Genomic DNA, 46,770 nt, shown 5'->3' on the forward strand with positions numbered 1-46,770 from the left:
CACCCCCCGGACCGCAGCACCAGCCGCCGGGAAGGGCGCCGGGGCGTTCGAGCGAGGCATCGTCGCGCTCACCCAGTACGCCGCACGGGAAGGACGGGTCGTCGTACCAAGGACCCACATCGAGGAGACACCCCACGGACCCGTCCGGCTCGGCACCTGGATCAGCAACACCCGCACCCGGCGGGAAAAGCTGAACACCGCCCAGCGCGAGCAGCTCGCCGCACTCGGCATCGACTGGGCCACCGCGACCTGACCCGCCGCCTGGGTGCAGCAGCAAAGCGGGAGGACTCACCGGTGGGTGAGGTCCTCCCGTGGTTCAGCGCGCGGGGGCCAGGCCCCAGCCGGGGTCCGGCTTCTGACTGTGTGCGTGGTGGAACGCTGCGGTAGGTGCCATGGCCGGAGCGTATGCCCCGGCAGACTTCTGGAGACAGGCCCGGACTACCGCTTCCCTGGCGGGCTTCCCGCCGCACCAGCGCCCAACGCGCTCAGCCGCTCTAGGCGGGGCCTTGGGGGCTGACCAGGCCCGCGTAGTCGCATGTCAGCAAGCTTGAGTCGAAGAGCAGTCCGGGCGAGCAGCGCCCAATGAGGTGGTGCGCGCCGGCCGGGTCGTCGGCAGGTGCACCGGCGGCCATGGAGGGGGAAACCGATCCGATGGCCGCCGTGGCCATGAACACCGAGGAGATGAGGAGCTTCTTCAGCACAGGGAACCCTTCGGACGAGGTGATCTTTGCGGGTACCCAACGAAACTGGGCACCGGAAGTCACGAACGAGGCACCGAATAACCAGGAAGCGTTGGCCGGGGCTGAAAGGACTACTCCCCCGAGATGTGCCGACCGGGCCGGGGCCCGGTGCCAGTGACAAGAGCCGCCACCGGCACCAGGGGTCCGAGCCGTACTCCGGAGACCCGGACCTGTCCCGCGCACCCATACGGCACGGACTGCCCCGAACCCTATCCATCCCACGCCCCGCAGGCGGCGGGTCAGCAACTCCTCAATGGCTGCTGGGGCGGCTGGATGCCCCGGCCGGTAGAGCTGATGTGCCGGCCGGGGCGTGCCCCGGAGAGTTCGGGTGCCGAGGTGAGCGGGCCGGCACCGTATCGGTTCAGAACCTGGGCCGTTCCGTGCTGCCGCTGTCTCCCTCCTCGACGTTGGTCGCTTCGACCCTCCACATCAGGTCGTGGGCGGAGTCGACGCTGGTGCTCTTGCCGGGCTGGATGATTCCCAGGTCACAGATGGCGATCGACGCGTTCCCCACGCAGCGGGCATCCTTGCTCAGCGGTGTCTTCTTGTCGTTCTCTCCCAGCGCTGCCCGCGCCTTCTTGACCTCGGCCTCGTCTCGCGGGGACTGCTGCAAAGCGAACTGGTACCGCTGGAATGGCTCGGACTCCGCAGACGGCTCCGCGGACGGTGAATCGTTCTCCAGGGTCAGGACGCTCCCGCGCGCCGGCACGTTCCCGATGTTCTTGACCACCACGTTCCCAGCGAAGCCCTCGTCCTTGAAGACCCCGTCGAGGACGGCGCTGTCCTTCTTCTGGGACGTAAAGCTGAGCTTGTAGGTCTTCTCGCCGTAGACCGCGATCTCGCTCCCGCCCCGGTTCTGCCCCTGAGCCGAGGCACTCACGGTGAAGGTGTAGGCACCCGGCCCGGCGTAGGCGAACCGATTGTCCGAGCCGTCCAAGGTCTTACCGCCCTTCTTGGCGATGACCGAGGACTGCGTCCAGCACTCATCCATCTTCGACCACGAGGAGATGGCACTGGCGTAGTAACAGCTGGACGACGCAGTGGCGTTCATGACCGTGCCGTCGGTCTCCACGCACAGCGTGACGTCAGCCTTCTCCTGACGCGATCCCTTGTCCTGACGGATCTCCTGGGTGCCGCAGGCCGTTTGCGGTGAAGGCCCCGCCCGGGGCGGCGGGCGCGAGCGGCGCCGCCGCGGAGGGACCCACGTCGGCGGATCGTGGACCCGATCTTCTACATGGTGCGGACCGGGTGCGCCTGGCGCCAGTTACCGAAGGACTTTCCGCCCTGGCCGACCGTGTATTGATACTTCATTTGGCGGCACGACGCGGCACGGTCCGAGCGGGAATAGCCGCCGGAGACCGAGAGTGACACATTTCCCGCTCAGGACGGAAGAGAATGGCCAGAAAGACGTAGCCCATAACGGACACTCGGGCACATGGTGGCGGAATCCACCACCGAGGAATTGCCGGGCATCTACGATGGATCAGCCGTCACTTCAGCTTGCACCCAAGGGATACATGCTAGTCTCACGGCTGCACATGGGGGACCCTGTTCAATCACTACTAAATCCTCTGGGGGGGAACTGTGAATGCATTCATATCGCGCATAGCCGAGTCGAAGGTAACCAAGAGCGCCATTGTCGGTGTCATGGCCGCTGTTTCTATCGGCCTCGCCGCCCCGCTGTCGAGCGCGTCTGCTGAGCCCGAGTGGGAGCACGGCTGCCGAGGGTACTGGTACACGACTTCCGGGCACGGCTACTGCTCGGATGCAACCTGGACTGTGGGTGTTTACCAAACCACCTACGATTGCAACAACGAGGTCGACAAGCAGCGCACCAAGAAACTCCCGTATGGCTACAGAGGCAAGTTCGACACCCATGAATGCACGTTCAAGATCAACGGCACGGACGTGTCTAACACCTATGCGTAAGCATTGACCGGACGACGGGCCCGCCGTACAGGCGGGCCCGTCGCTTTTCAGGAAAGTCCAGCAATGACGCTCAGGCCTATCGCCCGGCTTACTTCCCTCACTCAGGGATATGGTGGTCGAAGCATTATCGAGAACCTCGATCTCTCTATTCACTCCGGGGTAACCGGCCTGCTCGGTCCGAACGGTGCGGGCAAGACCACACTTTTTCGGACCTTGGCTACGATCGCGCCACCGCGGAGCGGGGATTTGGAGGTGTTCGGCCGGCCGGTCAAGAACGAGCGGCAAGCTCGGCGAGCCCGCCGCCGCATCGGCTATCTGCCGCAGGACTTCGGCTACTACCCGGCGTTCTCGATCACAGATTTCGTCCGCTATTGCGCCTGGCTGCGCGAGGTCCCGTCCAAGAGTGCCGATTCCATGACCAGGGAAGCACTAGGAGCTGTCGGCTTGGCCGACAGAGCGCAGGACCGTATGAAGTCCCTGTCCGGCGGCATGCTTCGCCGCGCCGGCATCGCCGCAGCCATCGTCGGCTCTCCCTCACTGCTACTGCTGGACGAGCCGACTGTCGGTCTCGACCCCGCGCAACGTCTCGACTTCCGTGAACTCATTCGCTCCCTCGCCCTTGCGGGAACAGCAGTCGTCCTGAGTACGCATCTGGTCGAAGACGTCGGCGCAGCCTGCGACACCGTCCTTGTGCTGAACGAAGGCCATGTGCTCCACAGCAGCACACCGCAGCAGTTGGCTGAACTGGCCAGGCTCACAGCCCCCGGCGACAACCCCCTGGAACGCGGGTACATGACGGTACTCGAAAGCCATCGGACCAACGGTGGGGGCACATCGTGAACGCCTATCTCATCGAACTTCGCCGCTCTCCCCTACTGACGGCATTCCCCCTGTTGGTCGCCGTCGACCTGCTGGTCCTCTTCGGCCGGTCCCGGTACTGGATCGGCGTCTGGCCTGAGGCCAGCGTGGCCGCCCAGGTCGTCACCATCTTCCTCGGCCCCCTGCTCGCCGGCGTCTCGGCCTGGCAGGCTGGCCGCTCATCACGCTCCGGAATGCCCGAGACCATCCTCGCCGCCGCCCGGCCCATCTGGCGGATCGAGGCAGCGCGCCTAGCCGCAACCCTCACACTCGGCCTCGTCGCGTACATGATCGGGTGCCTAACTGCCGCCGGGATCTCACTCAGCGAGGCGGGCCCCGGCTTCCTCTGGCCCTCCTACCTCCTGCTGGGTATGGCAACGCTGGTCATCTTCGCGTCCGTGGGGCACCTGGCGGGCCGGTGGTGGCCTTCCGCCGGATTCACACCGATCGTGTGTGCACTGGGATGCTTCATCAGCATGTTGGCGCTGCCTATCAAGTTCAACGTCTTGGCAGGCCCGCCGGACCAGCACCTACGCCCTCTTCCTGTCGCCATGCGGCTGCTCTTCGCACTCGCCCTCGCGGTTCTGGCGGTGACAGCTCCGCCGTTGCGCCGGAGCGCCGAGCGCCAGATGCCTCGGCAGGGAACTCCCTGGCACATACGCTGCGCCGCTGGCGGGTCGGCCGTCCTTACTCTGATTGCGCTGGCCGCAGCATCGGCCGCGGGTGAACTCCGCGTCGACCGCCCTGCGACAGCAGTGGAACCTGTGTGTGAGCGTGCTGAGAAGGGATCTCCGGAGGTATGCGTGTGGCCTGAGCACCGCAAGTACCTCCCCGACCTGACCCTCATGGCGCAGCGCTTGGACCATTCGGAGTCGTGGCTGAAGTCGCCGCAGGCGTTTCACGAGTTCGGACTGCGTAGGAGCGACTTGGGCGACGGAGGCTTCGACATCGCTGAGGGGCATGTCCGCACTGCAGCGATCGCCATGGCCGACCAGGTATTCGCTAAGTCCCTGGGGCGCTGCTCGCCTCCGCCTGAGGAGAATCGAGTATGGCAGGCCATGGACAATATTCGGCTCTGGCTTGAATACCGTTCCATGGGCCAAGATCCGTCTGTATCCGACAAGGGACTTCACATGCAGGGGGTCGAGGCCGCACAGAATGAGGCAGCTCGTGTTTCACGGGCATCTCAGTCCGATCAGCGGGAATGGCTCGCTCAGGAGCGAAGCTACATTCTCGAAGATCCCACCTGGTGCACTACTGATGATCAGCTCTGATCTCGTCCGCTACGCGAGAGTCCACAGCGCTACAACCATCCTGGTGGGCACGAGCGTTGTCGTGGTTCTGTCAGCATTTTTTGGCGGAACCAATATCGCCGTGCCTTCCATCGGTAGCGGAGGAGTCACCACCGGAGTCCCGTTCAGACGCGAACTCCCACTCTTGTCGGCTGTCTTCCTCTCCGCAGCACTCAGTGGCACGATGGCGAAGCACGAGGAGATGGGCGCCTCAGCCATGCACCGATTGCGACTGAAGTACTGCATCAGCCTCATGCTCGCTGTCTGCTCCTTCTCCTTCGGTATCGAAGCATTCGCCGTCGGCGTAGAAGCTGGTGTCGTATTCGTCCGCTCCATCTTGATCTGGTTCGGTCTCGCTCTTCTGTCGGTAAGGCTGCTTGGCCCACAGCTCAGTTGGCCGCTGCCCTTGGCATCGGCACTTGTTCTGATCTGGTACCCACAAGAATGGTGGGACTGGACGGCAAACCCCGCTACAGACTTGGTCAGCTGGACGGCCGCTGCGGTCGCTCTAGCTGCCGGAGCGACCGCGAGCGCGGCAACTTCGTGGCGGACGAAGAGCTGGTCACGTAGATGAATGGTTCACTACCGCCCACCTACATGATCGTCGGAGCCGACTTCTCCCGGACGATGCTGCCCGGGTAGCGACCGGACACGGCCTTGCACGTCGCCTCGGACGACGGACCGAACAGCACCTTCCCGGCGCCTCCTTCGAACTTGGCGGTTCTTCACGCAACCGCAGCCCATCAGACTGCTCTTCCGTGACGATGGTGGTCTAGCCGGTGGGGAGACCGGCTCGGGCGGGTGCGATGACGGACGCAGCAAGGCGCTCCGCTTCCTCGCGGGCGCGATTGTCGCGCTGCTCCTGGCGGCGAGGCATGGCCGTCAGGAGTCCGTCTACGAACACTTCGCTGGAGACGAGTGCCAGGGCGACTGCCTCGGCGTCGGCGCTTCCCGACGGACGCTGTCCGGGCAGATCAGCGACGGTCACCGAGCGCGCGTTCCCTCCCGTCCGGACATAGACCAGCAGCGGGAGCAACTCGCCGCACTTGGCGTCGACTGGGCGACAGCGACCTGCCCCACCCGCAGGGGCGAGTCCGGCGCCGGTGGCGAGACGTCACCGGCACCGTCGGTTCGGGCCGTACTCCGGAGACCCGCCCTGACCCGCACACCCATACGGCACGGACTACCCGACCTATCCAGCCCGCCGGGCGGTCACAGGCGGCTGAGCACGTTGTCCGGGCGGCACACCCCGCAGGCCTGGACACCGTCAGCCAGCTCGGCACGGGCACGCTCCGCACTGATCGGCTGCATCATCTCGCCCCCGGTGAAGCAGTCGCCCCGGTGGACCTCAACGACAGGCCTACCGATACCGACAGAAGAGATACCCCAGTCAGGCATCGGCGTCCGGTGCGGCCCGGCGCACCGGGCCGCAGCCGACGGCCACCGTGCGCGCTGCGGCTGCGCCGGCCGCTCGACAGCCGCGATCTGCTCCCGCACCCGCTCCAGAGAGAGGACCAGCCACGTTTCCAGCGTCCGGAGACGGTCCAGGTCAGGTGGCAGATCACCCATGACCGATCCCCTCCCTGTCAGGCGGTCGGCTCACGCCGCGTCCGTACGCCGGTCCCCGCCGGCTCGCCGCCGGAGCTCTACCCGGGCCGCGGGCGTCCAGCCGTCCGGAGTGGACCAGAACGGATGCCAGTGGATCCGCACCGACAGGGCCAGCAGGCGGTGGCGCAGCTCGGTGGCACGGCGCGGACGTGGCACGGCGAGGGCGCGGTAGGTGTCGTGCCACTCCTGCTGGGCGCGCATCAGGTCGTCGGGGAAGGGGAAGCGGTCCATCCCCCCATTAGAACCCGTGTTCGATTCTTTGTGCCACTCCGGGATCACCGGCCCCGGCCGGTGCCCAGGCGGCCCCGTCCGGGCGTGCGGCGTGGTCGAGGACGGCGCACAGCCGGGCGAGCAGCCCGTGCAGAATCGCGCCGCCCGGGTCCTGCGCGATCAGCCGCACGGCCCCGGAAACCGCGGCCGCCACCGCCAGGAGGCGCACCTGCTGGCCCGGGGCGAGCCAGTCCACCTCCGAGAGCACACCGGGGACAGCGGCCAGAGTGCTGACTGTCCCGGCATCGACGCCACCGTTCCCGTCGACGACCCGGCCGTCCGGGGCCATGTGGTCGCACTCCTCCGGGTCCAGATCACCCATCGCCGCCTCGATCGCGTCCGGCAGCTCCCTGGCCAGCCAAGCACCGACCGGGCCAGGGAGTGGCGGGGCCGGCAGCGTGCGGACCCACGCCGCCGCGCGGCGTCCGGCGGCAGCGGCTCCGGCGAGCGCTACGTCCTGGCCCTCCCACGGCTCGAAGGGCACGTCATCAGGAGGCCTGGCAGGGGCGGGCAGGTGCGAGAGCGTCATGACCCGCTAACCGCGGCCAGCCCGGCACCGTCACGGTGCGGGGCCGGGCAAAGGCGGTTCGGTCAGGGTCACTTCAGCGTGACGCACCCCTTCGTGGACAGGCCCTTGAACTGGACGCACAGCTTGGTACCGGCCGGGTACTTCGGGCCGGTGTGCCCGTCCCGGCCCCAGGACACCTCTACGAAGTCGGTGACGCGCTTCGCGCGCTTCCAGCCGCCGCCGGTCTTCCACGTCCCGCCCGGCTTCTTGACGAGCCAGCGGGCCGTACCGGACCGGACGCCCTCATTCGAGGCATACACCCAGCCCACCCCCCGCGAGGCGGACCCGCGCTTGTACCAGTAGTGAGCCACCGCCCCCGGACGGCACCCGGGGCGGGGCCCGGGGCAGGCGTTGACCCGCTTGTCCACATAGGGGGTGCGCACGGCCGCCGGCGCGGACGTCGCGGCGGGAGCAGCCGCCACCGGGGCCAGAACGGCGGACAGGGCGGCGGCAGTCATGATCATTCGTCGGTTCATGATCAGCCCAACCGGCGCGGCATGGGCCACCGTCACGGGCAGCGGGGGCCGTTCACTCATCCGATGCCGCCCTGGCGAGGGCGACCGCGAGCGCGAAGTACGGCACGGCCGCCGCACTCGGGTCGGCCGCGGCGGTGCATGCGCGACGGATAGGAAGAGCCCATTACGGTGCGCAGCGGCCAGTCGGGGCTGAAATGAGCCTGACATGTGAGCACTTGCCGTGCGTAGTCTCGATATTCCGGAGAGCGTGTGCAGCCCGTCCTTGCGGGCTGCCGACAACCGAAGGGAACGCCTTGAAGAGAAGCACCATGTGGACAGCGGTCGCACTGCCACTGCTGGTCGCCTCGGCCACCCTGACCGCCGCCCCGTCCGCCAGCGCCGGCTCTGCCGCATGCACCCACCCCAGCTGGGTGAACAAGGACTCCGGGTCCGGCTATGGCCAGCAGCTCTACGAACGAATACGCACGGGGCCGAGCTCCGACTGCCCCATGACAACCTGGGTCCCGAGCTCCCAACGGCTCTACTACCACTGCTTTCGGACCAACTCGGCGGGCAACAATTGGACCCACGTCAGGGTCAGCGGCACCGAGGTCAACGGCTGGATATGGAACGGCAATCTCAGCGACGGCGGCTCATTCGAGCACTGCGCGTACTCCCCCTGACCTGGCACCCGCACAGCGAGAGCCCGCACCTGATGGTGCGGGCTCTCTGCTGCGCCGTCCACTACAGCCAGGGGCAAACACGGCCAGCGCCGTTCGCCGCGTCATGATCAGCTCGACCGGCGCGGCAGGGGCCACCGTCACGGGCAAGGGTCCGGTTCACCCGTGTCCAGGTCCAGCAGCAGCGGGCCGGACATGGCGCCCCGGACGCACGACAGCACGGAGGTCTCCACCGCCTCCTGGTCCGGCGGGGCGGCGGTGCGTGCGCGACCGAGAGGGAGAGCCCGTCACGGTGCGCAGCGGCCAGTCGGGGCTGAAATAAGCCTGATATGTGGGCACTTGCCGTGCGTAGTCTCGATATTCCGGAGAGCGTGTGCAGCCCGTCCTTGCGGGCTGCCGACAACCGAAGGGAACGCCTTGAAGAGAAACACCATGTGGACAGCGGTCGCACTGCCACTGCTGGTCGCCTCGGCCACCCTGACCGCCGCCCCGTCCGCCAGCGCCGGCTCTGCCGCATGCACCCACCCCAGCTGGGTGAACAAGGACTCCGGGTCCGGCTATGGCCAGCAGCTCTACGAACGAATACGCACGGGGCCGAGCTCCGACTGCCCCATGACAACCTGGGTCCCGAGCTCCCAACGGCTCTACTACCACTGCTATTGGAACAACTCGGCGGGCAACAATTGGACCCACGTCAGGGTCAGCGGCACCGAGGTCAACGGCTGGATATGGAACGGCAACCTCAACGACGGCGGCTCAAGGAAGCAGTGCGCGTCCTGACCCGGCACCCGCACAGCGAGAGCCCGCACCTGATGGTGCGGGCTCTCTGCTGCGCCGTCCACTACAGCCAGGGGCAAACACGGCCAACGCCGTTCGCCGCGTCATGATCAGCTCGACCGGCGCGGCAGGGGCCACCGTCACGGGCAAGGGTCCGGTTCACCCGTCGTCGTGGCCTCAGCGCACGCCCGGTCACGCGTGTTTCAGTCAAGGTCGGCGCTGGCGAGGGCTACCGCGAGGGAGAAATGCGGCACGGCCACCAGACAGAGCTCGGCCGCCATGCTCGGATCGGACGTAGCCGCGGTGCGGGCCTCGCTCAGTGTCAGCAGCCCGGTCACCGTTGCGGCGTCGACCGCCGCGTCCAGGACCTCGTCGACGGCCAGCTCCCCGCCGGCCGTCAGCTCCAGCACCAGGGCGGCGGCCTCCTGCGGGTCACGCCTCCAGCGGGCGGCGACCTCGTCGCCCGCGCTCACCAGCTCCATCATGGCGCCCTGCCCAGCGGTCGGCAGCGGCACCGGCCCCCGCCCCGGGCCACGCCGGTGCACCGCGTCCTGGGCAGTGGCCAGCGCGCACCGGGCCGCGTACGTACGGCGGGACGCCGCCTGCTGCCGCGCCACCTCGTCCGGCCACCGGGCGTCGTCCTCGGACCGGGCCATATCCAGCAGCAGCGGCCCGGACATCGCGACCCGCATGCACGACAGCGTGTCCACCTCCACCCCCTCCTGGTCCAGCGGGGCGACGGCAACCGGCCCGTACACCTCCCCCGCCGCCTCCGCACACGCCCCGATCAGCGACGCCAGCGCGGCGATCAGACGGGCGTGACGGCGGCGGCGAGCAGGCCGTACAGGGGTCGGAGCATCGGGTGTCGTGGTCACCCCCGCACTATCCCCCGCCGCCACCGGCCAACGGACCCTTTTCGGCCCGGTGCCCGCCCTACCACCACGTCACGGCCGGGACCGCGCCCGCGCTGCGATCAGCGCTGGCAGCCCCACGCCGAGCACGTTGACAGCCACCTCGATCGGAGCAGCCGGTCCGCCCCGGCGGCGGCGAGCTGCTCCGCGGTCTCCGTGAGGAGGTCGACGGTCTCGGGGGTGTGTGCGGTCTCCGGGGCGCTGACGGCTCGCCAGGCGGCCACGCTGAGTGCGCCGATCGTGTGCCGGTCGGCGGGGCCGGCGGGGGCCGGGACCAGGGCTTCGGAGGGCCTGCACCAGAGATGGTGCAGGCCGTCCGTGATGCGGGGCCGCTACGCCGGCAGCGGGCCTGTCGGACAGGCCGGGCGGGCTCAGACGGCTGGGGTGTACCGGACGATGGTGTCCTCGCACGGGCCGTCGGCGTACACCTTCAGCGCTTCCAGCTCGCGATCGTCCGCGGTGAGCTGCCAGCGGAGCTTGGTCGACACCCACTCACCGATGTACCGGCACTGAGCGTCCGGGGACGGCGGCATCCAGTCCGCCGGGTCCTGGTCGGACTTCTGCCGGTTGCTGCGCGCCGTCACCCCAACGAGCGAGACGTCCGACCCCTGGTCGTTCGCGTACGCCTCCCGCCGCGCCGCGGTCCAGGCGGAGGCACCGCTATCCCACGCTTCGGCCAGCGGCACCATGTGGTCGATGTCCAAGGAGCCGGCGCTGGTGACCTCCTGGCCGTCGTAGTACGAACGCCAGGTGCCGCCGGTCAGCTTGCAGCCGGCCTCCACGGTCGGTGCGACGACCGCCTCGGCGATGAGGACCTCGTTGCGGGTGTTGCACCCGTCGGTGGTGTTCTCGCCCGCATTCCAGTGGCGGAAGGACGAGCGGGTGTAGCCGGTGCGGGCCTCCTCGGTCACCTCCACCAGGCCGACCGCGTCGGCCAGCGTCGTCACCTCCGCCACAGGAGCGGCCCGCACCGCCGTGGGCATGGGCAGCGCGTGGGCGGGAACGGCCGGGACCAGAGCGGCGGTGCCGAGGGCGAGTGCGATCATTCGTCGGTTCATGATCACCTCAACCCGCTTGCCGGGGGCTCGCGTTACGGGTCGAGGAGGCCGTTCACCCGGTCGAGATCACGGAATCCGGGACCCGGCGGCGCGCGGGCTGGAAGGCTGGACGGATGAGCGACCCCCGGCCGTGGATCTACGGCACCGACCACGACGACCCCGACCCCCGCACCCGTACCCCGGGCCACGTGTACGTGGAGCTGGTCGGCGGGCCGCTCGACGGCCAGCTCCTCGACGTCACCGCCTGCACCCCCGAGGAGCGCGCGGACGGTGCGCTGCTGATGAGCGATCACGGGGTGTACGGTCCGGGCGGCCGGTCCGACTACGTCCCCAGCGACAGCGATCCCGACCGGTGGGCCTGGGACGGCGACACCGCCTGAACCGGACTGGTCAGCAAGGGGGCGAGCCACCGAGCAGAGCTCTCTCCAGCCACCGGATCGAGCGGGCCCGCGCCTCAGGCGTCAGGGCCCCGAGAGCCACGACGCTAAGACGGCGAGCGAGCAGCGCGTAGGGCAGGTGCGTACCGCTCATCACGGCGTCCGTGGTGGCGCGGTGCTCAGGGGGCATCGGATCGGTGCCCAGCACGACGGACAGCCAGTTCAGGGCGGCGGCCCGGTCACCGCGGTCCAGTGCCTCCAGCAGCGGCAGGACAGTGCGCACAGTGTCGTTCTCTCGCATGAGCCCACTTGATCAAATGCTGTGTCGCAGGTATGTCGCAGCGCACGGCCCCGGCCACCGCGAGTCGCGGTACGCGGCCCCCCGGGCCTTTTCGGGCGGAGCCGCCTGAAGCAGGGGCACAGGAGTTGATCGAGGTCGGGGCTGGGGGCTCCTGTTCCGCCGACTGCCTCTGAACGTGGGACCTCTTGCTCCGGCTGTAGCGGAGAAAGAGGTGTCGGCTTCCCGGGCCCGCTGACCCGCCACCGCTGACCTGCGGCTACCCTCCCCCACGCCGTTTCGGTGCACAACCTGTTGCGCACCCTGTTGGGCAACCGGATACGCAACTCGGTGTGCAACCGGCCAGGCAACCCGATGGACAACCCCGGAGCCGACGAGAACGGTCAGGCAGTCGTGCGCTCCAGCGCGGCGGCGGCCGCCTCGGCGATCGCCGGGTTTGCGAGGATCGCCGCGGTCACCTCGTCGGCGGTGAGCTCGGAGGCCTGGGCCGGAACGACCGTGCACGTCTGCGCTTCCAGTTCGCAGAGCTTGGCGATCCACGGCTCGCACTCGGCTCTTCCTTCCGTCAGGCCGCGGGCAGCCATCTCGGCGCACAGCCCGGTGAGGGCACCCCGCAGGCTCGACAGGACGGACCTCATCTCCTGCGGCCGCCTGGCCTTGGCCAGTGCCGGGTATTTCTTCGTCTGCTTGTACGCCTCGACCAGGCGCTGCGCGGCGGCTTCGAGGTATGAGGCTGTGTCGTAGAGCTTCTCCTCGGATCCACCGACGGTGAGCAGGGGGCTGTAGTCGCTGCCATCGGCACCCTTCGCCATCTGCCGTTCGACGCCGAGCTCACGCAGTCCGTAGACCGTGGCCACCAGGTCCACCGAGTGGACCAGGATACGGCCCGCATCCGTAATGGACTGGAGCATGCGGCGCACAGTGCCCCGGCGTTCCGTGGCCGTGGTCTCCTTCTCCTCTTCCGTGAGTGCCTGGTGCTCGGCGCCGAGGTTCTCGAAGGCGGTCAGAAGTGCCTTCATGACGGTGCTGAGGTCGTCCTCGTGTTCGGGGTTGGTGGGCTGCTCGGTCATCGACAACCGTCCAATTCGCTCGCGCGACACATGGTCGCGGTATCGCATGCGGTGACGCGCCGGACTGCCGCGCCGTCTCGTACAACCGCCGGGCGGCCCGGATGGACACGGCTGCGGCCAGGGCAGCCGTCGCCTGGTGGACCGACGCCGAGTTGGCCGCGCGCGGGCACGGCGAGACGTACGGGCCGATGGCGGGCAACGGCGTCAGCAGGAGAGGTGCGCTCCCCTCCCGCCTTCCACTGGGGCTCCCCTCGCAGGCCCGGCCGCGCTGGACCCGTATCTCCCTGGGTCGGTGTTTGGGCAACCTGCTGACCTGCGCATTCGGGGTTCTGGGTCAGCGATCGGGTCAGGGGGGCTGAGAAGAGTTCACGGCATCACCTTGATCGAAGGAGCTGCCGTGAGCCTGAACCGTGTCTTTGACGCGCTGGACGCCGAATGGGCCCTGGTCTGCGCCGCCCCGGGACGTAGCTCCCTCGTGCGGGGCTGGCTGCTGGAGTGCGGTGCGCTCGACGGGAACCCCCAGGGCGGATTGGACGACGTCCTTCCGGAGCTGGCGCGCCGGGAGCGCGGACAGGAACGGGCGTTCAGCGACCGGTGGCTGTACGCGGTACTGCGCAGGGCGGGCGGCGAGGGGGACGAGGCGCAGCTGGCGGCCCGGGTGGTGGTGCAGGCGATGCTGCCCGCCGCAGTGCGGCTGACGGGGCGGCTGAAGGCCGGGCGGGATTTCGACGAGACGGCGCAGGTGGTCGTGTCGTGCTTGTACCGGGTGGTGCGTACGTATCCGATGGCGCGCCGTCGGGGGGTCTCGGCGAACCTCGTCCTGGAGACGTTGCACTGGGCGAGCCGGGAGCTCGCGGCGGAGGCCGGGCCGGATGCCGAGGTCGCGTGGCATCCCGGTCTCGATTCCCCGGCCCACGACGGTGCGCCCTTGAACGCGGACGATCCTGCGGAAGCTGCGTGGCGCAGCGTGCTGGGTCAGCAGGCCGAGCGCCTCGGTTTCGCGGCTGACCCGCAGGAGTTGGCCGGTGCGCAGGGTGATCTTGCGGAGCTGCTGGTGTGGGCGGTGGCTGCCGGGGAGTTGGATGTGGCGCGGGCCCGGGTGATCGTGGCTGAGGTCCGTGAGGGCGCGCGGGAGGCCGCTGGGGTGTCGGCGGTGGCGTGGCGGCAGCGCCGGAGCCGGACCGTTCGGCAGCTGAGAGCGGTCGCGGGTCAGTGGGTGCAGGCCGCGTGAGCGAGGAACTTCATCTTTTCCCGGTCGGGGTGTCACGTCTGGGGCTGCTCGTGTCCTTGGGGTGTGTGCACGGCGGGAGTTCCGCCGGGAGAAGGGACGGGCGGGCGATGACGGATTCGGTAGTCGGTGCGGGTGGCGTGGACATGGTGTTTCTGATGCGGGCCCGGGCCCGGCTGAGCGCGCTGGCGGTGCAGCTGGAGGTGGCGCCGTTCGCCGAGCAGACGGTGGCGGCGATGCGGGCGTACCTCGATCACGATGCCGAATCGGCGGGGGTCCATTTCGGCCGGTGGGTGGCGTTGCCGAAGCAGGCGCGGGACGAGCTGGCTGCCCGGCTGCGTGAGGTGGAGGCGTGAGGCGCCGGGAGGAGCGGGTCCGGGAGGAGAGGTTGCCGGCGGAGGCGGGGGGTTGGTCGGTGGCGTCGCTGGGGGCGTCGGCGAACGCGGTGACGGTGATGCGCCGGTCGATGTGGGCGCTGCTCGTCGCGGGTCCGGTGCTGGGTGTGTGGGCGTTGCTGTCGGCGCCCGCGGTCGTGGTGTCGGCGTCGCAGTCGGTTCGTCAGGACCGGGCCGGGGCGGAGGAGGGGGCGGGGCCGGGCGGGTTCGCCGAGCTGTTCCTCAGCGCCTACTTGACGGCCGGTGAGGGCACCGAGTCGGTGTTGGCGCCGTTCCTTCCGACCGCCCGCGACGTCGTGCTGGAGGCGGATGCGGGGTCGCAGACGGTGGAACGGCTCGCGGCGGTGAAGGTGCGCCGGGCCGACGGCGGGGGCGGCTACTGGTCGGTGACCGTGGCCGCTCTGGTGAAGCCCGCCTCCGACGAGGCTCCCGGCGGTGGCCGAGGGGCGAAGTCCGGCTCCGGCGGGACAGGGGCAGCGTCGCAGGCTGGGGTGTTGCGGTACTTCCAGGTGCCGGTGAAGGCGGGGAAGGGCGGGGCGTGGTCGGCGGTCGCGCTGCCGGCGGAGGTCGGTGCGCCGGTGCCGTCGCGGGCCGAGGCTCTGGGGTACGGGTCGTCGGCTCCGGCGAACGGTTCCGATGCGGCGGTCCAGACGCTGGCCGGGTTCTTCTCCGCGTTCCTGGCCGGTGCCGGTGATCTGGACCGCTACCTCTCCCCCGGTACGTCGCTGGCTCCGGTCTCGCCTCCCCCGTACGGGCGAGTGGAGGTCGTCGCCCTGGCGGAGACCGGCTCCCCGTCGGGTGCGGTCCCGGACGCGGGGGTCATGCAGGGGCAGGAGCGGCAGCTGCTCGTCGATGTCGCCGCGACGGACGTGCAGGGGCAGAAGCGGCCGTTGGTGTACGCGGTGTCGCTCGTGGCGCGGGACGGTCGATGGGAGATCGCGTCGGTGGAAGGGGCGCCCGTCCTGGGTTCGCCCGGATCGAAGCAGGAAGGAGAGGTGCAGTGACGGATCTGGTGACGCTGGCCGGGGCGATCGAGGACGTGGACGCTCTGGGCAAGCAGCTCAACACCTTGCTCATGACGACGGTGATGGCCGTGATGGTGACCCTCGCGGTGATCGCGACGTGGCGGACGACGAAGTCGGTCATCGCGGCGGGTGTCGCGTTCCTCGGTGGTGTGGCCTTGTGGTTCGTGGTGTCGAACGCGCCCGCGTTCCGCGACAGTGTCGGCGAGAACCTGAAGCCGAGCGCCGCGCCAGCGCCGGTGGTGCAGGTCGCGGGGAGCGGTGCGGTCGACGGGCTCGCGCGGTTCGGGGCCGGGCGGTGAGCGGCGCCGTGAGCCTGCCCGTGGGCGCGGAGGGCGAGGCGCTGGTCGGGCACTGCTACACCAAGGGACGCAAGTTCCCGCTGGTGATCGTCAAGTGGCCCGGTGGTCGGGGGCGGATCTGGGGCGGGCCGTACACGCTCCCTCAGATGGGCGTGCTCGCGGTGACGTTCGGGGTGCTGATGCTGACGCGCGGGTTGTGGGCGCACTTCGGGCTGGTCAACTTCGTCATCGCGATCGGCGTTCCGTACGGGCTGTCGCTGCTCGTGCGGCATGTGCAGGTCGAGGGTCGCAGTCCCGTGTCGGTCGCGGGGAGCGCGATCGGTTTGGTGAGTACGCCGGGCGGTGGGCGGCTGGGCGGGCGGCCGGTGCGGGGATCTGGAGCCCGGCGGGTGGTCGGGGTGTGTTCGGTGACCATGAACCCGCTCGCGGGCGAGGAGTCGGCGCAGCAGGAGGCGTCCTCTGCGGGTCCGGTTGCGGAGCGGGTGGTTTCACGGGTGAGGCCGGCTCCGGTGGCGTCGTCGTTGATCGCCGCTCGCCGAACCGTTCGGGCTGGCACCGCAGTGCGGGGGGAGTGAGCGGGATGAGGATGCCGATCCGGCATGTGGCCGGGAACGTGTTGTGGACTGTGCAGGGGCAGGTGTGGGCCGTCTTCCGTGTGCGGGGTTCGGGTTCTGCGCACGCGTCGCGGCAGGCGAAGGTGCAGCGGCTGCGTCAGACGGAGACGCTGATCCGGCAGCTCAAGGGCGAGTCGATGCTGATGAGCTTGTGTCCGGCCGTCGATCCGGCCTCGGTGGTGGAGCGGATGACCGCCGGTGTCGACATGGCCGCCTCGCCCCGCTACCGGCAGTCGGTCGCCGTTCTCCAGGCCCAGCTGGAGGAGCTGGCGCTGACCGACCGTACGGACTGGCTCGCGGTGCCGCTGGCGATGGGGCGGGGTGAGGCGTTCCGTGAGGCCGCGGCTGCGGCGCTGGCCGAGGTGTCGCTGCAGCTCGGCCTGCTGCCCCGGCCGGTGTCGGCCAGGGAGGAGGCGGCCCGCCTGGAGCAGGCCGCCCACATGGCGTCGCTGTGGCCGGCGGGGATCGCCATGGATCCGGCGACGACCGCCGAGGTCCTGTGGATCTACGGGCACAGTGCCCGCAGGGGGCTGGTCGAGCCGGTGCTGCCGGACCGGAGGTCCGCCGAGCGCCGGATGCGGGGCCGGGGGCGGGGGGCGGCCGCGCTGGGCGAGGTCGTGCTGTGGGAGGGCGGCGACCTGGGCACCGGCGGGGCACCGGACTCCCGCCGTACGAAGGAGGCGGGCAGGCGCTGGCAGTCGCCGTTCGCGAAGCGGTGGCTGGAGGTGTCCACCGAGTGGGGCTCGTCCTACCAGACGATGCTGACGCTGGCCGAAATGCCGGAGAGTTTCGCGTTCCCCGGCTCGGAGCACCTGGCTGTGCTGGACGGGTTCTCCTTCCCGGTGGACTGGGTGGTGCGCCTGAAGGTCACCGCCGGTGCCGAGGCGGAGGCCAAGACGCGGCGGCAGGCCAACGAGCTGCAGAACCAGCGCAACGAGTACGACGAGGAGCCGTCCGGTCCGCCGGCCCAGGTGGAGAAGGCGGCCGGTGGGCTGGCGGCGTTCCGGGAGCGGCTGACGGCGTCCAAGTCCGAGGTCGAGGTCCGGGCGATGACGACGCTGTGCGTGTGGGGGGCCACCCCGCAGGAGGCGGAGCGGCGGGCGGGTGAGCTGACGGGTCACTTCTCGGGCTGTGACTACGACTTCGTGCGTCCGCTCGGTGCGCAGGAGGCCCTGTGGTACGGGATGCTGCCCGGGACGCGGACGCCTGCGGTGCTGGCGAAGTACTCGGAGTATCTGGTGGCGCGGGACTTCGCGATGGCGGGGCCGTTCACGGGGCACGGTCTGGGCGACAAGACCGGGCCGCTGTACGGGATGCAGCTGTCCAGCGGCGGGGTGCGCCCGGTGTTCACCGACTTCACGCGGGCCCCTCGGGAGAACGCATCGGCGACCGCCGCCTATGTAGGGGAGCTCGGGTCCGGGAAGTCGCTGGCGATGAAGGCGGCGATGTTCCTGGTGCTGGCCGCCGGGCGCCAGCTGCCGGGCGGGGTGAAGCGCGGCCGGGTCGTGGTGGTGGACCGCACGCCCCGTCAGGAGTGGGTGGAGTTCGCGCGGGCGTGCCCGGGCGAGACCGAGTGCATCACGATCGACGACACGGCCACCATCTCGCTCGACCCGCTGCGGATCTTCACCGGGTCCCGGGCCCAGCGGGTGACCGAGTCGTTCCTGACTCTGCTGCTGAACCTCTCGCCGCTCAGCGACGAGGGCATCGCCCTGTCCGAGGCGATCGAGGCCGTCCTGAAGGAGCGGCATCCCTCGATGCGGGTCCTGCTCGAAGAGCTGACGAACCGCGGGGCCGCCGGGGGTGACGCACCGTCGGCGATGGTCGCGCGCCGGCTGGCCGCGCCGCGCCGTAAGGACCTGGCCCGGGCGGTCTTCGACGAGACGCTGCCGGTGGTGCGGAACTCGCGAGCCGACTCGGTGGTGTTCAGCGTGGCCTCGCTCCAGCTCCCCACACAGGAGGAACTGGCCGGGGACCGGCTGGAGAAGCTGGAGTTCGAGAAGACGTTCGGCCGCGCGGTGATGTATCTGGTCGCCGCTCTCTGCCGGGAGATCGTCTACGCCGACCTGTCCGAGTTCGCCCTGGCCGTGTTCGACGAGTGCTGGTGGCTCACCTCCAGCCCCGAGGGCATGGAGCTGGTGCTGGAACTGGTGCGGGACGGCCGCAAGCACAATGCCGGGGCGCTGTTCGGGTCGCCGGACTCCGACGACATCGGCCCGAACAACGAAGCAGGACGGATCCTGCGCGGCCTGATCCGCCGCAAGTTCCTCTTCCGGCACACCGATGAGGACCTGGCCCGCCGCGGCCTGGCGTTCCTGGGCTGCGACCCCGACGACCCAGGTCTTCTGGAGCTCGTCACCACCCAGCTCTCCCCCAGCAGCCCGGACATGAGCGACGAGGAGCGTGAAGCGCTGGCCGGCGGGTGCCTGCACCGCGACCTGGCCGGGCGCATCGGCACCATGCAGATCACCGTGCCTGCGGACGCGGCGGTCGCCAAGCACATCTACTCGCAGCCGATCCAGAGCACGAGCGCGGCATGAACCGGCCGGGAGGCCGCGCCAACGTGGCCGGCCGGGCGGCCCGTGTCTGGGCCGGGGTGCGGCGTATCGGGGTGCGGTGGCTGCGGCCGGGCCGGGCCATGGCCGTGGGGCTGGCGCTGCTCGCCCTGTCCCTGCTGCTGTCGCTGACGCTGGCGGCCGTGACGGCCAACGCCGCTCCCCCGCCCCCGCCCGGTCCGGTGCCGTCGGCGGGCCCGACCCTGCCGGGCCCGGAGAACCCGCTCGATCCGACGCCGCTCATTCCCGATCCGGTGGACTCGGCCGACCCGGCGGACTCGCCGCTGATCCGGGACGGCATCAAGGAGAGCAGGAAGGAGGAAGCCGCGGCGCGGGCCGAGTTCGACAAGAAGGTGGAGCAGTACAAGAAGGACCGGGCGCAGAACGGGGGCGTTCTGTCGGCGTTCGAGGTCACCGACCGCGACGGCAACCCGGTCAGCTCCTACCGCATCTACGCCGATACCGGCGACTGGACGGACTGGGACCTGGGCGCCGCCCAGTTCATCGTCGAGCTCCTCTTCATCGGGAACAAGTGGCTGGTCTCCTTCGCGTGTTTCCTAATCTCCTGGAGCCTGTCCTTCTCTCTGGCCAACCTGCTCCTCAAGCCGGTGCTGACCGTCTCCACCTCCCTGTACAGCGGTGCGGTGGTCCAGATGGGGCTGCCGCTGCTGTTCCTCACGTTCACGCTGGTCGTCGCGTCGGGTCATCTACTGTTCGGCAGCCGGGTCCGGGGCTGGGGCGAGATGGCGGCCGGGCTGGTGATCTCCGCGCTCGCGGTCGGCGCGCTGGCCTCGCCCCCGCAGCTCCTGCTCGGCCGGGACACCGGGGCGGTCGCCACCGTGAAGGCCATCGCGCTGGAGACCGCCGCCCTGGTCCTGGACAAGGAGGCCGTCGACTCGGCGGGGCGCACCACCACGGACACCGGGTGGGAGAAGACGCCGGAGGGCAGCACGGTCGGAGCGCAGGTGAGGGACACGGCAACCGCGCTGGCCCGGCCGATCACCGACGCTCTCGTCGACGCGTTCGTCGTACGGCCGGCGATGTACCTGTCCTACGGGCGGACCTTCGAGAATCCGTCCAAGGGCGGCGGCCCGAAGTGCGGCACCCTGTTCCGGGACTCGCGGATCGAGCAGGCCGTGTTCGACCAGGAGATGGACGAGTCGCTGGCCTCCGACAACAAGCTGCTGGAGAAGGTCCCGCTCATCGGCGGAACCCTCAGCGCTCTCTCCGCGGGCGTGACCGCTCCGAGCGACGCGGTCCTGAAAGAGCGGGCGTCGAAGAAGGGGCCGCTGGCCCAGTTCGAGAAGAAGTGCGTCAAGGACGCCGCATCGGCGAAGAGGGCCTCGGCGGACAAGATCGGCGGCGCCATCTTCATGCTGATCGCCGCGTTCCTCACCTGCGCCTTCATCATCATGCTCGCCTGCGGGTTCCTGTTCGCCCAGGTACAGATCGCGATCGAAGCGGCCCTCGCGAAAGTCGCCCTGGTCGTCGGGGTGCTCCCCGGGCCCGGCCGTGGCTGGCTGTGGGACAGGGCCGCGTCCGTCGCCAGGGCCCTGGCCCTGATGCTCACGTCGGTGGTGTCGCTCGCGGTGTTCATCGTCGTCGTGAACGCGGTCCTGGACGCCTCCGACCAGGACCTGCCCGGCGGACTCGCCGTTCGCTTCGTCGTCCTGGACGCGATCTGCGTCGGCGCGCTCGTCTACCGCAAGCGGCTCGCCCGCACCAGCCGCAACCTCGCCACCCGCGCCCGTGTCCGCATCGGCAACAGCCCCCTCGGCGGGGCCTACACCCCCGCCCCCACCTCCGCGCCCCGTTCCAGGCCAGGGCTGGGCAAGGCGCTGCTGATCGGCGGGCTCACCATCGGCGCGATGGCCGCGACCGGCGGAGCCGGTACCGCGCTCGCCGCCGGAGGCGTCGGCACCACCCGCGTGGCCACCCGGCTGGGCGGCCACGCGTTGAAAGCCGGAAGCCACGCCGTCACCAAACTGGCGGCCCTGACCGGCCGGGCCGTCGACGTCGGGGCCAAAGCCACGGTGAAGGCCGGTGCCATCGGGCTGAAGTCGACCGTCGGACTGCCCGTCTACGGTCCGCTGGCCTACCGGGCCGCTACCACCGCAGCGGCAGCGCTGCCCGGACAGGTCACCGGTGCCGCGAACTCGGCCAGCCAGGCGGTGGGCCGCAGGGTGCTCGCCGTCCGCCAGGCCGCGCTGCCCGCGCAGAACTTCACCGGTGCGTACCAGCACAACCTGCGCTCCCTCAGCAGGATCGTGCGCGGACAGCCCGGACTCGGCACCTACCAGCCGCCCCTGCGCACCGCGTCCCCCGCGCCCCCGGTCCCGGCCCGGCCGACGCCCCCTCTGGCGCCCCCGGCAGCCCGGCCCGCGCGCCCAACGTCCGCTGGAGGAGTCGGCCCGGCAACACCGGCTCCCCCGGCTCCGGCCACCGCCCTGCGGCGTCGGCCCGCACCGCCGCGGATCGTCCAGCCGCCCGCCAGCGCCGCCCAGGCGATGCTGCACCAGCGCCTTCACCGGCTGCGGCAGCCACGGCCGGCACCCGTGCCCGTGCCGCCTCCAGCCCCGCGCCGCAGGGGACGCCCGTGAAGACGGCTCGATGGCTCCTCGTCCTCGCCGGGGCGGGGTTCGCGCTGCTCCTCGCCGTTCCGCTCCTGTTCGCCGCTGCCTTCGCGGGCGGCGCGGCTGAGCACGGCGAGGAGACCACGACCAGGGCAGGGGGTGCACCGGCCTCGGTCTCGGGCATCCCTCCGGTGATGCTGTCCGCCTACACGCGCGCCGCCGCCAGCGTCGGCACGGTCCGGCCCCGGTGCACCGGGATGCGGTGGTCGGTCCTCGCCGGAATCGGGAAGGTCGAGTCGAACCACGCGGCGGGTCGCACCATCGCCCCCGGTGGGGGGATCACCCCGCGCATTTTGGGCGTGCGGCTCAACGGGTCGGGGGCGGGCGGGAACACCACGTCGTTCTCCGACACCGACCGCGGCCGCCTGGACGGAGACACCGCGTACGACCGGGCGGTGGGGCCGATGCAGTTCCTTCCCTCGACCTGGAACGGGCCCAGCGGACAGGACGGCAACGGCGACGGCGCCAAGGACCCGCACAACGCCTACGACGCCGCCCTCGGCGCGGCCGTGTACCTGTGCGGTACCGGCACCGCCGACCTCTCGAAGACCGCCGAGCTCCGCAAGGCGATCTTCCGGTACAACCGGTCGAACGCCTATGTCGACGACGTCACCGCGCAGATCACCGCCTACGACCAGGCCGGCCCGGCCGCCGCAGGCGGTACGCCCGCCGCCGGCGGAGTCGCCGGGGACGTCATCAACGTTGCCCGGGCGCAGCTCGGCCTCCCCTACGTCTGGGGCGGCGGCAACACCGAAGGGCCGACCGGCGGCGGGTTCGACTGCTCCGGACTCCTCGTCCACGCCTTCCACAAGGCCGCCGGGATCACCCTCCCCCGCACCTCACAGACCATGCGCGGCTCGGGAACCCGTATCCACCGGGCCGACGTCCAGCCCGGTGACATCATCGTCATCAACAACGACGGCAACTGGGGACACGTCGGCCTTGCCACCGGCAACAACACCATGATCCACGCCCCAAGGCCGGGCAAAACCGTCGAGACCACGTCCCTCGCCGGGTACTGGGCGAAGTACGACTGGGATGTGCGAAGGGTCCTGTAGTACGGCGGCGGTACGGCCGCGTTTTTGCCCCGGAACACGAAGAGAGCCGGTCCTTCACGGACCGGCTCTCTTCGTGCAGATTCGCGCGCCAACGCGGCCCTGCCTAACCCTGCTGCGGCGGCTGAAGCCCATTTAGGGGTCGGCTGGATAGTGACAGACACGGGGATTCGGGAGCAAGGGGACGTGGGACGCACTTGCGGAATCCCGTACCGACCAAGGCAGCCTGTCGTGACCCCGTCACCAAGGGCCCGTAGCAACGCCGCAGGTAGAGAAGGACGATAGTCGCTTGAAAGGTTGATGCGTTCCGTCCCTTCGGCACTCAACCGACGGATGTCACATCGTGACGTTGAACCGTCACGAGCCGGAGCGATTCCGAACCTGGGACGGAACGCATCAACGTCCCCCGTTCGGCCCACGCTGCTGGCAGCATGACTTCCGCATGACCTGCCTGAAACGGCGCCAACCGTCAAGGCAGGAATCCGGCTGAAGTCCAGGCCCCCGGGTGCGCACGTCGCCCGGGGGTCCTTCCCCGACTCGCCGTCACTTCGGCGACCGGGGCTGTTCGAAGGGGATACATGTCTTCCAATCAGTTCCACACGTCGGCTGGGACGGCGTCGCGCGAGAAGGCCGGCCTCGTCGTCACGGTCACGCTCTTCGCCTCGGCGGTGCTCCTGGCCGCGCTCGGCCGGACCGTCGAGGAGATCCTGCTCCTGATCGGCGGCGTCGCCGGCGCTTCGGTCGTCACGGTGACCGCGTTCTCACTTGCGGGAGCAGCGAAGTCGGGCCGGGAGGCGCGACGCGAGGCGCTGCTGGCGCTCGCCCGCCTGGCCGGACAAGGGTAAGAGGGGATAGACCGTGGGACGCCCCACGAACCCTGTGCCAAACCCTGAAACCGGCGTCGGACGGCTCGCCCAGCACTTGCGTGATGGGCTTGCCCGTCGGGGCCTCACCTACAGGGAGCTGGCGGTTCTCACCCGGTATCACCCGACCTCGCTCCAGCGCGCCGCCGACGGCAAGCAGGTGCCCTCCTGGAAGGTGGTGGAGGAGTTCGCCAAAGGGTGCGACATGACTGTCTCCCAGGTCCGGAGACTGTGGCTGGCTGCCCGCCGGGAGCGGCCAGGCCACCGCGTCCTGGGGAGCGCCCCTGGGGTGGACCAGATATACGACGCCTCAGACCTCGGAGTACACCTCGCAGCGTTGCGCGAGAAGAGGGGCAGCCCGTCGTACCGCCTGATGGAAAAGCGGGCAGAGTCGACCGAGGCACAGTTCGGTCGCCTGCCCCGGTCAACGGCGCAGCGCATCACAGCACGTGAGACAACGCCCTCGCTCCTCCAGATGCAGGCTTTCCTGATCGGCTGCGGGCTGCCGGGGATTTCACGGTCCCTATGTTCAGGCGTGGCAGCGTATGGCTGCCCGGATCGGTGGGAGGGCGGGGGCCCGGTTCCTGAAGGAGCTGGACATGTCGGCGCAGGATCATGGCGTCATCCCGATGAGCAAGCTCGTCCGCGCCCTCGGCTACACACCGACCGAGAAGATCCAGGGGATCGGCCGCCCTCTCACCGTCACCTGCGATGGGTGCGGGGCTGTCCGGAGAATCCGTCTTGACCAGCAGATCAAGCAGCTCTCACACGGCAACGCCGTACGGCTGAGCTGCCCCAACTGCGGGACGACGCGCGTAGTGAGGCCCGACATGCCCCGACGGAAGGGCACCGAGACCTCGCACGAGACGAGTTTCCGTGCCAACGCCGACGGCTGGGCGAGGTACGCGGACACCCCACCGCGGACATCAGGCCCTCCCATCTCCCAACCGGGGGTCGTCCCTCCTCCCGGGCCCCCGGCCCGGGGACGAAGGGCAGAGGAGTGAAGGGCGGTCCTCCCCCGGGCTGCTCAGCCGCCCTCCGTGGCCGCCCGATCTTCCCTCAAGGCCGCCCGGCCCTCGTCCGCGGCCGTGACGGTAGGCAGCAGTCGAGCGGTAGCGGGCCCGCGAGACCCTGCGGCGGGGGACGTCCGGATCGGCAACGCACCGTGATCCACGCGCACCGGCCTAGCAGGGCCTCGATGGTCGGGCTCATCGCTCGGTCTCAGTGCCGGGTGGCGGGCGAACGATTTTCCCTGCTCTCGACTTGAGTCAGCGCAGCAGTTCACGCAGAGGGGAGAGGTCTCGCAGGTCCGGGACGGTGGTGGCCCCGGCTTCGGCCAGTTCCGCGACAGGCGTGCGGCCGGTGGCGACGGCCAGGACCGGCACACCTGCTGCGCGTCCGGCGGCTACGTCGGCCGGGGTGTCTCCGATGAGTAGGACGTCGGTCAGGGCGATTTCGGTGCCCGTAGCCGCACGGGTGCGGTCGATGGCGGTGCGGACCAGCTCGGCGCGGTCGTCGTGGTCTTCGCCGTACCCGCCGTACGGGAACCGGACGTGGATGTCGAGCCCGAAGACTTGAAGCTTGACCTCGGCGACGGGCCGGATGTTGCCGGTGACGACGCTCTGCACGATGCCGTCCATGTCGGCCAGGGCGGCGAGCGCGGCTGCGGCACCGGGGAGTGCGTGCCCGCGCTCGCGGAGCTCGCGGGCCCGATGGCGGTGGAGCTCGGCGGAGCGCCGGGCGAAGGCCTCGAACATGGTGCGGTCGCTGGTGATGCCGTGCAGCTCGGCGGTCCGGCGGAAGATCACGGGTTCGGTCATCCCGTCCACGGTGGCCTGCTCACGCATCGGTGTACCGGTGACCTGCTCGAAGGCATCTGCGAAGATCTCCCGGCCGACTCCTCTGGTCGCGATGAGGGTGTGGTCGATGTCCCACAGCACGAGCTTCAACGTCGCCTCCCAGACCCCGGACAGCACATGGCCAGGGCCACGGTGTCACACCTTGGGGTGAGGCCAGGCCGCTCGGGGCCGGACCGTTCTACGCTGGGTGAACGGCCCGACCATGGAGGTGCCTTGACGGACCTGCCCACGCTCCCGACGGGGGCGCTCATCCGCGCGGCGCGTCGGCGCGATGGCCGCCCGCAGGCCGCCGTCGCGGGACTTTGCGGCATCAGCACCGACTACCTGTCGCAGATCGAACGGGGCCGGAAGAAGCCTTCGGGGGATGTGCTGGCCAAGCTCGCCGCCGAACTCGGCGTCGCGGTCGGGACGCTGCTGGGCGACGAGGACGCCCCAGCGGCCAAGACAGAGCCGGCCGTGACCGGCAACGCGGCCGTGGTGCAGGCGCTGCTGCAACGCAAGGACGCATCCCCCCGCCCTTCACCCGCACACGAGTTACGCGACCGGGTGGAGCAGGCGTGGAAGGTCTGGCAGACCTCGCCCACACGGTTCACCGACGCCGAGGCCCTCCTGCCCGGCCTGATCCGCGACGCCGAAGGGACCGTACGCGCGCTGCGGACCGGTACCGATGCCGGTGAGCGTCGCGAGGCGCTGAGGGCTGCCGCCGACCTGTACGGGCTGCTGCGCTCGTACTACCGAAGGATCAACCGGCTCGACCTGTCGCTGATGGTCGCCGACCGGGCGCTCCGCGCCGCCGAGGACGCCGACGATCCGCTGAGGATCGCGGCCGCACAGTGGAACCTGGGCCACGTGCTGCTCTCGCAGCCCGGCCGGGAGCAGGAGGCGGCCGGCGTGGCGATGGACGCTTCCCGGGATCTCGACACCGTAGTGGACTCCCCTGCGGTCGCCGCCGTTCGTGGGGCCCTGGAGCTGGTCGTCGTGGTCGCGGACGCACGCGGCCGCCGCCCGTGGGCGGCCCGGGACCGGCTCAGCGCCGGTGCTGTGCCGCTCGCCCGGCGCTCCGGCGAGAGCAACGTCCTATGGACGGTGTTCGGGCCGACGAACGTGGCCTTGCACGCGCTGAGCGTCGAGATGACGGCGGGGGATGCCGTGGAGGGCCTGCGGCTGGCGGACGAGATCGACGTGTCGTCCCTGCCGTCCCGTGAGCGGCAGTTCACCTTCGGCCTGGAGGTCGCCCGCTGCTACGACCTGCGCCGTGACGACGCCGCCGTCCTGGTGCACCTGCTGGATCTGGAAGAGCTCGCCCCCGAGGACCTGGAGCGCAGCCCGCTCGGCCGCCAGCTGGTCGTCGACCTGATGCACCGGGCCCGGCCCACCTACCGGCGGCAGGTCACCGGCATCGCCGAACGCCTCCACCTGGTCTGAACCCGGTACCCGGTCTCCTCCCGGTCCGTAGGGCGACCCGGTCTCTCAGACCGGGTCTACCGGCCGGTCCTGCCGTACGGTCCTCGACCTCACCGCCGACCAAGGAGAGGCCAGTGACCACGGTCAGCAGCAGTACCAGGATTCCCGGATGCGCCGGCGCGCGGATCGCCGCCGCCGGAAAGGAGTGGGACGCGGTCCGCACCGACCGGTTTCTCGGCCTCCAGGCCGTCGACCGCCTCGGCGCGGCCTCGGGGCCGGTGATCGTCGAACCGGCCGCGGTGTACTTCCTCGTACCGCCCGGCGGCACCAAGGCATGGGATCTCCCCCAGTCCAAGGGCCTCGGGACGGGGCACTACGTCGTGCTCCCCGCTGCCGACAGGACCCGCCCGCCCGGACCGTACTGGCTGCTGCCTCCCGAGCGGCCGCTCGCAGCCGTCGACGCCGTCCGGCGCGCGCAGAAAGCCGCGGCGGCACTGGTGCTCCTCGACCTCGACACCGTCCAGCACGACATCGACCACGCCCTGTCCCGCCGTGTCGAGCTCCCTCGCCGCAACGTCATCGACGCCGGCATCGACGCCCTCGCTCATCACCTGCGGCGCCTCATGAGCTACAACTACGGTCCGCAGAACGAGGGAAGCACCGGCATCCAGATGCGCACCCTGTGCGACGTGGCCGAACGCAATCTCGCCGCCCCAGTGAGGCCGACCCCGCAGACCAACCACCGCGTCGCGTACGTGTACTGGAACACCCTCGCCACGCTCACCGCCGCCTTCCGCGACCTCTACCTGGCCCATCGCCCCACGGAACCCGGCCAGCGGACATGACGCCCCCCGCCCAGCCACTCACCGAATATCCCGGCCTCGACCTCGAACGCGTGACGTTCGAGCAGGCCAAAGGCTGGCGATGCGCCCTGTGCAACAGGATCCTGACCGCTGACCGCCTTCTGGGCACGTTCACCGCCTTGACCGGGCTCCTCACCGATCCAACCGAACTTTGGGCCTGCGCCAGCCCATGCCAGTAGCCCCACCGCCCGGACCTCCACGGCACACCAAGTGGTGGCTCCTCGTCCTACAGATCGCCCTGTTCATCGCCGGTGCAGGAGCGCTACTCCTCGGCCTCTGGAAAGTCGCAGCACCTTCGACCTTCCCGGGAATGTGACCCGTGCTGCCCGCCAGAACCCGCCACCGATGGACTGACAGCCGGAGCACGACGGGTCTTCAGGGCTGGCCCGAACAAGCACGTCGCAGGCGGGGTTCGCCCTGTCCGGCGCCGTCACGGGGCGATGCGTCTGGGGCGGTCTATGACATGAGTGACACCTGAGTTTCACTCTGTGTAATCGCATGTGACGGAACGTGCAATGATGGGTGGCATGACTGAGATTGCTCCGCTGGCAGCGAGGGCATTGGCCCGGCCGGCTGCTGATGGTGTTCGTGGTTGGTGGGCGGCACGCCAGGATCGCCGCAAGATCGCCCTGAGGTTGCCGCCGGTGAGCCCGCACACGGATTGCGAGGACGGCCCTCATGCGAGCCTGGGGGTCAGTCGCGTATCGAACTGGTCCAGGGAGTTCGTGTTCGACGTGCAACTGCATCTGCCGGGCGCAGACGGAGACGAGTTGGCCACCGTCACGAAGCCGGTGTTGATGCCGGGCGAGGAGTGGAGGTTCGACTGGAGTGAACGGCGCGGCAGTGGTGCGGCGCCGCTGCTGCGCCCCGACGAGGACGGCCGGTACGGCGTCGAAGTCGACCTTCTGTGGGCTGACGCTCCAGGTGGCCCGCTCTGGAAGCGCGTCGCGGACGGGAAGGTGAAGCGGGCGCCGGGGCACCAGGGGTGGCGGCGTGCCCTTCGCACCGTACGGGGATGGCTGCCGGGGAGTCGCGCTTCCCGGGCCCTTTCCTCCAGGTGAAGGCGCTGGCTGTGACAGCTGATCGGATGCACCGGGACTCTGCGGCCAGCGCGTTGAGCGGAGGAGCAGCCGGAGACTGGGGGGCCTCCTCACGGAGGCCCCGAGCCTGCCCGGCGGCCTCGGCTGGAACGCGTCTTCCTGCGCGGCGAGATTCGGCCCCTGGCCAGTGCGACGATCGCAAGGTGCCGTCGGCGAGCGGGTGAGACGCTGGCACGCATGGACGATCTGCGCCGCCGGGTCTACGGATCCGATCACGACGACCCCAGCCCGTACGCCGAACCCGGCCACGAGTATCTCGACCTGGTCGGCGGACCGCTGGACGGGCTGCTCCTCGACGTCACCGGCCTGACTCCCGAGGAGCGCGTGACCGGCGGGGCGCTGCTGATCACGAACAACGGCGCATACGGGCCCGGCGTCCGTTCCGACTACGAGCCGCGCCCCGGTGACCCAGGCCGGTGGCACTGGCAGGGCGACATGCCCTGACGTCGACGCTCGGCTCACGGGCGGCGTGCCAGTTCTGAAGGACTGTCGGCTCGAAACCCCCGCCGCATCACCGCCGGCCACCGAGCGGTCTCCTGCAACGCCGCGGTCGTCCTCTGCGCACTCCTGCGCCCCGGCTACTACTCGACGGGTGCTGAGCGGCATTACCGACCGCCGCAGGACCTCCTTCCTGTCCTGGCCGGCCCTGGGCGGCCCTTCCCCGGGTACTTCTTCAACTTCATCGTCTCCACGTGTCACGTTCCGGGCCTTCCCGCTCCTTGGGGTTGGTGATGGGGCGGCACCCGCCGCCCGGTGCGGGAGGTAGGGCGATGCGTTTCACCGTTGGGCGCGGCGCGCAGTGGATCGAGGGCGGCCGGGGCGACCGCAGTCGCCGGGATTCCGGTGCCGAGGTGCTGGTGGGGCTGTGCGGGTGGCTGTGCGCCGTGGTGTTCGTGGTCGGGCTGCTGCGCGGTTGGTCCTGGGGCGGGGATCTGCGGAACTTGCCGTGGGGGCTGGGTGATCCGGTGACCGAGGCGGTCGAGGAGCGGCGGGGCTGGCCGGTGGTTCCGGTTCTGTGTGCGGTGCTCGGTGCGGCGGGGGCGCGTCGGTGCTGGCTGGCTGTTGCGGACGTGGTGCTCGGGATAGGGCCCCGTAGCCGGCGGCGCGAGGCTGCGGGGCGTCGGTGATGTGGTCCGGTGTTCCGTTGCTGGACGGTGTGGAGGCGGTCGGCGCGGCAGTGTGGGCGGTGCGGGGCTGGTTACTCCTGACGCTCGTCGTCGCGGCGGCCGGTGGGGCGGGCGTGCGGGCCTGGTGGCTGCGGCGGGCGCGGGAGGCGTTGCGGGAGCGGTGCGTGGTGGCTCTGGTGCCGGCGGCCGGGTTCGATCCGTCGCGGGAGGAGATCGGGCGGCACGTGGTGCGCCTGGCGCGGATTCCCGCGTCGGCGGGGTGGATGCCGCGCCGTTCGGTGGGGGTGCGGGTCCGTCTGGTGACCGAGGAGGGCCAGCTCGCGTACCGGTTGGAGGGGCCGTCCACGGCGGCGGCGCTGTTGCGGATGCCGTCGTTCACCGATGTTGATGTCGCCGATCCGGATGTTGGGAAGAGCGCGGTCGTGCCGCGGATCCGGTTCGACGGCGTTCCGCCGCTGCCCAGGGACGAGGACCAGGACGGGGACGGGGACGCGTGAAGACGCTGGTGGAGCTGGAGAAGAAGCGGGGGCTGGAGGACCAGTCCGGCGGTGGTGGGGGGCGGTATGTGGCACGGGCGGAGCTGGTGCTGGCACGGCCCGATCACCGGCAGCTGACGGCGCCGGGCCTTGATCCGGATCCGTTGCAGATGATGGCTGCGGCGAGCGCGCAGGTGGACAGCGGGCGGGGTGAGGAGGCCGAGCTGGTTGTCGACCTGGTGCCGGTGTCCGGGTGGAGGGTGGCTCGCTGGCGGCGGCGGCTGATACGGCAGGCGCAGTCGCGGGGCCCGTCCGCGTACGGGAGGCAGCTGGGAGGTTCCGGCGGTGGGGGCGGGTGGTGGTCGGCGGTGTCCGCGGGCCTGACCGGTGGTGGCGGCTCCCCCGGCCCGGGCAGGAAGGCTGTGCCCAGGAAGACCGATCTGGCCGAGGGGGTGGGGAAGTTCCTGCCGACGGCGGACATGCAGGTGTTCGCGGTGCAGGTCCTGATCCGGGTGAGCGCTACGCACCCGTCCCGGGCGCAGGCCCGGCTGCATCAGGTGATGTCCGTGATGGACGCCTGGTCGGGCGAGAACTGGTGGCGGCCCGTCGGCCCTCGCCTGGCGGGCTGGCGTCCGTACAGCGGTGTGTGGTGGCGGCGGCGTTCCTTCGACCGGCGGTTCGGGTCGGGTGAGTTCGCCCCGGCGCGCCGGCAGTGGGTCACGGGGCAGGAGATCGCGGCGTTGCTCAAGCCGCCGTCGGTGCACTGTGTGGCTCCGAACGTGGTGCGGACCGGTGGGGTGGTGCCTCCGGCCCCGTCGAGGCTGCCGGAATGGACCGGGCAGGCGGGCATGGTGCCGCTCGGGCTGGTGACCGGGACCACCGGGAAGCAGTACCTGGCCGCCGTGCCGCAGAAGAACGTGCTGTTCGCCGCGTCGTTCGGGAAGTCGGGGTTCGGGAAGTCCGAGCTCGCTCTGTTCCAGCTCCTCGCCCTGGCGTACGGGGGGCTCGGGGGGTGGTTCCTGGACCCGCACGGGGCTGCCGTGCAGCGGGCGCTGCCCTACCTCACCCATCCCGCCGTCGCCGGGCGGGTGGTGCTGATCGATCTCAGCGCGAAGGATCCGTCGGCGCGGATCGCGGCGTGGAACCCGCTGTCGATGGAAGGTCGGGACGCATCCCAGATCCAGGACGTGGTCGGTGCGGTCGTCGGCGGTCTCGCCTCCGCCCAGGGGTGGGGCGACCGGGCGCCACGTGCGCGGTCGATCCTCTCCCACGCCGTGCAGGTCCTCGCCTTCCTCGCGCTGCGGATGTGCGAGGACGGCCGCCCGGATCTTCAGCCGACGCTCTTCACGATCCCCCGGCTGCTCACGGACGAGGACTGGCGGGAGGAGGTGCTGCGGCACGTCCCCGCCCGCATGGCCCGGTTCTGGATGACGACGTTCCCGAAGTACGAGGGCGGGGCGGTGCCGGTCGTGACGCAGACGCTGGAGCAGTTGGAGACCTCCGACTCTCTGCGGGCGTTCCTCGGTCAGCCCCGCTCCAGCTACGACGTGCGGCGGGCGATGGATGAGAACAAGGTGGTATTGCTGCGGTGTTCGGGCACCGGTGGCGGCGACCAGATCATCACCAGTCTGCTGCTGTTCGACCTGTTTCTCGCCGGGCTCTCCCGGGAGGGGGTCCCGCCCGAGGACCTGGAGACGATGTTTGCCTACGCGGACGAGCTGACGGCGATCGACGGGGCGTCGCGCGGCTATGTGGCCGCGATCCTGGAGCAGCTGCGCAAGTACGAGGTCCGTCTGACCGGGATGACGCAGATGGTCATGCGGTTGTCCGAGGAGACCCGGCAGGCATTGATGCAGAATCAGTCGCTGCTGTCGGCGACGGCGGCGGACAGCGACGAAGCGACGTTCGTTGCGAAGCGGTTCCCCGGCATCGCTCCGGCGACGATCGAGCAGCTGTCGAAGTACGAGTACGTGATGTCCACGATGCTGGACGGCCGCCGCACCACCCCGTTCCGGGTCCGCGGCGTGGCGGTCCATCAGGTCCTGGCCGACTACTACCGGCCCGACCTGCTGCCCCAGCTGTCCACCACGATCGACACCACGATGGGACGGCGGACCATCGGCGAGATCCTGCACCGCCTCGACGGGGCCGACGGGCGGCCGGGCCTGGACGACGAACTGCTCGGCCGGCTCACTTCCGGCCCCGCCCCCCGTCCCGCGCCCGCCCGGGCTTCTGGTACCACCACACGAAGCGAGGTCTCCTGATGGCACGCACAGGCCTGTCCCGGTTCGGGCAGCAGCTGCTTCCCGTCCTCTACCAGCACCGGCTTCTCGCCACCGGGCAGCTCCACCGGCTCCTCACCCCGCACACCGCCCGCCCCGTCTACCTGCTGCGCCAGCTCGGGCAGCTGCGGGAGCTGGGTCTGGCCGAGTCCGCCGACCGGCGCACCAGCCGGATGGGCCGGTGCGAGCAGCTCTGGTACATCACCCCGCTGGGCTGCGAGGTAGTCGAAGCCGGCGGGGAGATCCAGCCCCGTGCGTACCGGATCACGCCGAAGGCCGCCGCGTCGCCGCTCCAGGAACACACCCTGGCCGTCGGGGACACGGGGATCGCGTTCTGCGAGTGGGCCCGCCGGTACGGCGACGACTGCGGTCCCCTGGACTGGGAGCCCGAGTTGGCGCACCGGGTCCGTGACGGCGACAGCCGGCTCGGCGACGACGCGTTCCTCGTCCCCGACGCGGTCCTGCGCTACACGCGCGAGCAGGACGGCCGCCGGCAGATGATGACGTTTTTCCTGGAGATCGACCGGGCCACGATGGAAGTCGCCCGGCTGGGCAGGAAGCTGAGCACCTACGCCCGCTACGGCACCTACATCCCCCAGCCTCCCGGGCGCCGCCACCGGACCGGGACCCGGGAAGCGTGGCGGGAGCGCTACCCGGCATTCCCCCGCCTGCTGATCGTCCTGTCCGGTGCCAGCGACGCGGTCCTGGAACGCAGGATCGACGACCTTCGTGCCCTCGCAGCCGCGGACTCCCGGATCACCGCGGGCGGACATCTGCGGGCCGGGGTGACCACCATCGGGCTTCTCGCCGAACACGGCCCGTTCGCCCCCGTGGTTACCCCCGTTCTCGGAGACCCGAAACCGACCGACGTACGCCTTGCCGCTATGTCCGAGGTCCCCGCCGGTAGATGAAATGGGGAAAAGGATTGTGGGGACGCCGCAAGAAACACGGTTGGCGATCATGCCGACGAGTCGACTTTTATCTTCAGGATGATTCGCACTCTCTCGCGACATGACGCCCAGTCAATTCCTAAACGACACGCCCCTTTGTCCGCTATGACCCTTTATCTAACTGAACCGAACGTCCGGAACAAGGTGGGTTGCCGACAGGCCATTGCGTAAGCTACGAGACCAGACCGCCCGGTTGGTTTCAGCCCGTTCCTAGTCGTTCCCGCAGAGTCAGATGAGGTCAGGCAATGGCTTGGCATATGCAGTGGAGGTGCAGTGAACAGCTCAGTACGCACGATTCAGGACACGAGGGCCGGCCGCGACCGGAAGCAACCGGCCGGTCTGCTCATCGCCGCTTGTGCGCTCATCGCACTTTCCGCGTGCACATCGAATAACTCCCCGTCCAACGATGCGAAGGCGACCAATTCACCTTCCGAGTCCCCGTCGGCCTCAAAGTCCGTGGACCCGTCCGAGGCGGCGGAGGCCGAAGCGGTCAAGGCCTATTCCGGCTACTGGCGGGAGATGGAGCGCGCCTACGCCGCAGCCGACGTCAAGGCATCAAAGCTCACGGCCTACGCGAGCGGCGTGGCCCTGGTGAAAGCCCAGGTCGAAACCGAGCGCATGAAGAAGAAGGGCAGCACCCTGTCCGGCGGAGTCACGGTCACCAATTCCACCGTCACTCAGCTCGACAACAGCAAGAAGCTGCCCAAGGCGGAGCTGTCCAGTTGCCTGGACGTTTCCAAGTGGATCTCGCTGGACAAGGAGGGGAAGCCCGTCGCCCTTCCCTCCACGCGGGTGACCAAGTACGTGGCCACGGCGACCATGGAGCGCTGGACCGACGGCTGGAGGGTACTCACCGCTCAGCCGCACGCGGACCAGCCGTGCTGACCCACAGGATCGTCACCGTGGTCGCTGTCGCATCCCTCCTCCACGCGGCGCCTGCTGCCCTGGCCGATGATCCCAACGTTGACGTGGGGGGCTGCAGCACGGAGTGGATCTGCGCCGAAGTCGGCACCGGCGGCGCTCCCGCCGGCCGCCCCGCAGGAGGCAGCGGAGGGAAGGGCGGCAGCGCAAAGCCCTCAGACGGCGCCGGACGTGATGAGCCGGTCGGCTTCATGCCGTGCGAGATCCGCAAGCTCGACCCGCAGCCCGGTGCCGACAGCGACCTGTGGGAAGGGCACAAGCCCGGGGACGGGGCCATCTACGTCAATACCTGCGCCAGTTCAGGAATGGGCGAGGGGAACGACGGCACGGTCGGCCTCGCGTTCTGGGCCGCCGACCAGCCCCCGCCCGGCGTGCCGCCGGAGGTCCTGGCCCAGCGCGCCGTCGACCAGATGCTCCTGAAGGCCCCGGCGATCGGGATCACGCCGAAGCCCGGCGGCAAGGGCGTGGTCGGCATGCCCGTCTACCTGTGGACCGAGAAGAGCCCGGAGACGTACGGGCCGAACACTGCGAGCGCGTCGGCCGGCGGCATCACCGTGACGGCGACCGCGAAGGTGTCCCGCATCGTGTGGCAGATGGGCGACGGGAAGACCGTCACCTGCACCACCGCCGGCACCCCGTACAAGGCCGCGTACGGCAAGAAGCCCTCCCCCGACTGCGGCCACCGCTACGAAGCCCCCTCCTCGACGACCGACACCGGCACTTACCACGTGACCGCGACGTCGACCTGGACGATCGGCTGGGAGGCCACCAGCGGGCAGACCGGCCAGCTCACCGAGGTCCGGGACAGCGCCGTGGACATCACGGTCGCCGAGGTCCAGGTCCTCAACTAACCAGCTCCAGCACTTCGAAGGGCACGAACCCCATGGAATCCCCCGCCGCGCCGACGGTGCCGCGCCCGGCCGCCCCTGCGGCCGCCCGGCCCGAACTCCCCATCACGACGACCGCGCCGGTCAAGCGGGAGCGCCGCTGGTCGGTCGCCGCCCTCTGCGTCGTCCTCGCAGCCGTCGCCGGGCTCGGTGCGGCTGCTGCCGTCACGTCGGCGAGCGACCGTACGAAGGTTCTGGCGGTCGCCCGCGACGTCCCGGCCGGCCAGGTGCTGACCGCGGCGGATCTGGTCGTCGCGGAAGTCAGCGCGGACGCGGCCCTGACCCCGGTCCCGGCCGGGCGGAAGACGTCGCTGGTCGGCAAGCGCGCGGCGGTCGACCTGCGCAAGGGCGGCCTGCTGACCACCACCCAGCTGGCCACGGGCACGGGCCTCGGTGACGACAAGCAGCAGGTCGGCGTCCAGGTGAAGCGCGGCCAGGCCCCGGCGGGCACGCTCGCCCCGGGCGACCAGGTCCTCGCTGTCACCACCCCGGCCCAGGGCGAGCAGCAGGCCGGGGCGGCCGAGGCTCCGCCCTCGACGATCAGCGCGGTCGTGGTGACGGTGTCCCGGCCGGACGCGTCGGGGAACGTCGTGGTCAACCTCGCCGTCGCCGGCAACAAGGGCCCGCTGCTGGCCACCCGGGCCGCCCAGGGCCGCATCGCGCTCGTCCGTGAACCGCGGGGGCAGTGACCATGCCCGTCACCGCCCTCGTCTCCGCGAAGTCCTGCGGGGTCACCACGTCCGCACTGGCGCTCACCCTCGCCTCGAAGCGTCCGTCGCTGCTGGCCGAGTGCGACCCGGCCGGCGGCACGATCCGGGCCGGGTTCCTCCAGGGAGAGGTCGGCGCCGGATACGGCCTCTACCACCTGGCCACCGCGGAACGCACCGGCCCTGACGCACTGGCCAACGCGTTCGCGAGCCACCTGTGGTCCATGGACGAGGCCGGCCACCGCAAACTGCTGCCCGGCCTGACCGACCCCGGCCAGGCCGCGGCCCTCACCCGGACCTGGTCCGCCCTGTCGGAAGTGATGCACGTCCTGGCCGACGACGCCGACTACGACGTCTTCATCGACGCGGGCCGCCTCGCCCTGGAGTCCGGACACCTCCACCCGACGCTCACCCCCGCCCCGCTGCTCCACCAGGCCGACCTCGTCCTCCTGGTCGTCCGGGGCACCGAGCAGTCCCTGACCCTGGCGCGGCACCTCATCGACCCGCTGCGCACCGAGCTCGCCGAGCGAGGCTCCGGCGCCGAGGCGCTCGGGCTGCTCCTCATGGAGAACGGCCCCTACCGCGCCCACCAGGTCGCCGACTCCCTCAAGGTCCCGGTACTGGCAGCGCTCCCGGACGATCCCGCCACCGCCGAATACTTCACCGACGGCGGCCGGCCCCCGCGCGGCTACGGCCGCAGCCCGCTGCTGCGTCACGCACGCACCGCGACCGAGCAGTTCGAGGCGGCCGTCTCCCGCCGCAAGATCCAGCGCCAGTACCCACCCCGCGCCGCCAACCCGCAGCTGGCCGGAGTGCTGAAGCGGCTCACCGAGAGAGGCGGATCACGTGGCTGACATCCAGCAGCGCCCCGGCAACGGCCACCCCGCCCCGATGGGCCGCGACGACATCGCCGGGCTCCTCACCGGGCGGCTCGGACAGCGCCGTCAGCCCGACCCGGCCCCCACACCCGCGGCCGCCGCCCGTACGGACCCTGCACCGCCCGGGGCCGGATCCGCACATGCCGCCGCCGTGCCGCGCCTGGCGGGGCTCCCCGGAGAGATCCCCGTGGGCTGGGACGTCATCGAGGACCTCCAGGCCCAGGTCTCCAAGGAACTCAGCGCCAACGACCCGGACAAGCTCCTGGAGGAGACCGACCGCAGAGCACTCGCCAAATCCCTCGTCCGTACGGCGGTCGCGGACTGGGCGACCAAGTACGCCCAGGGCAACACCCCGCTGACCGCCGAACAGGAAACGGCGATCGGCAACGCCGTCTTCGACTCCATGTACCGGGGCGGGCGCTTGCAGTCGCTCCTGGACCAGGACGGCGTCGAGGACGTCATGGTCGACGGGCTGAAGGCCCACGTGGAGTACCACGACCGGCCCCGGCGCACGATCGACAAGGTCGCCGACAGCCACGAAGAACTCATCACCTGGGTCAACCGCATGGCCCGGCTCTCCGGCCACGGCGAACGCTCCCTGACACAGGCCACGCCGATGGTCGGGTTCCGGATGCCCGACGGCTCCCGCGTCACCGCCTCCCTCCTCACGACCCGCCCCTCCGTCGTGATCCGCCGCCACCGCATCCGGCAGCACGGCATCGCCGAGCTGGTCCGCTGGGGCTCCCTGAACCCGCTGCTGGAGCGGTTCCTGATCGCCGCCGTGCACGCCAAGATGAACATCCTGGTCGTCGGGGACATGGGCGCCGGGAAGACGTCCCTGCTGCGCGCGCTCGGGCGCGAGATCCCGGCGGCGGAGCGGCTCATCACCCTGGAGTCCGACCGGGAGCTCTACCTCGATGAGCCCGGCCCCAAGCCCGGGCCGGTCACCTTCGCGTTCGAGGCCCGGCAGTCCAACGGCGAGGTCCGGGTGGGCACCAACGCGGGTGAGGTCACCATCAGCGACATGTTCTCCACCGCCCTGCGGTACAACGCCACCCGCGTCATCGTCGGCGAAGTCCGTTCCACCGAAGTCCTGCCGATGCTCCAGGCGATGTCCGCCGGAGGCTCTGGATCGATGTGCACCCTGCACGTGCGGCGCCCGCACGCCATCGTCAGCCGCCTGGTCCAGCTGTGCACCGAGGCCGGAATGCAGACCGAGGCCGCGCACCACCTCATCGCCTCCAGCATCGACCTCGTCGTCTACCTCACCTACCTGGACGAGACCGCGATCGGCGGACGCAAGCACCGCTTCGTCAGCAACGTCTACGAGGTCCACGACGTCGTCGGAGAGGGCGGACGGCCCGTCACCACCGAACTCTTCGCCCCTCAGGGACCGGAACCGCGCGCCGTGTACAAGAACATGCCCACCTTCATCGGCGACCTGGAACGCACCGGCCAGTTCCACCGCCACTGGCTGACCGACAACCCCTTCGGGGCGTGGCTCGGCCCGCTGGAAACGGTGGGGGCCCGATGACGTCCTCCCAGCTCGCCCTCGTCGCCGCCTGCTGCACGGTCCTGGCCCTCCTGGGGATCCTCGCCTCCGTACGGGAAGTCCGCGGCCGGATCCCGGACCCGTCCAAGCCGAAGTCCCGCAGGGCGGGCCGCCTGGCGCGCGCCAGGGCGGAGCTGCCCGCCCAGTGGCAGCAGCGGTGGCGGCACCTGCTCGTCACCGCGGGCGTCACCGCGCTCACGGTATGGGCGTGGACCGGGTGGCCCGTCCACGGCCTCCTCGCCGGAGCCGCCGTCCTCGGCCTGCCCTACGTCCTGAACCCGGGCACCGCGGCGACGCTGCGCATCGAGCGCCTGGAGGCGCTCGGGCAGTGGCTCAACCACCTGGCCGGCGTCCACCAGGCCGGTATCAGCCTGACGCAGACGATCCGGGCATCGGCAAAGGCCGCCCCCGGACCGATCGCACCGAACGTGCGGGCCCTCTCCGACCGGCTGAGCACCGGCATGGAGGCGCAGGACGCCTTCGCCCTGTTCGCCTACGAACTCGCCGACGGCATCTCCGACCACGTCGTGCTGCTCTTCACGTCCCACGCCGTCTACAAGGGGCCCGGGCTCTCCGACGCCCTGGAGGCGCTGGCCGTCACCATCCACCAGCAGGCCGCCGACGCCCGCGACATCGAGGCCGACCGCGCCAAGGTCCGCAAGAGCTCGCGGATGGTCTCCATGGTCATCTGCTTCGTCGTGGTCGGCTGCATGCTCAACGACGCCTGGTCCGGCTGGTACCAGTCGCCGGTCGGGCAGCTCGTCCTGGCCGCCCTCGGCGGACTGTTCGGCTACACCCTGCGCTGGCTGAGGAAGATCGCCCGGACGCAGCCCGACCCCCGGCTCATCGACCCGCTGCCCGACGACCGCCGCCTCCGTCTTCTCTCCGCCGGCCAGTTCGGCACCGAGCAGCCTGCGGCCCCATCGTCCCGTCCCGCCCTGGAGGATGTCCGGTGATCCCGGTGGAAGCCGTACTGCCCGCCGCCGCGGCCGGAGCCCTGATCGGCCTCGCCGTACGGGCCGCCCTGCCCGTACGACGCGACCTCACCTCCGCCCTGGACCGCCTGGACGTCGCCACCAGCAACGGCCTGCCAACGACGACCACGTCGACAACGGCCGGATCGCTTCAGGACCGGGTAGGAACCCGGCTCCTGAGGGAGTTCGGCGGCAGGATCAGCCTGCCCTACCAGGACCTGAACCTGCTGCGGATCAGCCCGGCCGCACACCTCGGGAAGCGGTTCCTCTTCGCCCTCTACGGGCTGCTGCTCCCTCAGCTCGTCCAGGCCCTTCTCGCGGCAGCCGGAACCCCGTTCCCCTACGCCGTGCCGGTCCTGGTCTCGCTCGCCCTCGCCGCCCTGTTCTGGTTCTGGCCGGTGAAGGAGGTCGCCGCGGACGCAGCTGCCGCCCGGCTCATCGTGCGGCACGCCGCCGCCTCCTACCTGGAACGGGTAGCGCTCGCCCGCATCGCGAACTCCGGCGCCGCACAGGCCCTGACCCAGACCGCCGAGGTCGGCGACGGGTGGATCTTCGTACGGATGCGGCAGGTCTTCCACCAGGCCGACCTCTCCGGCGTCACCGTCTGGGACGCGCTGAAGCAGCTCGGAGAAGAACTCGACATCCCCGAGCTGACCCGCCCGGCCGACACCCTCGCCCTCGCAGGCGACGGGGCCGCCGTCTACACCACGCTCCAGGCCCAGGCCCGGCAACTGCGCATCGCCCTGCTCTCGGACGCGAAGGCCCAGGCCAACGAGGCCAGCGCGGCCATGATCCTGCCCGTCACCTTCGGCGTCATCCTCATGCTCGTCTTCGTGATGATCCCCGTCACGATCACCATCCTCGGAAGCTGAAAGGAAACACCCATGGACATCCAGACCCTGACCGTGTGGATCCAGGGCCGCTACGCGGCACTCAAGACCGGCAAGGAAGCTGGGGCCACCTCCACCGAACTGGCCCTGATCACCGGGGCCCTCCTCGTCGGTGCGGGCCTCCTCGTCGTCGCAGTCCGCACGAAGCTGGCCGAGAAGATCGGCATCATCAACGGCGGCTGAGCCACCGTCGACGAGAGACAGCACACATGAACGGGGGACACAGGGTGACGGCACGGAAGCCGGAAGGCGTGCGCGGCTTCATCCGACGACTGGGCAACAAGGGCGACCGCGGTTTCGGCAGCGTGGAATTCGCGGTCCTGGCCGTCGTCGTTCTCGCGCTGATCTTCACCGCTCTCCAGGTAGGCCTGTACTACCACGGGCGCAAGGCAGCGCAGTCCGCCGCACGCCACGGAGTCGAGTCCGGGCGGCAGTTCGGCGCCGGTGCGGGCGACGGCGTCGCACAGGCGCAGACCTTTCTGGCCAGGTTCGGCGGCAGCGTGCAGGGAGCCAGCGTGTCCTCGGCGGGCAGCAGCGCGGAGGAGATCCGCATCACCGTGCGTGGACAGGTCCCCACGCTCGTACCCGGCCTGACCCTGGAAGTCGTCCAGCACGCCGAGGGCCCGATCGAACGGTGGACCGCCCCATGAGCATCCCTGCCCGTCGCCGGACCGTCCGCCAGGGGCTGCGCCGTGACCGGGGGTCCTACGCCCTGGAGACTGCGGTCCTCGCCCCCGTCACAATCAGCCTGCTGCTGCTGATGATCGCGTTCGGACGCGTCACCGACGCCGACGGCGCCGTCGACTCCGCAGCCCGCGCCGCAGCCCGCGCCGCGTCCCTGGAACGCGACGCGGGAACAGCCCAGAGCGCTGCCCGGGCCGCCGCGGACCGCAGCCTGCAAGGAGAAGGCATCACGTGCACGACGTCCAGCGTCGACATCGACACAGGCGGCTACGCGCTCGACCTCGGCGTGGACGCGACGGTCACGGCGACGATCGCGTGCACGGCGGATCTCTCCGACATCGGGCTGCCGGGCCTGCCCGGTGCCAAGACCCTCACCGCTTCCTGGTCCAGCCCCATCGACACCTACCGGGGGCGCAGATGACCAGCCGGATCCACCACTGGGCGCAGTCCCGCCGCAGCGCGCTGTCCGCTGCCGCTGCCGGCCGGCGGGACCGCGGGTCCATGTCGGTGTTCTTCGCCCTCTCCACGATCGCGATCCTGATGGTGATGGGGCTGCTCGTCGATGGCGGCGGGGCGCTGAACGCCGCCAACCGTGCAACGTCCGTGGCCCAGGAGGCCGCCCGTACCGCCGGGCAGCAGCTCGACGCCGCGCAGGCCATCGAGGGCACCGCCATCACGATCGACCCGGACGCCGCCTCCGGCGCGGCCCAGGACTATCTCGCCGCCGCCGGCGTCCAGGGCGACGTGCAGGTCACCAACGGCGGGCAGAGCCTCAGCATCACCGTCCACGACACCTACACCACCCTGTTCGCCCAGTTCGTGGGCAAGGGCACCATCCAGGTCACCGGTACCGCGACCGCCCAACTGATGACCCAAGCTGGAGGCTGACCCCCATGCCCCGCATCCCCGCCCCGCTGCGCACCGTCGGTGTTCTGCTCCGGGCCCTGCTCGGCCTGGCCCTGCTCCTGGCCCTCATCGCCGGAGCGCCGTACCTGCTCCTGGCCGTCGGCCACCAGCCCACCGAACTCACCGGCGGGCTGGGCCTGCTGATGGAGCAGGACGACGGCAGTCTCTTCCTCGTCGTCCTCACCTGCCTCGGGTGGGCCGGCTGGGCCCTGTTCACGTTCTCCGCCCTGGTCGAGCTCGTCGCCGTGCTCCGCCGCCGCTCCGCGCCCAGGATCAAGGGGCTCGGTGGCATCCAGTCGCTCGCCTCGTTCCTCATCGGCGGCATCGTGCTCCTGGCCCCCACCGCCGCCTCAGCCGCGACGAGCACACCGGCCGTAGCCGTCAGCACCGTCCACGTCGCACAGTCCGGCCCTGCCTCCCCCGCCGGTGCGGCGGCCGCCGCACCGGCTGACAAGTCGGACTGGCCCCAGCACACCGTCGGCTCCGTCTCCGAGCTGCCGTGGGACCTCGCAGAGGAGTACCTCGGCGACGGAAAGCGGTGGAAGGACATCGCCGCGCTCAACCCGGACATCCCGCAGCTCGCCGCAGGTGACCAGTTCCTCCCCAAGGGTGCCGTTGTCAGGCTGCCCGCCGACGCCCGGCCCACCGCCCCCGCGACCGACCCGGTCACCATGACGGGCTCCACGGCCGAGGTCGCAGTTGACGACGGGACCAGCCGTCCGGCGGCCGACAGCACACGCGCAGACGCCACGGACTCCCCCGAGCCGAGCCGGCCTGGCACGGACGAAGCGCCGGACTCACCGCGCCAGTACACCGTCGAGGCCGGAGACAACCTGTCGGCCATCGCCCAGGAGCAGTTGGGCGACGGCGACCGGTGGACCGACCTGTACGAAGAAAACCGGGGCGGCGAGCAGCCGAACGGGCAGACGTTCACCGACCCGGACCTGATCTTCCCCGGGCAGGAACTCGCCCTGCCGCACACCGGGTCCGCCGGGACAGCGCCGGACACGGCCCCCGAGACGAATACTCCGCCGGGCGACCGGCCGACCACCCCGGCCCCGGAGGCGGACGACGAAGTCCCCGAGGCCGCGGAAGAGGACCGGCAGGCGCAGGACTCCGAGCCGGACCCGGCCGCTGCGGTACCGGAGCCGAGCCGTACGGCGGAGCCCGCTCCCCCGGCTCCCGCTCCGTCCACGGCCGCACCGCCGGCCGGGTCCGCCGCCTCGCAGGCGCCCACCACTTCGAGCACCAGCCCTGCCGCCGCGTCCCCGGCCGGTGACGACGGCCAGGAGCTGACGGGCGCCCGGATCGGGGTGATCGGGCTGGCCGCCACCGGTGCGCTGGCCGCCGGGATCCTTACCACCGTCGCCACCCGCCGGATCCTTCAGCAGCGCCGCCGCCGGCCCGGCCGCCGGATCGCGATGCCCCAGGGGCAGACCGCCCGTACGGAGACGGCGCTGCGCTCCGCCGACGCCGGTGTCGAACTCGCCCTGCTCGGCGCCGCGCTGCGCACTGCGGCCCTGCGCCTGGCCGAGGAGGACCGCCCGTTGCCGAACTTGGCAGCCGTCCAGCTCGGGGCCGAAGGAATCCGGCTCCACCTGGCCGAACCCGTGCCGCCCTGCGCACCGTTCACCGCCGACCCGGAACAGAGCACCCGGTGGTGGTGCCCGGCCGAGTCCGATGAGCTGCTGTCCGACGACGAGCTCCGCGAGGTCGACGCCCCGTACCCCGCCCTCGTCGCGCTGGGCCAGGACGAGGAGGGCGCGATCGTCCTCGTCGACCTCGAACACCTCGGGGCACTCCACCTCACCGGGAGCGCCCGGGTCGACGTGCTGCGCACGCTCGCCGTCACGCTCGCGCTGTCTCCGCTCGCGGGGCAGCTCGACCTCGCTGTCGCCGGTGAGGACACCGCCCCCGGGCTGTCGATGCTCGACGGTGACCGGGTCACCCCGTACCAGGATCTGGCCGGGGCGGTGGAGGCGATGGACCGTCATCACGACGAGCAGCAGCGGGTCCTGGAGGCGCTCGGGGAGCAGGGGACGCTGGGGCAGGCCCGCCCGTCCGAGGACGTCGGGGAGCTGTGGCCGCTGGTCGTCGTCGCCGATCTCGACACCTGCAACGCCACTCCGGAGGCATCGGAGGATCTGTGGGAGCGGCTCGGCGGGCCGGTGCGCACAGCCATGGCGATCATCACCAGCAGCACCAGCACGCCGCCGGACGATGTTGTGTGGTCGGTCGACACCGACGCTCCAGCCGTCACGGTTCCGGGCACCGACGTCAGCGTGGTGCTGTCCGCCTGCTCGACCGATGAGTACGCCGACATCCTGGAACTCGCCCTGACCGCGGACTCCCCCACCGACGTCCCCGCCCCCGAACCCTCAAGCGGGCACCGCCCCGTCCCGGAGCAGCAGACGGACGGCGACGAGCAACGGGAGCCGGCCACGGACGTATCCGGGTCCGCCGCGCACGCCGCCCAAGACTCGGCCGCCGGGGCAGGACCGGAAGCCGTCCGACGCAGCCCGCTCGCGGACCTCGCCGACCTGGACAACGAAGCCGGCCCCGACGAGGTGAGCACCGAGACAGTGGTGGAGAACGTGGCCCCGCGCGCGAAGACCTCTCCGGCCGCCGCGTCCTCGCCCTCGGATGTCGTGCTGCCGGCCGTCGTCTCCACGCCGCGTGTCAGCGCCCGCATCCCGCTGCCCACCGAGCCCGCACAGCCCGCCGCGCCCGCCCAGGATGCCGCTCCTCTGATGCGGGTTCTGGGGCCGGTGGAGGTGCAGGGCGCACAGGGCAACGTCGCCTCCAACCGCCGGACGCTCTCCTTGGAGCTGACGGCCTGGCTGGCCCTGCACCCCGGGGCCACCAACCACCAGATCGACGAGGTCCTCGCCCCCGGCGGCCGCGTCACCCGGGACACCCGCAACTCCCGGGTCGGTGACGTCCGCCGGTGGCTGGGCGCCGACACGGACGGCAACCGCTACCTGCCCCACGTCAGCACCCAGCCGGACAAGCTCTACCGGCTGTCCGAAGCGGTGGACTGCGACTGGACGCGCTTCCAGCAGCTCGTCACCCGGAGCCACACCACCGACGGGCCCGAAGCCCGAGAACTCCTACGCCAGGCGCTCGATCTCGTCGTCGGCCGCCCGTTCTCCGGCATCCCGCCCCGCCGCTACGTCTGGGCCGAGCCACTAATCCAGGACATGATCTCCGCGATCGTCGACGCCGCCGACGACCTCGCCGCCCAGTACCTGGAACACGGCGACGGCCGCGGCGCCCTCTGGGCGGCGACCCGCGGCCTGGACGCGGCCCGCGAAGTCGAATGCCTGTGGCGGCACAGGTTCCGCGCTCTGGCGCTCCTCGGCGACGACACCGGCCTGGAGGCCTCGATCCGCCAGCTCGAAGCTCTCCTCCTCGACCTCGGCTGCACGATGAGCGAAGAGACCGGAGAAACACTCCGGCTGCTCCAGGCCACCCGGCACTGACCCGCACCGGCAGAGGAAAACCGCTGACCCGACTCCTGACCCCCGCAGGTCAGCGGTAGCGCTCCAGCCCGATGGCCACCGCTGACCCAGTAGCGCGTCCAGGAGGCCCGGCGTGCTACCGAAGGCGTTGGTGGGGCCGCCAGCTAAGCCGCCCCCGGACGTCCGAAGGGAGCGGTAAGCACTGCTGACTGCGGCCGTGCGAATGCTGCGCGCCAACCACACGAGCACCACCCGCCACGGAATTCGACTTCAGCCGACTCCCGCGTCGTCGAACGCCCATCACCGCACCCCTCCTCCGGCCATCCACCACCGCTGAGCACATCGCGTCACCGACGCCGTTCAACACGAACAGCCCCTTCCGCCCCCGGCGGCCGACCGGCCGGGGGCTTCGTGCGTCCTGGAGGAGTTCACCGTGCCCACGTACGAGGCCCTGCCCCGCTTCAATGCCGACCACCGCCGCCTCACCCCGGAACAGCGGCGCCGTTTCCGCCACGCTGTGACCGCCTTCGTTCACGACCTGCGTGCTGGCCGCCAGCTCCGCCCCGGCTTACGGATCAAGGGCGTGCGCCGTTACCCGGGCGTCTACGAACTCACCTGGTCCATGGGCACCGGCCCCGCAGGACGCGCTACCTGGCAATACGGGCCTCGCTCCGCCCCAACACCCCCCACGTGATCTGGCGCCGCATCGGCACCCACGACATCCTCACCGGACCGTGATCACTGGAGGGCGCCGGAGGCGCCGGCATCGCCGTCTGCCAGTGCGCTCTGATCTTGTAAGTCCCGGACCCGTGCGGCGGTGTGGTGCGCATCGACGAGGGCCAACGACGGGACGTACAGGTATGCGGGTGGCCACTTGCGTGGCGGGCGTGTCGGGGTCTTCTCAGGTGTTGGTCTTCTCCGGGCGACATCGCCGCCTTCGGAAAGGTCCTGAGCCCAGCCGGCAACCGCGCCCCCTCCCCCGGGCGCCCTCGACCCACCCCCCATCCAGGCCGCAACCACCTGGACCAGCAGCTGGTAATGGGGGCACCAGGCCGCCCCCGCGGCACAGACATATGGCGGAGCAGGCGCCGGGCACTCTGCGAGCGGCCCCAGGCTCGGGCTCGGGGCAGCGCACGGACCCGCCGGACGACGTCCTCAACGAGACACTGGGCACCCTTGCGAGGATCACCGCTCAGCTAGGCCGTTTCTTACGGATCAGTGAGCGGCCAGTGGTGTGATGGGTCCATGCGGCGTGAGAACTGTGCGACCAGGAACCACATAAGTGTGTGGC

The 46,770-nt window shown here is 70.6% G+C and carries 52 protein-coding genes and 1 pseudogene; 40 read left to right on the forward strand and 13 right to left on the reverse strand.

The window, feature by feature from the left end:
* Positions 1-253: helicase associated domain-containing protein (locus tag AB0F29_RS38630; RefSeq protein ID WP_361882831.1), on the forward strand; the 253-nt coding region annotated here is incomplete at its 5' end.
* A gap of 241 nt (positions 254-494) precedes the next feature.
* Here the strand turns inward: AB0F29_RS38630 and AB0F29_RS38635 are convergent.
* Positions 495-701 (reverse strand): carbohydrate-binding module family 14 protein, encoded by a 207-nt coding sequence (locus AB0F29_RS38635; protein WP_361882834.1) that lies wholly within the window; start codon positions 699-701, stop codon positions 495-497.
* A 400-nt stretch (positions 702-1,101) separates the two neighbouring features.
* Positions 1,102-1,791, reverse strand: coding sequence for a hypothetical protein (locus AB0F29_RS38640; protein ID WP_361882837.1), 690 nt, complete (start codon positions 1,789-1,791; stop codon positions 1,102-1,104).
* Positions 1,792-1,908: 117 nt separating this feature from the next.
* On the opposite strand from AB0F29_RS38640, the pseudogene AB0F29_RS38645 reads away from it, so the two are divergent.
* The 5 genes and pseudogenes from AB0F29_RS38645 to AB0F29_RS38665 all read left to right on the forward strand — a co-directional run.
* Positions 1,909-2,040, forward strand: a pseudogene (locus AB0F29_RS38645) (transposase); the annotation flags it as partial.
* A 347-nt stretch (positions 2,041-2,387) separates the two neighbouring features.
* Complete coding sequence (locus AB0F29_RS38650) at positions 2,388-2,669, forward strand: hypothetical protein (RefSeq protein WP_361882840.1); 282 nt, start codon at positions 2,388-2,390, stop codon at positions 2,667-2,669.
* A gap of 63 nt (positions 2,670-2,732) precedes the next feature.
* Positions 2,733-3,509: an ATP-binding cassette domain-containing protein gene (locus tag AB0F29_RS38655; protein ID WP_361882843.1), complete on the forward strand. Its 777-nt coding sequence runs from the start codon at positions 2,733-2,735 to the stop codon at positions 3,507-3,509.
* Complete coding sequence (locus AB0F29_RS38660; RefSeq protein ID WP_361882846.1) at positions 3,506-4,801, forward strand: ABC transporter permease; 1,296 nt, start codon at positions 3,506-3,508, stop codon at positions 4,799-4,801. Before AB0F29_RS38655 ends, AB0F29_RS38660 begins: the two co-directional genes overlap by 4 nt.
* A 43-nt stretch (positions 4,802-4,844) precedes the next feature.
* The gene (locus AB0F29_RS38665; RefSeq protein ID WP_361882849.1) at positions 4,845-5,393 is read left to right on the forward strand and encodes a hypothetical protein; all 549 of its coding nucleotides are present in this window, start codon (positions 4,845-4,847) and stop codon (positions 5,391-5,393) included.
* Positions 5,394-5,591: 198 nt separating this feature from the next.
* Here AB0F29_RS38665 and AB0F29_RS38670 read toward each other — a convergent pair whose 3' ends face one another.
* The 5 genes from AB0F29_RS38670 to AB0F29_RS38690 all read right to left on the reverse strand — a co-directional run bounded on the left by AB0F29_RS38670 (position 5,592) and on the right by AB0F29_RS38690 (position 7,729).
* On the reverse strand, positions 5,592-5,807 hold the full coding sequence (locus tag AB0F29_RS38670; protein WP_361882852.1) for a hypothetical protein: 216 nt from the start codon (positions 5,805-5,807) through the stop codon (positions 5,592-5,594).
* Positions 5,808-6,031: 224 nt separating this feature from the next.
* Entirely contained in the window at positions 6,032-6,388 is a 357-nt protein-coding gene (locus AB0F29_RS38675) for a DUF6233 domain-containing protein (RefSeq protein ID WP_361882853.1), read from the reverse strand.
* 30 nt (positions 6,389-6,418) lie between these two features.
* Entirely contained in the window at positions 6,419-6,658 is a 240-nt protein-coding gene (locus tag AB0F29_RS38680; RefSeq protein ID WP_361882856.1) for a hypothetical protein, read from the reverse strand.
* A gap of 7 nt (positions 6,659-6,665) precedes the next feature.
* A complete protein-coding gene (locus tag AB0F29_RS38685; protein WP_361882858.1) occupies positions 6,666-7,226 on the reverse strand; it encodes a hypothetical protein in 561 nt (186 codons plus the stop codon).
* 68 nt (positions 7,227-7,294) lie between these two features.
* Positions 7,295-7,729, reverse strand: coding sequence for a hypothetical protein (locus AB0F29_RS38690; protein ID WP_361882860.1), 435 nt, complete (start codon positions 7,727-7,729; stop codon positions 7,295-7,297).
* Positions 7,730-8,049: 320 nt separating this feature from the next.
* Here AB0F29_RS38690 and AB0F29_RS38695 point away from each other — a divergent pair, with 320 nt between their 5' ends.
* Together AB0F29_RS38695 and AB0F29_RS38700 are read left to right on the forward strand one after the other, a co-directional pair.
* The gene (locus AB0F29_RS38695) at positions 8,050-8,403 is read left to right on the forward strand and encodes an SH3 domain-containing protein (protein ID WP_361882863.1); all 354 of its coding nucleotides are present in this window, start codon (positions 8,050-8,052) and stop codon (positions 8,401-8,403) included.
* A 429-nt stretch (positions 8,404-8,832) separates the two neighbouring features.
* The gene (locus AB0F29_RS38700) at positions 8,833-9,180 is read left to right on the forward strand and encodes an SH3 domain-containing protein (RefSeq protein ID WP_361882866.1); all 348 of its coding nucleotides are present in this window, start codon (positions 8,833-8,835) and stop codon (positions 9,178-9,180) included.
* Between the two features lie 200 nt (positions 9,181-9,380).
* On the opposite strand, the gene AB0F29_RS38705 is transcribed toward AB0F29_RS38700, so the two are convergent.
* The 3 genes from AB0F29_RS38705 to AB0F29_RS38715 form a co-directional block, all read right to left on the reverse strand.
* Positions 9,381-10,052 (reverse strand): hypothetical protein, encoded by a 672-nt coding sequence (locus AB0F29_RS38705; RefSeq protein WP_361882869.1) that lies wholly within the window; start codon positions 10,050-10,052, stop codon positions 9,381-9,383.
* A 98-nt stretch (positions 10,053-10,150) separates the two neighbouring features.
* On the reverse strand, positions 10,151-10,312 hold the full coding sequence (locus AB0F29_RS38710) for a hypothetical protein (protein ID WP_361882872.1): 162 nt from the start codon (positions 10,310-10,312) through the stop codon (positions 10,151-10,153).
* A gap of 147 nt (positions 10,313-10,459) precedes the next feature.
* Entirely contained in the window at positions 10,460-11,146 is a 687-nt protein-coding gene (locus AB0F29_RS38715) for an HNH endonuclease family protein (protein WP_361882874.1), read from the reverse strand.
* Between the two features lie 113 nt (positions 11,147-11,259).
* Between AB0F29_RS38715 and AB0F29_RS38720 the strand changes: the two genes are divergently transcribed.
* Positions 11,260-11,526: a hypothetical protein gene (locus AB0F29_RS38720; RefSeq protein ID WP_361882877.1), complete on the forward strand. Its 267-nt coding sequence runs from the start codon at positions 11,260-11,262 to the stop codon at positions 11,524-11,526.
* Between the two features lie 10 nt (positions 11,527-11,536).
* Here AB0F29_RS38720 and AB0F29_RS38725 read toward each other — a convergent pair whose 3' ends face one another.
* A complete protein-coding gene (locus AB0F29_RS38725) occupies positions 11,537-11,824 on the reverse strand; it encodes a hypothetical protein (protein ID WP_361882879.1) in 288 nt (95 codons plus the stop codon).
* Between the two features lie 380 nt (positions 11,825-12,204).
* The gene (locus AB0F29_RS38730; protein WP_361882882.1) at positions 12,205-12,891 is read right to left on the reverse strand and encodes a hypothetical protein; all 687 of its coding nucleotides are present in this window, start codon (positions 12,889-12,891) and stop codon (positions 12,205-12,207) included.
* A gap of 397 nt (positions 12,892-13,288) precedes the next feature.
* Between AB0F29_RS38730 and AB0F29_RS38735 the strand changes: the two genes are divergently transcribed.
* From AB0F29_RS38735 to AB0F29_RS38780, 10 genes are all read left to right on the forward strand, one after another.
* The gene (locus tag AB0F29_RS38735) at positions 13,289-14,122 is read left to right on the forward strand and encodes a hypothetical protein (RefSeq protein WP_361882884.1); all 834 of its coding nucleotides are present in this window, start codon (positions 13,289-13,291) and stop codon (positions 14,120-14,122) included.
* A 107-nt stretch (positions 14,123-14,229) separates the two neighbouring features.
* Positions 14,230-14,475 carry a hypothetical protein gene (locus tag AB0F29_RS38740; protein ID WP_361882886.1) on the forward strand — a complete coding sequence of 82 codons (246 nt, stop codon included), beginning with the start codon at positions 14,230-14,232 and terminating at the stop codon, positions 14,473-14,475.
* A complete protein-coding gene (locus tag AB0F29_RS38745; protein WP_361882889.1) occupies positions 14,472-15,518 on the forward strand; it encodes a conjugal transfer protein in 1,047 nt (348 codons plus the stop codon). The genes AB0F29_RS38740 and AB0F29_RS38745 overlap by 4 nt, the downstream gene beginning before the upstream one ends.
* Positions 15,515-15,838: a hypothetical protein gene (locus AB0F29_RS38750; RefSeq protein ID WP_361882892.1), complete on the forward strand. Its 324-nt coding sequence runs from the start codon at positions 15,515-15,517 to the stop codon at positions 15,836-15,838. The genes AB0F29_RS38745 and AB0F29_RS38750 overlap by 4 nt, the downstream gene beginning before the upstream one ends.
* A gap of 8 nt (positions 15,839-15,846) precedes the next feature.
* On the forward strand, positions 15,847-16,413 hold the full coding sequence (locus AB0F29_RS38755; protein WP_361882895.1) for a hypothetical protein: 567 nt from the start codon (positions 15,847-15,849) through the stop codon (positions 16,411-16,413).
* Positions 16,414-16,418: 5 nt separating this feature from the next.
* Positions 16,419-18,992, forward strand: a complete 2,574-nt coding sequence (locus AB0F29_RS38760) for an ATP-binding protein (RefSeq protein ID WP_361882897.1) — start codon at positions 16,419-16,421, stop codon at positions 18,990-18,992.
* Positions 18,989-21,607, forward strand: coding sequence for a hypothetical protein (locus AB0F29_RS38765; protein ID WP_361882900.1), 2,619 nt, complete (start codon positions 18,989-18,991; stop codon positions 21,605-21,607). The genes AB0F29_RS38760 and AB0F29_RS38765 overlap by 4 nt, the downstream gene beginning before the upstream one ends.
* Positions 21,604-22,698 carry a bifunctional lytic transglycosylase/C40 family peptidase gene (locus tag AB0F29_RS38770; protein WP_361882903.1) on the forward strand — a complete coding sequence of 365 codons (1,095 nt, stop codon included), beginning with the start codon at positions 21,604-21,606 and terminating at the stop codon, positions 22,696-22,698. The genes AB0F29_RS38765 and AB0F29_RS38770 overlap by 4 nt, the downstream gene beginning before the upstream one ends.
* A 575-nt stretch (positions 22,699-23,273) precedes the next feature.
* Positions 23,274-23,540, forward strand: a complete 267-nt coding sequence (locus AB0F29_RS38775; RefSeq protein ID WP_361882906.1) for a hypothetical protein — start codon at positions 23,274-23,276, stop codon at positions 23,538-23,540.
* Positions 23,541-23,574: 34 nt separating this feature from the next.
* Positions 23,575-24,303 (forward strand): helix-turn-helix transcriptional regulator, encoded by a 729-nt coding sequence (locus AB0F29_RS38780; protein WP_361882969.1) that lies wholly within the window; start codon positions 23,575-23,577, stop codon positions 24,301-24,303.
* 523 nt (positions 24,304-24,826) lie between these two features.
* Here the strand turns inward: AB0F29_RS38780 and AB0F29_RS38785 are convergent.
* On the reverse strand, positions 24,827-25,507 hold the full coding sequence (locus AB0F29_RS38785; protein ID WP_361882909.1) for a haloacid dehalogenase-like hydrolase: 681 nt from the start codon (positions 25,505-25,507) through the stop codon (positions 24,827-24,829).
* A 123-nt stretch (positions 25,508-25,630) separates the two neighbouring features.
* Here AB0F29_RS38785 and AB0F29_RS38790 point away from each other — a divergent pair, with 123 nt between their 5' ends.
* From AB0F29_RS38790 to AB0F29_RS38890, 21 genes are all read left to right on the forward strand, one after another.
* Positions 25,631-26,842 (forward strand): helix-turn-helix transcriptional regulator, encoded by a 1,212-nt coding sequence (locus AB0F29_RS38790; RefSeq protein ID WP_361882913.1) that lies wholly within the window; start codon positions 25,631-25,633, stop codon positions 26,840-26,842.
* A 113-nt stretch (positions 26,843-26,955) separates the two neighbouring features.
* On the forward strand, positions 26,956-27,666 hold the full coding sequence (locus AB0F29_RS38795) for a hypothetical protein (protein WP_361882916.1): 711 nt from the start codon (positions 26,956-26,958) through the stop codon (positions 27,664-27,666).
* Positions 27,667-28,409: 743 nt separating this feature from the next.
* Positions 28,410-28,745, forward strand: coding sequence for a hypothetical protein (locus AB0F29_RS38800; protein WP_361882918.1), 336 nt, complete (start codon positions 28,410-28,412; stop codon positions 28,743-28,745).
* Positions 28,746-28,961: 216 nt separating this feature from the next.
* The gene (locus tag AB0F29_RS38805; RefSeq protein ID WP_361882921.1) at positions 28,962-29,228 is read left to right on the forward strand and encodes a hypothetical protein; all 267 of its coding nucleotides are present in this window, start codon (positions 28,962-28,964) and stop codon (positions 29,226-29,228) included.
* A 326-nt stretch (positions 29,229-29,554) separates the two neighbouring features.
* Entirely contained in the window at positions 29,555-29,911 is a 357-nt protein-coding gene (locus tag AB0F29_RS38810) for a hypothetical protein (protein ID WP_361882924.1), read from the forward strand.
* Positions 29,911-30,408, forward strand: coding sequence for a hypothetical protein (locus tag AB0F29_RS38815; RefSeq protein WP_361882927.1), 498 nt, complete (start codon positions 29,911-29,913; stop codon positions 30,406-30,408). Before AB0F29_RS38810 ends, AB0F29_RS38815 begins: the two co-directional genes overlap by 1 nt.
* The gene (locus AB0F29_RS38820; protein WP_361882930.1) at positions 30,405-32,651 is read left to right on the forward strand and encodes a hypothetical protein; all 2,247 of its coding nucleotides are present in this window, start codon (positions 30,405-30,407) and stop codon (positions 32,649-32,651) included. The genes AB0F29_RS38815 and AB0F29_RS38820 overlap by 4 nt, the downstream gene beginning before the upstream one ends.
* A complete protein-coding gene (locus AB0F29_RS38825) occupies positions 32,651-33,580 on the forward strand; it encodes a replication-relaxation family protein (RefSeq protein ID WP_361882933.1) in 930 nt (309 codons plus the stop codon). The genes AB0F29_RS38820 and AB0F29_RS38825 overlap by 1 nt, the downstream gene beginning before the upstream one ends.
* A gap of 495 nt (positions 33,581-34,075) precedes the next feature.
* Positions 34,076-34,504, forward strand: a complete 429-nt coding sequence (locus AB0F29_RS38830) for a hypothetical protein (protein ID WP_361882936.1) — start codon at positions 34,076-34,078, stop codon at positions 34,502-34,504.
* A gap of 227 nt (positions 34,505-34,731) precedes the next feature.
* Positions 34,732-35,391 (forward strand): ATP/GTP-binding protein, encoded by a 660-nt coding sequence (locus tag AB0F29_RS38835; protein WP_361882939.1) that lies wholly within the window; start codon positions 34,732-34,734, stop codon positions 35,389-35,391.
* Between the two features lie 32 nt (positions 35,392-35,423).
* A complete protein-coding gene (locus AB0F29_RS38840; protein ID WP_361882942.1) occupies positions 35,424-36,116 on the forward strand; it encodes an SAF domain-containing protein in 693 nt (230 codons plus the stop codon).
* A gap of 2 nt (positions 36,117-36,118) precedes the next feature.
* Positions 36,119-36,988 (forward strand): hypothetical protein, encoded by an 870-nt coding sequence (locus AB0F29_RS38845; RefSeq protein ID WP_361882945.1) that lies wholly within the window; start codon positions 36,119-36,121, stop codon positions 36,986-36,988.
* Complete coding sequence (locus tag AB0F29_RS38850; protein WP_361882948.1) at positions 36,981-38,546, forward strand: CpaF/VirB11 family protein; 1,566 nt, start codon at positions 36,981-36,983, stop codon at positions 38,544-38,546. The genes AB0F29_RS38845 and AB0F29_RS38850 overlap by 8 nt, the downstream gene beginning before the upstream one ends.
* Positions 38,543-39,520: a type II secretion system F family protein gene (locus AB0F29_RS38855; protein ID WP_361882951.1), complete on the forward strand. Its 978-nt coding sequence runs from the start codon at positions 38,543-38,545 to the stop codon at positions 39,518-39,520. The genes AB0F29_RS38850 and AB0F29_RS38855 overlap by 4 nt, the downstream gene beginning before the upstream one ends.
* Positions 39,517-40,410, forward strand: coding sequence for a type II secretion system F family protein (locus AB0F29_RS38860; protein WP_361882954.1), 894 nt, complete (start codon positions 39,517-39,519; stop codon positions 40,408-40,410). The genes AB0F29_RS38855 and AB0F29_RS38860 overlap by 4 nt, the downstream gene beginning before the upstream one ends.
* Positions 40,411-40,422: 12 nt before the next feature.
* Complete coding sequence (locus AB0F29_RS38865; protein ID WP_266539370.1) at positions 40,423-40,611, forward strand: hypothetical protein; 189 nt, start codon at positions 40,423-40,425, stop codon at positions 40,609-40,611.
* A 44-nt stretch (positions 40,612-40,655) separates the two neighbouring features.
* The gene (locus AB0F29_RS38870) at positions 40,656-41,078 is read left to right on the forward strand and encodes a TadE/TadG family type IV pilus assembly protein (RefSeq protein ID WP_361882957.1); all 423 of its coding nucleotides are present in this window, start codon (positions 40,656-40,658) and stop codon (positions 41,076-41,078) included.
* The gene (locus AB0F29_RS38875; RefSeq protein WP_361882960.1) at positions 41,075-41,533 is read left to right on the forward strand and encodes a TadE/TadG family type IV pilus assembly protein; all 459 of its coding nucleotides are present in this window, start codon (positions 41,075-41,077) and stop codon (positions 41,531-41,533) included. The genes AB0F29_RS38870 and AB0F29_RS38875 overlap by 4 nt, the downstream gene beginning before the upstream one ends.
* Entirely contained in the window at positions 41,530-42,000 is a 471-nt protein-coding gene (locus AB0F29_RS38880; RefSeq protein ID WP_331757072.1) for a pilus assembly protein TadG-related protein, read from the forward strand. The genes AB0F29_RS38875 and AB0F29_RS38880 overlap by 4 nt, the downstream gene beginning before the upstream one ends.
* A 5-nt stretch (positions 42,001-42,005) precedes the next feature.
* Positions 42,006-45,500 carry a LysM peptidoglycan-binding domain-containing protein gene (locus AB0F29_RS38885; protein WP_361882964.1) on the forward strand — a complete coding sequence of 1,165 codons (3,495 nt, stop codon included), beginning with the start codon at positions 42,006-42,008 and terminating at the stop codon, positions 45,498-45,500.
* A gap of 412 nt (positions 45,501-45,912) precedes the next feature.
* Positions 45,913-46,173, forward strand: coding sequence for a hypothetical protein (locus AB0F29_RS38890; protein ID WP_361882966.1), 261 nt, complete (start codon positions 45,913-45,915; stop codon positions 46,171-46,173).
* Positions 46,174-46,770 lie beyond the last annotated feature (597 nt).

Origin of the sequence: Streptomyces sp. NPDC026589 (assembly GCF_040638385.1) — a bacterium.
GTDB lineage: Bacteria > Actinomycetota > Actinomycetes > Streptomycetales > Streptomycetaceae > Streptomyces.

Bases quoted from the DNA above. Each gene is read 5' to 3' on its own strand.
- AB0F29_RS38640 (WP_361882837.1), bottom strand. From the start codon at position 1,791: ATGAACGCCACTGCGTCGTCCAGCTGTTACTACGCCAGTGCCATCTCC.
- AB0F29_RS38650 (WP_361882840.1), top strand. From the start codon at position 2,388: ATGGCCGCTGTTTCTATCGGCCTCGCCGCCCCGCTGTCGAGCGCGTCT.
- AB0F29_RS38655 (WP_361882843.1), top strand. From the start codon at position 2,733: ATGACGCTCAGGCCTATCGCCCGGCTTACTTCCCTCACTCAGGGATAT.
- AB0F29_RS38675 (WP_361882853.1), bottom strand. From the start codon at position 6,388: ATGGGTGATCTGCCACCTGACCTGGACCGTCTCCGGACGCTGGAAACG.
- AB0F29_RS38680 (WP_361882856.1), bottom strand. From the start codon at position 6,658: ATGGACCGCTTCCCCTTCCCCGACGACCTGATGCGCGCCCAGCAGGAG.
- AB0F29_RS38685 (WP_361882858.1), bottom strand. From the start codon at position 7,226: ATGACGCTCTCGCACCTGCCCGCCCCTGCCAGGCCTCCTGATGACGTG.
- AB0F29_RS38690 (WP_361882860.1), bottom strand. From the start codon at position 7,729: ATGATCATGACTGCCGCCGCCCTGTCCGCCGTTCTGGCCCCGGTGGCG.
- AB0F29_RS38695 (WP_361882863.1), top strand. From the start codon at position 8,050: ATGTGGACAGCGGTCGCACTGCCACTGCTGGTCGCCTCGGCCACCCTG.
- AB0F29_RS38700 (WP_361882866.1), top strand. From the start codon at position 8,833: ATGTGGACAGCGGTCGCACTGCCACTGCTGGTCGCCTCGGCCACCCTG.
- AB0F29_RS38715 (WP_361882874.1), bottom strand. From the start codon at position 11,146: ATGAACCGACGAATGATCGCACTCGCCCTCGGCACCGCCGCTCTGGTC.
- AB0F29_RS38720 (WP_361882877.1), top strand. From the start codon at position 11,260: ATGAGCGACCCCCGGCCGTGGATCTACGGCACCGACCACGACGACCCC.
- AB0F29_RS38725 (WP_361882879.1), bottom strand. From the start codon at position 11,824: ATGCGAGAGAACGACACTGTGCGCACTGTCCTGCCGCTGCTGGAGGCA.
- AB0F29_RS38730 (WP_361882882.1), bottom strand. From the start codon at position 12,891: ATGACCGAGCAGCCCACCAACCCCGAACACGAGGACGACCTCAGCACC.
- AB0F29_RS38740 (WP_361882886.1), top strand. From the start codon at position 14,230: ATGACGGATTCGGTAGTCGGTGCGGGTGGCGTGGACATGGTGTTTCTG.
- AB0F29_RS38760 (WP_361882897.1), top strand. From the start codon at position 16,419: ATGAGGATGCCGATCCGGCATGTGGCCGGGAACGTGTTGTGGACTGTG.
- AB0F29_RS38765 (WP_361882900.1), top strand. From the start codon at position 18,989: ATGAACCGGCCGGGAGGCCGCGCCAACGTGGCCGGCCGGGCGGCCCGT.
- AB0F29_RS38775 (WP_361882906.1), top strand. From the start codon at position 23,274: ATGTCTTCCAATCAGTTCCACACGTCGGCTGGGACGGCGTCGCGCGAG.
- AB0F29_RS38805 (WP_361882921.1), top strand. From the start codon at position 28,962: ATGGACGATCTGCGCCGCCGGGTCTACGGATCCGATCACGACGACCCC.
- AB0F29_RS38810 (WP_361882924.1), top strand. From the start codon at position 29,555: ATGCGTTTCACCGTTGGGCGCGGCGCGCAGTGGATCGAGGGCGGCCGG.
- AB0F29_RS38815 (WP_361882927.1), top strand. From the start codon at position 29,911: ATGTGGTCCGGTGTTCCGTTGCTGGACGGTGTGGAGGCGGTCGGCGCG.
- AB0F29_RS38825 (WP_361882933.1), top strand. From the start codon at position 32,651: ATGGCACGCACAGGCCTGTCCCGGTTCGGGCAGCAGCTGCTTCCCGTC.
- AB0F29_RS38835 (WP_361882939.1), top strand. From the start codon at position 34,732: ATGCCGTGCGAGATCCGCAAGCTCGACCCGCAGCCCGGTGCCGACAGC.
- AB0F29_RS38840 (WP_361882942.1), top strand. From the start codon at position 35,424: ATGGAATCCCCCGCCGCGCCGACGGTGCCGCGCCCGGCCGCCCCTGCG.
- AB0F29_RS38845 (WP_361882945.1), top strand. From the start codon at position 36,119: ATGCCCGTCACCGCCCTCGTCTCCGCGAAGTCCTGCGGGGTCACCACG.
- AB0F29_RS38855 (WP_361882951.1), top strand. From the start codon at position 38,543: ATGACGTCCTCCCAGCTCGCCCTCGTCGCCGCCTGCTGCACGGTCCTG.
- AB0F29_RS38865 (WP_266539370.1), top strand. From the start codon at position 40,423: ATGGACATCCAGACCCTGACCGTGTGGATCCAGGGCCGCTACGCGGCA.
- AB0F29_RS38875 (WP_361882960.1), top strand. From the start codon at position 41,075: ATGAGCATCCCTGCCCGTCGCCGGACCGTCCGCCAGGGGCTGCGCCGT.
- AB0F29_RS38880 (WP_331757072.1), top strand. From the start codon at position 41,530: ATGACCAGCCGGATCCACCACTGGGCGCAGTCCCGCCGCAGCGCGCTG.
- AB0F29_RS38885 (WP_361882964.1), top strand. From the start codon at position 42,006: ATGCCCCGCATCCCCGCCCCGCTGCGCACCGTCGGTGTTCTGCTCCGG.